The sequence below is a fragment of the Enteractinococcus helveticum genome, from assembly GCF_020742345.1.
Taxonomy (GTDB): domain Bacteria; phylum Actinomycetota; class Actinomycetes; order Actinomycetales; family Micrococcaceae; genus Yaniella; species Yaniella helvetica_A.
Genome location: NZ_DYXC01000058.1, coordinates 1 through 57,671, shown reverse-complemented (window position 1 = coordinate 57,671; position 57,671 = coordinate 1). Strand labels below are relative to the sequence as shown.

At 57.6% G+C, this 57,671-nt stretch carries 47 protein-coding genes, 1 tRNA gene and 1 riboswitch (1 of these 49 running past the window's edge); of the genes, 32 read left to right on the top strand and 16 right to left on the bottom strand.

Features of this window, described 5'->3' with window-relative positions; translation table 11 throughout:
- Window positions 1–24: riboswitch (SAM riboswitch) on the top strand; it begins 100 nt to the left of the window's first position.
- Window positions 25–64: 40 nt separating this feature from the next.
- From K8V32_RS04440 to K8V32_RS04425, 4 genes are all read left to right on the top strand, one after another.
- On the top strand, window positions 65–598 hold the full coding sequence (locus tag K8V32_RS04440; RefSeq protein WP_303903487.1) for a flavin reductase family protein: 534 nt from the start codon (window positions 65–67) through the stop codon (window positions 596–598).
- A gap of 11 nt (window positions 599–609) precedes the next feature.
- A complete protein-coding gene (gene hslR, locus K8V32_RS04435) occupies window positions 610–978 on the top strand; it encodes an Hsp15 family ribosome-associated heat shock protein (protein ID WP_303903484.1) in 369 nt (122 codons plus the stop codon).
- A 305-nt stretch (window positions 979–1,283) separates the two neighbouring features.
- On the top strand, window positions 1,284–1,499 hold the full coding sequence (locus tag K8V32_RS04430; protein ID WP_303903481.1) for a cold-shock protein: 216 nt from the start codon (window positions 1,284–1,286) through the stop codon (window positions 1,497–1,499).
- The gene (locus K8V32_RS04425; protein WP_303903478.1) at window positions 1,496–2,584 is read left to right on the top strand and encodes a hypothetical protein; all 1,089 of its coding nucleotides are present in this window, start codon (window positions 1,496–1,498) and stop codon (window positions 2,582–2,584) included. The genes K8V32_RS04430 and K8V32_RS04425 overlap by 4 nt, the downstream gene beginning before the upstream one ends.
- On the opposite strand, the gene K8V32_RS04420 is transcribed toward K8V32_RS04425, so the two are convergent.
- Window positions 2,581–3,846 (bottom strand): MFS transporter, encoded by a 1,266-nt coding sequence (locus K8V32_RS04420; protein ID WP_303903475.1) that lies wholly within the window; start codon window positions 3,844–3,846, stop codon window positions 2,581–2,583. The genes K8V32_RS04425 and K8V32_RS04420 overlap by 4 nt on opposite strands.
- A 178-nt stretch (window positions 3,847–4,024) precedes the next feature.
- Here K8V32_RS04420 and K8V32_RS04415 point away from each other — a divergent pair, with 178 nt between their 5' ends.
- Window positions 4,025–4,504 carry a MarR family winged helix-turn-helix transcriptional regulator gene (locus tag K8V32_RS04415; protein ID WP_303903472.1) on the top strand — a complete coding sequence of 160 codons (480 nt, stop codon included), beginning with the start codon at window positions 4,025–4,027 and terminating at the stop codon, window positions 4,502–4,504.
- 55 nt (window positions 4,505–4,559) lie between these two features.
- On the opposite strand, the gene K8V32_RS04410 is transcribed toward K8V32_RS04415, so the two are convergent.
- Window positions 4,560–5,417, bottom strand: coding sequence for a M23 family metallopeptidase (locus K8V32_RS04410; protein WP_303903469.1), 858 nt, complete (start codon window positions 5,415–5,417; stop codon window positions 4,560–4,562).
- Between the two features lie 629 nt (window positions 5,418–6,046).
- Here K8V32_RS04410 and K8V32_RS04405 point away from each other — a divergent pair.
- The gene (locus K8V32_RS04405; protein WP_303903466.1) at window positions 6,047–7,447 is read left to right on the top strand and encodes an aspartate ammonia-lyase; all 1,401 of its coding nucleotides are present in this window, start codon (window positions 6,047–6,049) and stop codon (window positions 7,445–7,447) included.
- Here the strand turns inward: K8V32_RS04405 and K8V32_RS04400 are convergent.
- On the bottom strand, window positions 7,444–8,376 hold the full coding sequence (locus K8V32_RS04400) for a DMT family transporter (RefSeq protein WP_303903464.1): 933 nt from the start codon (window positions 8,374–8,376) through the stop codon (window positions 7,444–7,446). The genes K8V32_RS04405 and K8V32_RS04400 overlap by 4 nt on opposite strands.
- Window positions 8,377–8,418: 42 nt before the next feature.
- A complete protein-coding gene (locus K8V32_RS04395) occupies window positions 8,419–9,789 on the bottom strand; it encodes an FAD-binding oxidoreductase (protein WP_303903461.1) in 1,371 nt (456 codons plus the stop codon).
- Between the two features lie 322 nt (window positions 9,790–10,111).
- Between K8V32_RS04395 and K8V32_RS04390 the strand changes: the two genes are divergently transcribed.
- From K8V32_RS04390 to K8V32_RS04365, 6 genes are all read left to right on the top strand, one after another.
- Window positions 10,112–11,200: an agmatine deiminase family protein gene (locus K8V32_RS04390; RefSeq protein ID WP_303903458.1), complete on the top strand. Its 1,089-nt coding sequence runs from the start codon at window positions 10,112–10,114 to the stop codon at window positions 11,198–11,200.
- A 94-nt stretch (window positions 11,201–11,294) separates the two neighbouring features.
- Window positions 11,295–12,758 (top strand): MFS transporter, encoded by a 1,464-nt coding sequence (locus K8V32_RS04385; RefSeq protein WP_303903455.1) that lies wholly within the window; start codon window positions 11,295–11,297, stop codon window positions 12,756–12,758.
- A 269-nt stretch (window positions 12,759–13,027) separates the two neighbouring features.
- Window positions 13,028–14,062, top strand: a complete 1,035-nt coding sequence (locus K8V32_RS04380; RefSeq protein ID WP_303903452.1) for a thiamine ABC transporter substrate-binding protein — start codon at window positions 13,028–13,030, stop codon at window positions 14,060–14,062.
- A gap of 3 nt (window positions 14,063–14,065) precedes the next feature.
- Window positions 14,066–15,712, top strand: coding sequence for an ABC transporter permease (locus tag K8V32_RS04375; RefSeq protein WP_303903449.1), 1,647 nt, complete (start codon window positions 14,066–14,068; stop codon window positions 15,710–15,712).
- Window positions 15,709–16,584 (top strand): ABC transporter ATP-binding protein, encoded by an 876-nt coding sequence (locus tag K8V32_RS04370; protein WP_303903446.1) that lies wholly within the window; start codon window positions 15,709–15,711, stop codon window positions 16,582–16,584. Before K8V32_RS04375 ends, K8V32_RS04370 begins: the two co-directional genes overlap by 4 nt.
- 367 nt (window positions 16,585–16,951) lie before the next feature.
- Window positions 16,952–19,066 carry an HNH endonuclease signature motif containing protein gene (locus tag K8V32_RS04365; RefSeq protein WP_303903444.1) on the top strand — a complete coding sequence of 705 codons (2,115 nt, stop codon included), beginning with the start codon at window positions 16,952–16,954 and terminating at the stop codon, window positions 19,064–19,066.
- A 31-nt stretch (window positions 19,067–19,097) separates the two neighbouring features.
- On the opposite strand, the gene K8V32_RS04360 is transcribed toward K8V32_RS04365, so the two are convergent.
- Genes K8V32_RS04360 through mvk form a run of 7 tightly spaced genes read right to left on the bottom strand, consistent with a single transcriptional unit; the run spans window position 19,098 to window position 29,128 of the window.
- Window positions 19,098–22,541 (bottom strand): DEAD/DEAH box helicase, encoded by a 3,444-nt coding sequence (locus K8V32_RS04360; protein WP_303903441.1) that lies wholly within the window; start codon window positions 22,539–22,541, stop codon window positions 19,098–19,100.
- The gene (locus tag K8V32_RS04355) at window positions 22,538–23,686 is read right to left on the bottom strand and encodes a hydroxymethylglutaryl-CoA synthase (protein ID WP_303903438.1); all 1,149 of its coding nucleotides are present in this window, start codon (window positions 23,684–23,686) and stop codon (window positions 22,538–22,540) included. Before K8V32_RS04355 ends, K8V32_RS04360 begins: the two co-directional genes overlap by 4 nt.
- Before the next feature lie 15 nt (window positions 23,687–23,701).
- Entirely contained in the window at window positions 23,702–24,793 is a 1,092-nt protein-coding gene (locus tag K8V32_RS04350) for a hydroxymethylglutaryl-coenzyme A reductase family protein (RefSeq protein WP_303903436.1), read from the bottom strand.
- 56 nt (window positions 24,794–24,849) lie between these two features.
- A complete protein-coding gene (fni, locus tag K8V32_RS04345; RefSeq protein ID WP_303903434.1) occupies window positions 24,850–25,947 on the bottom strand; it encodes a type 2 isopentenyl-diphosphate Delta-isomerase in 1,098 nt (365 codons plus the stop codon).
- Window positions 25,948–25,949: 2 nt separating this feature from the next.
- Window positions 25,950–27,038 carry a phosphomevalonate kinase gene (locus K8V32_RS04340; protein ID WP_303903431.1) on the bottom strand — a complete coding sequence of 363 codons (1,089 nt, stop codon included), beginning with the start codon at window positions 27,036–27,038 and terminating at the stop codon, window positions 25,950–25,952.
- Window positions 27,035–28,006, bottom strand: coding sequence for a diphosphomevalonate decarboxylase (gene mvaD / locus K8V32_RS04335; RefSeq protein WP_303903427.1), 972 nt, complete (start codon window positions 28,004–28,006; stop codon window positions 27,035–27,037). Before mvaD ends, K8V32_RS04340 begins: the two co-directional genes overlap by 4 nt.
- Window positions 28,007–29,128 carry a mevalonate kinase gene (gene mvk, locus K8V32_RS04330; RefSeq protein ID WP_303903423.1) on the bottom strand — a complete coding sequence of 374 codons (1,122 nt, stop codon included), beginning with the start codon at window positions 29,126–29,128 and terminating at the stop codon, window positions 28,007–28,009.
- A gap of 161 nt (window positions 29,129–29,289) precedes the next feature.
- Between mvk and K8V32_RS04325 the strand changes: the two genes are divergently transcribed.
- Window positions 29,290–29,910 (top strand): hypothetical protein, encoded by a 621-nt coding sequence (locus K8V32_RS04325; RefSeq protein ID WP_303903420.1) that lies wholly within the window; start codon window positions 29,290–29,292, stop codon window positions 29,908–29,910.
- Between the two features lie 55 nt (window positions 29,911–29,965).
- Here K8V32_RS04325 and K8V32_RS04320 read toward each other — a convergent pair whose 3' ends face one another.
- Window positions 29,966–30,352 carry a hypothetical protein gene (locus K8V32_RS04320; protein WP_303903417.1) on the bottom strand — a complete coding sequence of 129 codons (387 nt, stop codon included), beginning with the start codon at window positions 30,350–30,352 and terminating at the stop codon, window positions 29,966–29,968.
- A 689-nt stretch (window positions 30,353–31,041) separates the two neighbouring features.
- Between K8V32_RS04320 and K8V32_RS04315 the strand changes: the two genes are divergently transcribed.
- The 6 genes from K8V32_RS04315 to K8V32_RS04290 all read left to right on the top strand — a co-directional run bounded on the left by K8V32_RS04315 (window position 31,042) and on the right by K8V32_RS04290 (window position 38,271).
- Window positions 31,042–31,827 (top strand): glucose 1-dehydrogenase, encoded by a 786-nt coding sequence (locus K8V32_RS04315; RefSeq protein ID WP_303903414.1) that lies wholly within the window; start codon window positions 31,042–31,044, stop codon window positions 31,825–31,827.
- Window positions 31,828–32,468: 641 nt separating this feature from the next.
- Window positions 32,469–33,947, top strand: a complete 1,479-nt coding sequence (locus tag K8V32_RS04310) for a fumarylacetoacetate hydrolase family protein (protein WP_303903411.1) — start codon at window positions 32,469–32,471, stop codon at window positions 33,945–33,947.
- Window positions 33,948–34,622 (top strand): GntR family transcriptional regulator, encoded by a 675-nt coding sequence (locus K8V32_RS04305; protein ID WP_303903408.1) that lies wholly within the window; start codon window positions 33,948–33,950, stop codon window positions 34,620–34,622.
- A gap of 19 nt (window positions 34,623–34,641) precedes the next feature.
- A complete protein-coding gene (hpaE, locus tag K8V32_RS04300) occupies window positions 34,642–36,144 on the top strand; it encodes a 5-carboxymethyl-2-hydroxymuconate semialdehyde dehydrogenase (protein ID WP_303903405.1) in 1,503 nt (500 codons plus the stop codon).
- Window positions 36,145–36,174: 30 nt separating this feature from the next.
- Complete coding sequence (gene hpaD / locus K8V32_RS04295) at window positions 36,175–37,338, top strand: 3,4-dihydroxyphenylacetate 2,3-dioxygenase (RefSeq protein ID WP_303903403.1); 1,164 nt, start codon at window positions 36,175–36,177, stop codon at window positions 37,336–37,338.
- Window positions 37,339–37,488: 150 nt separating this feature from the next.
- Entirely contained in the window at window positions 37,489–38,271 is a 783-nt protein-coding gene (locus K8V32_RS04290) for a cysteine peptidase family C39 domain-containing protein (RefSeq protein ID WP_303903401.1), read from the top strand.
- 15 nt (window positions 38,272–38,286) lie between these two features.
- Here K8V32_RS04290 and K8V32_RS04285 read toward each other — a convergent pair whose 3' ends face one another.
- Together K8V32_RS04285 and K8V32_RS04280 are read right to left on the bottom strand one after the other, a co-directional pair.
- On the bottom strand, window positions 38,287–39,024 hold the full coding sequence (locus tag K8V32_RS04285) for an Rv2133c family protein (protein WP_303903398.1): 738 nt from the start codon (window positions 39,022–39,024) through the stop codon (window positions 38,287–38,289).
- A 13-nt stretch (window positions 39,025–39,037) separates the two neighbouring features.
- On the bottom strand, window positions 39,038–39,691 hold the full coding sequence (locus K8V32_RS04280) for a histidine phosphatase family protein (RefSeq protein ID WP_303903396.1): 654 nt from the start codon (window positions 39,689–39,691) through the stop codon (window positions 39,038–39,040).
- Between the two features lie 75 nt (window positions 39,692–39,766).
- On the opposite strand from K8V32_RS04280, the gene K8V32_RS04275 reads away from it, so the two are divergent.
- The 3 genes from K8V32_RS04275 to K8V32_RS04265 all read left to right on the top strand — a co-directional run bounded on the left by K8V32_RS04275 (window position 39,767) and on the right by K8V32_RS04265 (window position 44,412).
- Window positions 39,767–41,155: a sigma 54-interacting transcriptional regulator gene (locus tag K8V32_RS04275; RefSeq protein WP_303903393.1), complete on the top strand. Its 1,389-nt coding sequence runs from the start codon at window positions 39,767–39,769 to the stop codon at window positions 41,153–41,155.
- Between the two features lie 9 nt (window positions 41,156–41,164).
- Complete coding sequence (locus K8V32_RS04270; RefSeq protein WP_303903390.1) at window positions 41,165–43,147, top strand: vWA domain-containing protein; 1,983 nt, start codon at window positions 41,165–41,167, stop codon at window positions 43,145–43,147.
- An 89-nt stretch (window positions 43,148–43,236) separates the two neighbouring features.
- Window positions 43,237–44,412 (top strand): MalY/PatB family protein, encoded by a 1,176-nt coding sequence (locus K8V32_RS04265; RefSeq protein ID WP_303903387.1) that lies wholly within the window; start codon window positions 43,237–43,239, stop codon window positions 44,410–44,412.
- Between the two features lie 57 nt (window positions 44,413–44,469).
- Here K8V32_RS04265 and K8V32_RS04260 read toward each other — a convergent pair whose 3' ends face one another.
- Window positions 44,470–44,913, bottom strand: a complete 444-nt coding sequence (locus K8V32_RS04260; protein ID WP_303903384.1) for an acyl-CoA thioesterase — start codon at window positions 44,911–44,913, stop codon at window positions 44,470–44,472.
- A gap of 213 nt (window positions 44,914–45,126) precedes the next feature.
- Between K8V32_RS04260 and K8V32_RS04255 the strand changes: the two genes are divergently transcribed.
- From K8V32_RS04255 to nrfD, 4 genes are read left to right on the top strand one after another with little or no spacing between them, the layout of a single operon-like run.
- On the top strand, window positions 45,127–45,894 hold the full coding sequence (locus tag K8V32_RS04255; protein WP_303903381.1) for an SDR family NAD(P)-dependent oxidoreductase: 768 nt from the start codon (window positions 45,127–45,129) through the stop codon (window positions 45,892–45,894).
- Between the two features lie 57 nt (window positions 45,895–45,951).
- Window positions 45,952–49,200 carry a formate dehydrogenase-N subunit alpha gene (fdnG, locus tag K8V32_RS04250; RefSeq protein ID WP_303903378.1) on the top strand — a complete coding sequence of 1,083 codons (3,249 nt, stop codon included), beginning with the start codon at window positions 45,952–45,954 and terminating at the stop codon, window positions 49,198–49,200.
- 1 nt (window position 49,201) lies between these two features.
- A complete protein-coding gene (locus K8V32_RS04245; protein WP_303903375.1) occupies window positions 49,202–50,254 on the top strand; it encodes a 4Fe-4S dicluster domain-containing protein in 1,053 nt (350 codons plus the stop codon).
- Window positions 50,251–51,348 carry an NrfD/PsrC family molybdoenzyme membrane anchor subunit gene (gene nrfD / locus K8V32_RS04240; protein WP_303903372.1) on the top strand — a complete coding sequence of 366 codons (1,098 nt, stop codon included), beginning with the start codon at window positions 50,251–50,253 and terminating at the stop codon, window positions 51,346–51,348. The genes K8V32_RS04245 and nrfD overlap by 4 nt, the downstream gene beginning before the upstream one ends.
- Here the strand turns inward: nrfD and selD are convergent.
- Window positions 51,345–52,349 carry a selenide, water dikinase SelD gene (selD, locus tag K8V32_RS04235; RefSeq protein WP_303903369.1) on the bottom strand — a complete coding sequence of 335 codons (1,005 nt, stop codon included), beginning with the start codon at window positions 52,347–52,349 and terminating at the stop codon, window positions 51,345–51,347. The genes nrfD and selD overlap by 4 nt on opposite strands.
- Before the next feature lie 86 nt (window positions 52,350–52,435).
- On the opposite strand from selD, the gene K8V32_RS04230 reads away from it, so the two are divergent.
- The 6 genes from K8V32_RS04230 to K8V32_RS04205 all read left to right on the top strand — a co-directional run.
- A tRNA-Sec gene (locus K8V32_RS04230) sits at window positions 52,436–52,531 on the top strand.
- A 33-nt stretch (window positions 52,532–52,564) separates the two neighbouring features.
- Window positions 52,565–53,887: an L-seryl-tRNA(Sec) selenium transferase gene (gene selA, locus K8V32_RS04225; RefSeq protein ID WP_369681039.1), complete on the top strand. Its 1,323-nt coding sequence runs from the start codon at window positions 52,565–52,567 to the stop codon at window positions 53,885–53,887.
- The gene (gene selB / locus K8V32_RS04220) at window positions 53,880–55,673 is read left to right on the top strand and encodes a selenocysteine-specific translation elongation factor (protein ID WP_303903363.1); all 1,794 of its coding nucleotides are present in this window, start codon (window positions 53,880–53,882) and stop codon (window positions 55,671–55,673) included. The genes selA and selB overlap by 8 nt, the downstream gene beginning before the upstream one ends.
- 88 nt (window positions 55,674–55,761) lie before the next feature.
- A complete protein-coding gene (locus tag K8V32_RS04215; RefSeq protein ID WP_303903362.1) occupies window positions 55,762–56,547 on the top strand; it encodes a fumarylacetoacetate hydrolase family protein in 786 nt (261 codons plus the stop codon).
- Window positions 56,548–56,576: 29 nt separating this feature from the next.
- The gene (locus tag K8V32_RS04210) at window positions 56,577–57,389 is read left to right on the top strand and encodes an HpcH/HpaI aldolase family protein (RefSeq protein ID WP_303903359.1); all 813 of its coding nucleotides are present in this window, start codon (window positions 56,577–56,579) and stop codon (window positions 57,387–57,389) included.
- An 89-nt stretch (window positions 57,390–57,478) separates the two neighbouring features.
- Window positions 57,479–57,671, top strand: a 193-nt coding sequence (locus K8V32_RS04205; RefSeq protein WP_303903356.1) for a DUF6457 domain-containing protein, incomplete at its 3' end; no start/stop codon positions are given.

Below are 57,671 nucleotides of genomic sequence, written 5' to 3'. Positions count from 1 at the left end.
CCCCGTGTCGGGCAAGTACAGCGTTCGAGCGCATATTCGGGCGCAAAATTTTGAAGGCATGATTGTGACAACTACTGTGCAAGCTCACCTGCAGTCCACTACTCAACTTTCCAATGACCTCTCCCCGCTGGCGCTGCGCGGCGCTTTTGGACAATTTCCTTCCGGTGTTGCCGCACTTGCTGCTTATACCCAGGACGGCGTAGCGCAGGGCATGGTCGCCTCCTCATTCACCGTTGGTGTTTCCTTAGAACCCCCGTTGGTATCTGTTGCCGTGCAAAATACCTCGACCACCTGGCCACTGCTGCGTGAAACCAACCGCATCGGCGTTTCCATCCTTGGGGAAGGTCAAGGCGCGATTGCCCGTCAGATGGCGGCCAAAGGTAGCGATCGCTTTGCCGGTCTCAACATCGAAACGAATAACGGTGCGATCTTCGTCGCTGAATCAGCACTGTGGTTGGAAACCTCGATCTATAATGAATTCCCAGCAGGCGACCACGCAGTAGCACTGCTTGAGGTACATAACCTGGCTGATTTCACCGACGTGCACGAACCATTGGTCTTCCACAAATCCCAGTTCCGTAATATTCGAGACCACTAGCTTTGGATCGTATGGATTTTGTTCGCGTTGACATTTGGTTGCATTCAGTTCGGTTATTCAAAACCCGTTCCGCTGCCAATACCGCGGTCAAAGGCGGCAAAATTAAGATCGATGGAGAACCGGTCAAACCCTCCCATAAGTTGCGGATAGGACAGACCGTGACATTTCGGGAGCCTGGGCGTGAGCGCATTATTGAAGTCACTGGGCTCATCAATAAACGCGTCGGTTATCCAATCGCCGTCAAACAATACAAGGATCATTCCCCAGAGCCTGTTGCACGCCATCTATTAGCCGTGCCTCGGCGTGAGCGTGGGGCCGGCAGACCGACTAAAAAACAACGTCGCGAACTGGATCGACTACGCGGATACACCAACCGATAAGACGTACAGGAACTTCCCAGCTAACGTTCGGACAATTTAAAACAAGGTTCCTTAGACTGTAGTTACCTCTTCAAGGTGCGAGTGATGTTGTAATCCCGCCGCCCGATGATCCCCTTTCATCAGGCGGCGGGATTTTTCATACTGGGACAGCCACCATTGGTCACAAACGACGGTCTTTTCACGGGTCTAAGTCCATTTGTTCACTTCTAGTTTTATAAAACACGCTTTTTCCAGTATCCTGAACCGTGGTGGCCACTATGCTGGGCTACAGTGTCCCTCTAAAGACAAGGAATGAGAGCTGACCCATGTCCGATCGCCAGACCGGAACCGTCAAATGGTTCAACGTCGAAAAAGGCTTCGGTTTCATCATCCCAGACGACGCCTCGGACGATATCTTCGTCCACCACACGGGCATCGAGCAGGACGGGTTCCGACGGCTCGATGAAGGTCAGCTCGTGGAATTTAGCGTCACGAACAGCGAACGAGGCCTCATCGCCGAGAAGGTTACAACCTTGTCATGAAATTTCCCGCACGCGTGGGAGTTGTACTCACCGCAGGTCTACTGGCCTGCGGTGCAGTTCCTGCAGCCCACGCTGCAACGACGTCACCAACAGCGCAGCCTCCTTCAGATCAGGCCCAACAGGAGACACCAGCAAGCGCACTAAAACTGTCCTGCCAGCTTGGTATGGACAATAACACCGCAACTATTACGTTCTCCCCCGAGGTTCCATTCGATGAGTTGACAGTGTCAGTAGACGGTCAAGCCGTGGCACCTCAAGAGATTCACGGCAACTCCGTGGTTCTAGAAACACCAGAATCTGGCGGCACAGCAACGCTGGAACTGTGGGAAAACGAGTCACTCAACGGCGAATGTGACCAGACTCTACCGCCGACCGCGGTAGAACCAACGCCGTCAGAACCACCGCCATCAGAACCTTCCAACCCTTCAGGTACGGTCGATCCGACGCCCACTGAATCTGATAGCCCGACTCAATCGACGAGCCCCACACCAGATCCCACACCAGACCCTCCAACGACAGCTCCTCCGACGACGCCCCCTACAACGACTCCACCGACCGGAGCAACGCCTACCGAGTCACCAACCCCAAAACCAAGCTCACCGTCTCCCAGTGCAACGTCCAACGACTCACCCGGACCTACCACGTCGACGACTCGACCAGAGAGTACGCCACACAGGCCAGCTCAGCGACCACAGGCGCCTGCACAACAGCAGCCTGAGCACATCGGACCGCGCATCATTCGCCAATTCTCAAACGACCCACGACACCTGCTGCACCAATTAATCGGCAATTCTGGACACACCGGTTCAGAGCTCGTCATGCCTCGCCCCCGCAACGACGACCAGGGGCCACCAGACTTAGAAACCCTGCCACCAGTATCTGAAGATGAACTTGAAGCAATCAAAGCACGCCTCAGCGCACCACATCGCGCAGACCAGCCGTCGGGTAGTCATGTTGCTACCGCGGATGACCAGACATCGCATCAGGCCTCAATGTGGCTGTGGCTGCTATCAAGCTTGATCGTGGTATCTGGACTAGGTGGCGTGACGTTTTGGTTGTTGAAGCGCCGTCAGCACCCTCGTTAGCCCGCTGGGGGATTTGGGCCAGTCCGTTTATTGATCAACCGCTCAGCGCCTGATATGCCCAGGATTGCACATGCGAACCAAATGCCTCCGGCCGGACCGATTGGTCCTGCAACCACACTTGCAGCTATCGGCAGGACGACCTGTCCAATGCGATTGCCCATCAGCCGCAACGCTAGTGCCGTGCCGCGCCAGGATCGAGGCACAGCCTGAGAAATCATGGTCATGGTCATAGGCTGTCCCACGCCCAGGGTAAAACCGCCAATGGTCATGCCGATAAATGCGGTTGCTATCCCCACAGTTCCCAGGCCTAACATTGCAGGCACCATGGCAATGACGGCCGCCGATACGATCAGTGCTACCAGGACCAGCGTATTTCGGGAATAGTGTGCAGATAACGGCCGGATAAAAATTCTTGACAGAACGGATGTTGCACCACGAGTAGCAAGTAAAGCCCCGATAATCATCGGTGAGACACCAACTGACTCGCCCACCAGCGGCATGAATGCCACCAAGATATCCAAGATGGCCAGCAGCGCCAGGGCTGCCAGCATGTGTGAGGCGATCCCGGGTAGGCGTAAAATATTTATTGCCGAGGGTTTCGTTCCAGGCTTGACTGTCACAAGATCTTGAGTTGCTGTAGTAGGCGCTGGCTGTGTGGCGCGCAGGAGATATAAGACCGGCACCGCGATACATGAGGTGATCGCCCCGACCCACAGTGCCAGGTTGATGCTGAAGGATAAGTCAGCGCCGCCAGCTTGAGCCTGGGCCAAGGAACTACCACCCAATATGAACCCAGAAAGCAGCGGCCCTAACATTTGCCCGACTGAAAAGGACGCAGTAAACCACCCAAAATTAGCATCCATCTGTGTGGCTTTCGACCGTCTGGCGACCATGCTCTGTCCGCCAATCGTAAACATCAGGTGCCCAACACCTAGCACAGCCGATGCAACCATCAGGTGGACCACACTATTGGTCACTGCCAGATAGGCCGCCCCTGCCGCCAGGATGAGCACGCCCAGGGCAACAAAGTTGCGCGGTGAACGCAGACGCGCCTGGAGCCGACCAAAGGGTAGTGCAACAAATAGTGGCAGTAATGCATAAGCTGCGGTCGCCAAACCAATTTCGGTTTCGCCCCAACCCAGCAGGATGAGCTTATAACTGGTGACGGGGCGAACCAGATTTGCTGTCGTCTGGGTCAACATGCCGGCGGCTACCATCAGCCATAACCAGCCGGACAGCGGAGTTCTGGAGCGTTTCGTCATAGGTTGCGAAGAAGTTTCCTTTTATTATAACCGCGGCCCGAACCGACCGACGATATCCTTGGACAAGACTACCAAGCACCTATTCAGTCACGCGCTGTCATACACGATACGAAATTGACGGCACGGCACGAAACACGCAGGGTAGTTTAATCACTGATCAGCATTACTGGAGAGCAGCATGCACACACCATTTCGACCGCCGGATCACCGGGCTCGGGCTGCGCTGGTCACCGCACAATCATCAGCATTGGGTCGACAACTCTTCTTCGCCTTATCGCAGGTCGAACACGAACTGCGGACCAAAATGCAATTGGCCCTAGAACAGGTAGAACTCGAAGTCCGACAATACATCACGCTGGCTTATATCGCAGAAGGCCATACTCCGACCCAGCTGGAGTTAGGCCAGATTTTGCACCTTGACCCATCCCAGGTTGTGACCTTGACGAAGGGTCTGGCAGAACGCGGGCTGCTGGTACGACAGACGATGCCACAGGACCGGCGTGCACACGCACTGAGGATCACTACCGAAGGCAAGGCGTTGTATCAGCAGGCTGCGGCATTGGTGCAACGTGTCGAAGAATCGCTGACCGCCTCGCTGTCACGCCGTGACCGGGGTGCGTTGAAAAACTTTTTGGATCGAATTCTTCCACTATCTTAAAAATTCGTGGTCAAGTCCCCATGGAACTTGACCACGAATTTATTCAGCTTAACCACTACTGCGCGCTAGAAGCAGTGTGAAGGCGTTTTTCGCTGTCGTGAGAGGCTGATGGCAAGTAATATTCTGGATCAACCCATTTGCCGTTAATCTGGATTTCATAGTGGATGTGCGGACCAGTGGAGTTACCAGTGGAACCTGCAAGAGCAACGGTCTGTCCCTGAGAAACGGTATCGCCAACACCCACCGTGAACTGCGAGTTGTGGCTGTAAGCGGTGGTTACCCCATTGCCGTGATCAATTTCTACACGATATCCGCCAGTGCTGTGTACGCCTGCGAAAGTAACCGTACCTGCTTCGGTTGCTTTGACTGGTGTACCGGTTGGGACTGGGAAATCAGTTCCAACATGGAACTGTGTGCCAGCACCGGTTGGGTTGCTACGCATCCCGAAAGTCGAAGACGTCCGAGTTGAGTCAGCAGGAAAGATCATCTGTAGATTGCCTGGCAATGATTTTAACGATCCATTATGCGTGTTCTGGGCTTCGGCAACAGCGAGCTGTCCCGCGGCGACGTCGCCTTCGCCTTCTTGGTAGAGACGACCGAGACCAACCTGAGAGGCAGCCATCTCGTTGGTCATCTTGGCGACAACTCGTTCGTCGCCTCCCGAGATAGCAGCCGGGATAATAGTGGTCTGTCGGGGTGCTGCCTCCAGAACCGGTTCACTATTATCCGCTTGCGCGGTGTCCCCGAAAGCCAGTAGGTTGCCGTCAATAACAGTGTTACCACCGAATGTCACGGCCGCCGAAGATACGGCAACTGCAACGCCTGCCGTCATGACGGTGGCTTTGCGTCCGCGCTTCTTTTGAGCAGCTGCTTCGCGCAGCTCGCGCCGAGATGGGTATTCAGAAACTGTCATAAAACTGTTCACCAAGAAAGGGGAAATTTGGATTGCCTGTTATATCGTAGCGTTATCATTTCGTTATCTCCAATCGTCAAGCGTCTCGGCGTGTATATCAAATCGTTAACTGCGAAAGGCATTTCATCCCCAAGCTCACGAACCTCCCCACTGGTTATGACGTGACACGGAAAGACAAAGCGCACATGAGAGTGGGATCACACGCGCCGTCCATGCCGTGCCCATCAGCGAAATAAACAACGTTCACCCAGCAGCGAAATAACGCCAAGCTAACGATCTCTACTACCGTCGACCGTGGTGTTTAGCTTATAAAGCATGTGATTGGCCAGAGAGGCTCGAGTCGTAAAATGTGGATAACTGTCGTTTTTCCACATGCTCAGCACACGATCGCATTCTTGGGTTGTATGCTGGACACAGTGTGCCAGTTACAAGCTGGGGTACTGACGTTGCCCACAACGACGTGCGTAACGCCACAGAGGCGGACGGTGTTTCCGCGACACACGCTCCACTTCCAGGAGCGAGTATGAATTTTTGCCCGGGTACGTGCCCGGGTCTTCGTATGTATAAAGCGCTTACGATGTAGTCCTATGGCAGTACGCACTCGTAAGCGGGTACGGAATAAGAGAGTCATGACTGAAGTTCAAACACAGCTACGCACCGAATCGGATTTAATCGGAGCAGTCGAACTGCCCGCCGATGTCTACTACGGTGTCAACACTGTTCGTGCGGCAGAAAACTTTCAGCTGTCATCAACACGGGTCGAGCAATTCCCTGAGCTGATCGAGGCTCTGGCCATCATCAAGCATGCCGCTGCCGCTGCGAATCGTGATGTTGGCGCGCTGGACGAAACCATTGCCAGCGCGATTATTGCTGCAGCCAAAGATGTGGCCGGTGGCCAGCTGCACGACCAGTTTATTTTGGACATGATTCAGGGTGGAGCAGGGACCTCCACCAACATGAATGCTAATGAAGTGATTGCTAACCGCGGCCTGGAACATCTGGGGCTGGCCAAAGGCGATTACGATGCTCTCCACCCGCTGAACCACGTGAACATGGGCCAGTCGACGAACGACGTCTACCCAACCGCGCTGAAACTAGCACTGCACAAGATGACCGGCACCCTGTTGGAAAGCATCCAAGTACTCAAGGACGCTTTACGTGCAAAGGCCGCCGAGTTCCACGCCACCGTGAAAATGGGCCGCACCCAAATGCAAATCGCCGTTCCCATGACCCTAGGTCAGGAATTTGCTGCCTGGGCTGTCATGCTCGAGCGCGCCGAAAACGGTCTGAAACGTGTGCGCTTGGACCTACTGGAGCTCAACCTGGGCGGTACCGCAATCGGTACCGGAATCAACGCCAACCCCAATTACCGCCAGCGCGCCATTGAATACTTACGTGAAATCACGGGTCTGACCAATATTTCCTCGGCCCCAGACCTGATTGCTGCTACCGCCGATACCCAGATCTTTGTTGACCTATCCGGTGCCTTGAAGCGCGTTGGGCTGATCATGTCGAAGATCGCCAACGACCTACGCCTTCTGTCCTCTGGTCCTTCCGGTGGTTTCGGCGAAATCAATCTACCAGCGCGCCAGGCAGGCTCTTCGATTATGCCGGGCAAGGTCAACCCAGTGATTGCTGAAGCTGTCAACCAGGTGGCTTACCAGGTGGCCGGTCATGATGCCGCTATCAGCATGGCCGTTGAAGCCGGCCAGCTGGAGCTGAACCCCTTTGAACCGGTCATGGCCCGCGGGTTATTCGATTCCATTGGCCTGCTGTCAAATGCTGCCACCATGTTTGCTGATAAGTGCATCGTCGGCATCACCGCCAACGAACAGCTCATGCGCAACGTCGTCGAAGGATCCGCTGGTCTGGCCACGGTATTCTCCCCCGTCATCGGTTATAAAGCAGCTACCGCCCTGGCTGTAGAAGCAACTAAGACCGGTGCAAAAGTCACCGACCTGGCCGTAGAAAAAGGCTTGCTGACCAGCGCACAGGTTGAAGAACTCATCACCGAGGCGCTTGCCGTCTAAACAAAAATTTTGGGGGCATTCATCACGAACACCCCGCTGATCATCAAGAGCAGTCCGATCACTTGAAGTGGTCGGACTGCTCTTTTTGGTGCAGAAAACAACCCGAATTGGTCCACGAGCAATGACCCCGCGATCAGCCCAACTTGCACCACCACAACGGTGACCGCCGAACCAATCAGCGGCGATAAAAAGGCCACGCCCGTGACATACAGTGCTCCCAAGACTCCACCCATCCACATCCACCACGGATTATGCGTCTGGCCCTCGGGGACTCGCAGGCGCAGCGACGGCCGAGTCAACACCACCACAACGGTCAGCACGAAGGTCCCGACCAAAAAAGAAATAAAGGCACTGTGCACTGCGGAACCTAACACCAGTGTCAGCTGCCCGTTAATCGCCACTTGCAACCCAAAACACACCCCAATGCCCAAACCTGCCAGATACCAGGTTTTGGAAGTCGGCTGCGCATTCAGCTGCGGCCGCCTGCGGCCGCCAATGACAGCCAGCGCTGCGGCGACCATGACGAGCACGGCACCGGTAATGCGCCAGCCATCGGCCGGGTAATGGTCCACCCCGAGAAGCCCCAAGTGGTCAATAATCATCGTCGTGATGACCTGTGCGGTCAGATTCAACATGGTCGAATACAGTGCGCCGATTACCGGCAGCAACAGCACATTCGTTGTCATACCGATGACGCCGAAGACTCCCCCGGACCATATCCACCAGGGTTGGGTAACAACATTACCCAAGTCAAAACCCACGGTGCCCACAGTTGCCCAGGTCAGCAATGCCAGACAGACTGTGCCCACCAGAAATGAGATGCCAGCCATAACCCACGGTGTGGCCACCGCATTGCGAAGTCGGTTATTAATTGCCGACTGACTGGGCATCAGCACACCGATGGCAACACCCAGCACCAGGTAAATCATTGCACTCCTGAATGCCTACGTGCTCTTAGCGGAGCTGCAGGTCTAAATGGCACGGTTTGGGGTGAGGATGCCATTGGGATCAAGCGCCTGTTTGATCGCGCGCTGGGTATCCAAAACTGCGGCGTCGAGTTGAATCGGCAACTCATGGTGTTTAACCGCACCGATGCCGTGTTCACCACTGATTGTGCCACCCAGCGAAACGGCAAGCCGGGAGATGTCCACGATCACAGCCTCTGCTGCCGCGTATTCTTCTTCGGTATCGCCGGCTTCCACGGTGGGGTGCAGGTTGCCGTCCCCAGCGTGGGCCACAATGGAAATTGCCCGATTGTGTTTGGCCGCAATCTCATCAATACCCCGAAACACATTTGCCAACTCGCCAATTGGTACGCCCACATCACACGAGACCCGCAGACCACGTGCCGACAGTGCCGGATTCGCCAACCGGCGGGCTTCTAATAGCTCATCGCTTTGGGCAATGACGACGTCGCTGCCGCCGTGCTGGACACAGATATCAGTAATGGCTTGAGCGTCGTCGGCGGCGTTATGCCCCACCGTCTGGCCGATCAGCAGGGCAGCCTCGGGAACCGTAAGCCCGGAAGGATAAAACTCTTCAATAATTTTCACACTGTGCGTATCTAAGAGTTCCAGGACCTCCGGTTGGGCTTCACCGTTGACAATTTCGGTGACCGCCTCACCTGCGGCATGGATGGAATCAAAATTGACTCGGAAGGTATGCGAGGTGCCCGGTGGGATCGGTTTGAGCCGCACAGTGGCTGCAGTAATAACCCCCAGCGTGCCCTCGGAGCCGACAAATAAACTCGTCAAATCCAAACCGACCACGTTTTTGCGGGTCCGAGTCCCGGTGTGCATGATCCGGCCATCGGCCAACACGACTTCCAGGGCCGCAACCGAATCGCGCGTCACCCCGTGAGAAATACAGCGCAGACCACCCGCGTTGGTTGCGATATTGCCACCCACCGTGGACGTTTCCACACTGGCTGGATCGGGTGGGAAGAACAGGCCGTGTTCATGTGCCGCACGATCAAGGTTGGCGGTAATGACGCCGGCTTCGACAACTGCTAGTCGGTTGACCGGATCAATCTGACGAATCGCATTGCATTGCTCCATCGAGATGACCAGCCCCTGATCATAGGCCACCGCCCCACCGGATAGACCAGTGCCCGCCCCGCGCACTGACACCGGCACACCATGCCGATTTGCCCAGGCTAAGGCAGTGGCCACGTCCTCGGTGCAGGTGGCCATCACCACGGCTAGGGGTTGGCCCTGGGGCGAATAGCGGGAGCTGTCGCGTGCCAGTCGGTCGACGTCGGAACCGACTTCAATGATTCGATCGGGCAGTTGGTCTTTGAGTTCGATCAGCGCGTTGCGCTCAGGCAGTGGGGTGTGGGGCATGGTTTTCCTTTTCATTAAGTCACCACATTAGCTGTGTGGTGGACCATGAGCCAGTAACATGCAGCAGCATACCGGCTGTGCCCTGAGCACGCTGGCTGCATCCTGTTCTGCACTGCCACCGGGCCGGTTGTGAACCAAGTAAGATAGCTGCAGCAGTTTTTGCAAGAAGATGTTTGGCTCATAAAGAGCACCCTACCTGGCGCGGCATTTATCACACCGACTTCCAGGTACAATAAGCCTCAAGGCCTCGTGCAGTTATTATCCCTTGTGGCGGTCCAGTATTATCAGCTGAAGACATTTCAAGGAAAGAGAGGAATTCCTGATGGTCCTAGGTTCACGGTGGGTTGTCCCTGCCGAAACTGAACCGGTCCAACGTGTCTGGATGAGCTTTCCTCGAGCCGGTGCCGCAAATTTTCGGGCAGCCTGGCAGCTCTCTTCTGCCCGTCGCGCATGGGTCCGACTAGCCGAAGACATTCACAACCATGTTCCGGTGACCCTGCTGGTTGATCCGGACGATCAGCGCACCGTTGCCTCATATGTGTCGAAACCGCTCGACGTCGTCGTCATTCCTTTTAATAATGCTTCCCTTCGACGCACCGCAGCAACCATGGTGGTTTCCCGTCAGGCCCAGGCTAATAGTGGCCGACGCCCGCGCCGCGTGCTGGGCATGGTGGATTTTACGTTCAACGGTTTTGGACAGCTACCCGGGGTCGCATATGGACTGGATGACAAACTGCCGGGCACACTGTCCGAACTGCTGCCCGGAGATCGGGGCTGGGGTCAGCGCAATTTGTCGATGATGGTCGGCGAGGGTGGCTCCTGGGTCACCGATGGCGCCGGCACCGCGATTGCCTCCGAAGCGATTCTGACCGATCAGCGTCGCAACCCGGGTTGGAATACCCGCTCGGTAGAACGCGAGATGCGCCGTAATTTGGGGCTGGAACACATCATTTGGATTCCCACCGGGCTCACTCGAGGATCTGCTCCGGAGGGCTGGGGCGGGTACGTCGATCAGGTCGTGGCCTTCCACTCCCCCGGCCGAGTACTGGTACACAACCAACCTGATCCAACCCACCCGGATCACGAGGTCACCCAGCAGGTGCGTGAAATTCTCAGCACCGCCCACGATGCCAACGGTCAAGGATTTGACATTGTTGATATGCCCGCGCCGCAAACGCACTCGGATCTCAACGGGCCGGTCAACTGGTCCTACCTGGATTATGTGATCCTCAACGACGTCATCATTCTGCCGCGGTTCATCGATCCATTCGATGACCACGCCTTTGAACTCATGCAAAAGCTGTATCCCGAACACCGGCTCATCCAGTTCACCGCACAGGCACTCTTTGACCACGGGGCATCCATCCGGGCGATCACACTACCGCAACCACGCGTTAGCCGCCGGCGTTAAAGGTCAGCTCACCGGGGCAATAACCTGCGAAACCACAACGCCACAACCCACAAAGCGTTATCGTTAGGATGACGACGTCGCAAGGAGAGTGGAGTTGGCAAAACAACAAATGACCGGTGTCCAGAAAGCCATCCTGGCGGTGGTCCTGGTCCCCGTCTTTATGTCACTGTTGTCGATCTCCTCGATCAACGTGATCCTGCCATCAGTCCAAGAATCCTTAGACGCCTCCAATACTGCCATCCAGTGGGTCCTGTCCGGCTATACGCTGGCCTTCGGGGTACTGCTGGTGGCCGGCGGTCGTGCCGGTGACACCTTCGGACGCGGCAAACTCTTCGTCGCAGGGCTGGTGCTGTTCGGGCTGGGGTCGCTACTGGCCGGTTTTGCACTCAACGGTCCCATGCTGGTTGCTGCCCGACTTCTTACCGGATTCGGTTCCGGGCTACTCAACCCACAAACCGTGGGCTTTATTCAACAGTTCTTCGATGGGCCGCTCAGGGCCCGCGCATTCGCGTCCTTCGGTTCGGTGGTCGGAGTATCCGTGGCCATCGGACCGGTGCTGGGTGGCGGCCTGATTGCCCTGGCCGGGCCGGACTGGGGCTGGCGCTGGACCTTCTTGGTCAACGTCCCCATTGCCGTGCTGGCCATCATCGTCGCCTACCGCACGTTCCCCAAAGCCGCCTGGGTCCGGCACGTACCCGAAGGCGCCTCGGCCGAACCCGGTAAACCCGACTTGGATCCGGTAGGCACCGTAGCATTTACGTTGGGCACGCTGCTGGTCATGTGGACGTTTCTGGAAATCGACGCGGGCGGGATCTACTGGGCCATGCTGCCGGTGGGTATTGCCATTTTGTTCTGGTGGGTGTGGTGGGAACGCCGCTATAAACGCCGCGGCGGTGCACCCATGGTCGATATGGCGCTGTTTCGCAACCGGCCCTACCGCAACGGCTCGCTGCTGATCAGCCTATTTTTCACCGGGTCAACATCCGTGTGGGTTACCGTGGCAATCTTCTTGCAAACCGGCCACGGCATCTCAGCACTGACCGCAGCACTAGTTGGCGTCCCATCAGCAATTGCCACGACCATCTCCTCACAAATTGCTGGACGCTACGTGCTCGCCGCCGGCCGCGCAATGGTCGCCTGGGGCATGAGCGTAACCCTTCTTGCGTTGAGCTCCTCAATGCTAGTCATCATTGGGGTGCAATTATGGGACTGGTCGATATGGTGGCTCATCGCAACATTATCCCTACTGGGAGTCGCCCAGGGCTTCATCGTCTCACCGAATCAGACCCTGTCGCTGATCGAAGTGCCCGCTCATGTCTCGGGCGTTGCCGGGGCTGTCATGCAAACCGGCCAACGCGTCGGCACCTCGGTGGGCACCGCCATTATCACCTCAACATTATTCGGTGTGGCCGCAGCCTACTCATGGAACTGGGCTTTCATCAGCGCATTTGGCATCATCATGCTCCTGGTCGGTATTGCCATGACCGTTGCGATCATCGACATTCGGGGCACCCGTGGCACCCAGACCGCTGTCCCACAGGGACGCGAAGCACAGTAAAGCCAACCGATTGTGTACAACCGACCCGCTCCGAAGAAACCCCACCAACTATTCTCACCGGCCGGCCCCGCCAGAAAACTGTCATATGGTTTCGCATCGACACCTGTTGTTCACCTATGCGGTAGATTGGCTGTATCGACAGGGGAGCAGCTGAAATTTTGCTGCTGAGAGTGCACCAGCAGACCCTCGAACCTGATTCCAGCTCATACTGGCGGAGGAAGTCGTAACTCTCCACGCATTGCGTGCCCTCCTAACCACAGGAGGTACACATGAAAAAATCATTACCCTTCGTTGTCATCGCCGCGCTCGGATTCACCGGGTGCTCGGTGGCTGACCAAGCGCAAAATACCGACGACGACGCCGCTGCCGGCTCAGTCACCATCATGACCCACGACTCGTTCAATGTCGACGAAGAACTCGTGGCCGCCTTCGAAGAAGAAACCGGCTACACGGTGACCACCACCTCCCCCGGTGACGCCGGAGCCGTATTAAACCAGCTGATCCTCCAAAAGGACAACCCAACCGTTGACGCCGTCTACGGCATCGACAACTACTCGGCCCAAACCCTGCTGGACGAAGACATGCTCACCAGCCACGACGCCGAACTAGGCTCAGCCGAACGCTTCGCCCTGGAAGCCGACACTAACGGCCACCTGGCACCCATTGATCACGGTCAAGTCTGCGTCAACATGGACAACGAATGGTTCGAAGCCGAAGACCTCACCCCGCCTGAAACCCTGGAAGACCTCACGGATCCGGCCTATGAGGGACTGTTTGTCACCACGGATCCCACAACGTCGTCCCCGGGACTTGCCTTCCTGGTGGCCACCATCGCCGGCACCGATGACTGGCAGGCCTACTGGCAAGATCTGTTAGATAACGGGGCAAAAGTTGCCGGTGGCTGGTCGGACGCCTACTATTCGGACTTCACCTCGACCGGTGACGGCGACTACCCGCTGGTGTTGAGCTACTCGTCCTCGCCGTCTGCCGAAGCAGGCCGCACCTCCTCGATTCTGGGTACCTGCACCGAACAAGTCGAATACGCCGGTGTGCTAGCCGACGCTGCCAACCCGGACGGCGCCCAGGCATTCATCGAATTCCTGCTCTCCCAAGACTTCCAGGAAACCCTGCCAGAAGAAATGTACATGTACCCGGTTCTGGAAGAGACAACCCTGCCCGAAGAGTGGAGCCAGTACGCCGAATTGTCGCCAGAACCAATCACCGCAGACCTGACCGAAGTCAGCGAAAACCGTGACGCCTGGTTGAACGACTGGACCGAACTGACCGAAAACCACGCCGACTAACCTATGCGTGCACGCTTCGGGTGGGGTGCCGCCATCGCGGTGATCCTCACCTTCCTCACCATCTTCTTCGCCTGGCCCGTCGGCGCGATGCTCATTCGCGGCATCACCAACGACGCCGGCGCGCTCGATTTCAGCGCCTTCGGTGAGGTCTTGACGACTTCGCGCACCTGGGCCATCGTCGGTCACACCCTGACGATGGCCCTGGGCGGCACGCTCGGATCCGTACTCTTTGGTGTTCCGGCCGCCTATATCCTGTATCGCACCGAATTCCCCGGACGCACCATCCTGCGCTCCATCACCCTGGTGCCATTCGTATTACCTACCGTCGTCGTCGGTGTTGCCTTCCGCGCGGTCTTCGGTGCCAACGGGCCACTGGGCTTCCTCGGCCTGGACCAAACAACGTGGGCGGTGATCGCCGCGATGGTATTTTTCAACATCAGCCTCATCGCCCGCCAAGTCGGTGGCCTGTGGCAGCTGCTGGACCCGCGTACCGTCGAAGCGGCCCGCAGCCTGGGTGCCTCGGCACCGCGCGCGTTTTTCACCATCACCCTGCCGGCCATTACCCCGGCCATCGGCGCCTCAGCCGGGCTGGTCTTCCTGTATTGCTCCACCGCCTACTCGCTGGTGCGCACCCTGGGCACCCCCGGTGTGGGCACTCTAGAAACCGAAGTTTTCCGCCAAACCCAAACCTTTTTAGACCTGCGCACCGCCGCCGTATTCTCCGCACTGCAAGTGGTATTCGTCCTGACCTCAGTGTGGTTAACCCAACGCCTATCCCACCGCACCACCACCGCCCTGCGCCTACAACAACCCGTGCGCCAACCCCTGGCCCGCACCGACTGGTTCCCGCTGGGCCTGACACTATTCGCCGTCGTCGTCATTATTCTGCTGCCCATGATCACGCTGGTTGAACGCTCCCTGGCCACCGCCACCGGGTACAGCCTGCACAACTACCACCTGCTGATCACCTCACCGGGGAGCGGATTCGCCGGCGGAGCCACGGCCGCCCAGGCGCTGGAACATTCCCTAAAAATCGCCCTGGACGCGACCATCATCTGCATGGTCATGGCCATCCTCACCGCCCTGGTGATCACCCGACATGCGCGCTCACGCACCCTGGCGCGCGCCCAACAGGCCCTAGACACGTTCATCATGATGCCCCTGGGCGTCTCCTCGGTCACCATCGGCTTCGGGTTCCTGGTATCCATCCATGCATTCAACCCCGCCCTGGGCCAATCCGGTGTATTCGTACCACTGGCCCAAGCCGTGGTTGCCCTGCCGCTCGTGGTGCGCAGCCTGATTCCCATACTGGCCGCCGTGGATCCTCGCCAACGCCAGGCAGCGGCCGTGCTGGGCGCCTCGCCGTCACGCATTCTAGCCACTATCGACGGACCGTATCTGCTGCGCGCCATCGGTCTGGCCGCCGGGCTGAGTTTTTCCGTGTCGCTGGGCGAATTCGGTGCCACCAGCTTTTTGGCCTCCCCCGAATACCAAACCCTGCCCGTATACATTGTGCGGCTCCTATCCCGTCCCGGTGCCGATAACTTCGGTATGGCCCTGGCCGCCGCCGTCGTACTGGGTATCGTCGCCTCAATCGCGTTAATCCTGGGCGAACGCATCCGCCCGCGCACCCTTGGGAGCACCTCATGACCGCCATTCACATCACCGACCTACACGTCGACTATGACGACGGCAGTCCCAACTATCGCGGCGAGCCCGTACTCACCGGCGCGGATCTGACCGTTGACGACGGCGAAATACTGGCGGTACTGGGGGCATCTGGTTCGGGAAAGTCCACCCTGTTGCGCGCAATTGCAGGCCTGCAGCAGCCCCGCTCCGGACGGATCGAAATCGCTTCCGTCACCACTGACGACGACGGCGAGCACCTGCCACCGCACCATCGTAACTGCACCATGGTCTTTCAAGACGCCCAACTGTTCCCGCACCGCAGCGTGGCCGGCAACGTGGCATATGGTCTGGAAGCCGCCAAAGTGCCGAAGGACCAACGACGTCGTCGCGTTGCCGAGGTACTGGAGATGGTCGACATTGCTGAACTGGCCGACCGTGCGATTACTGAGCTATCGGGTGGGCAAGCACAGCGTGTTGCGCTGGCTCGGTGTTTGGTCATCCGTCCCGCCGTCATTTTATTCGATGAGCCGTTGTCTGCCCTCGACCGGGGCTTACGCCAGCGACTTGCCGTAGAGATTCGCGACCTGTTGAAACAGACCGGCACCTCGGCCATCTATGTCACGCATGACCCGGCCGAAGCTACGACCGTAGCCGACCGGCTCGCAGTGGTAGAACACGGCAAAATCTTAGACCTCGGGCCGGTTGCGACACTCGATATCTCGAAACTGTCAGACTCTGTAGCCAGTTTGCTCGGCGGCTTGGGTGAAGTCACAGGGGTAATTACTGCGGTCTCGGATGAATCCACCACCGTAGAAGTCGTGGAAAACCTTATTGTGCTGCCCGGACGCCAGGGCGGTCTTGGTGACACCATCACCGTGAATCTCAGCCGCTAGCTTCCCTTTGTGGGCGCCCCTTTTCAAGGGGCTCATTGTCATGAGCAAAAACAATACGGCAACGGGCTCATAGACACCTAGCCTCTATCTGTGCCATTCGCAACCGTGTCGCACCGATTGTGGATAACTGGGACAGAAATGGAACACTATCCACAATACATACAACACACCTAGATAGAGATGTGAAGACTTGATATAGAAGCCACCGAATACATCTAAAGTGTTAAACAATCACAATAGAATCATTGCTTCAACAGTTCGCCGCGGATATAATAGAGCTATTAGTCATTCACTCTTTCCAACTCATAATTTTTCGCTCGAGGTTTACTGCACCTATTTCCCTTCTTGCCACTGAGAGGACACGGTCATGGTCGCCACCAATGCACTTCCGGATATTGGTATTGCGGTGCCCATGCCCGATGATCTCAAGCTCGAAGCGGTCAAGGAGCTCAGTCCTGGACAATTGGCGTATCTGTACTTGGTGGTGGGTACCGAAATGTCCCAGCGGATGGCCGACCCTGCCACCACGTTTGCGCAATTCACCAGGGTGTCGGGGGCTGATTGGTCTGGGCATCAACCACAGGTTGACGACTCAGAGTCTTCCACCGAGGCCGTTTCGCCCCACAATGCCGGCGAGGATGATCCCACACACGCGGATGGCACACCGGTTATTCCACCCCGTCCCTTACCGACTGCTCCGGAATGTCGATATGACACGGTGCCAATGATTGCCGACATGCTGCGACGAGTGCAGCACCTGCAGGAAGCTTCGATCACCGGTTTTGCTCGACACCTGCAACCCATGTTCCAGGCTCAACCGGAATACTTCGGTACGCCTGAAGGCGTCCAAGCGTTTCGGGATAGCACCGCGTATTTCAAAGACGTCTTTCGGTTCTCTGGGCAAATGATCAAAAAGATTCACGCTCGGCTGCCCTATGTGACCTGGAATCCCGGACAAGACCCTACCCTGGGCATGAATCAGCCAAAACTGCTGAAATTGGCCGCGGCGTTCACCGAAGGAACCATTCCGGCTGAGAATCTGGATCGGATCGTGTGGTTAGACAAAGATCTCACCAAGCACGTGCACAAGACCACGGCTACCGCCGAGCAGAAAGACGCGGTCTTACAAAAATTCCAACCAACGCTCATCGAGGCAGCCCAAGCCTCCAACCCGGATGCTTTCAATGCTGCCCGTCGCCGGTGGGCCGATAAGATCGCTCATGCGCTGGATGCCGATGGGCCACCCATTGCCCAAACGCTACGGAAGCAAGCCGATAATGTCATCCGGGATCAAGCCTACGCTGACGGGTCAGGCAAAATCTGGATCCATGCCACCCCAGAGATCTTTGCCGAGTACAAGAATTTCGTAGTCAATCAACTCAACAAAAATGGCGCCCCAGTCAAAACGGATGAGAAACTCACCGAATGGCTCTACAGCCCTGCTGAAGAGCAATCCGATGAGCAGGAAGCAACGTCCAGCACGGCTCCCACAGATTCCGAAGACATCAGAAACACCGACAATCCCGTCAACGATGACTCGATGAGCGCGGCCGCCTTGGCTGCAAACCGAGACACCAGCGACCACTCGACAACGGATTCGGGGCACGCCGGACTGTTTGATGATTTCGAAGCCGATCATCCCCTGGCCACGGCCACGTTAGAGGATCTTAGTATTGATCATGATCCTGACGCACTCGTCGCCGAAGATGACCAAGGGAACCCGGTTACTCAAGAGACTCTTGATGATATTGAAACGTTGAACCCGGGACAGCTCGTCAGCGCGATACTCATCGGCGCAATGAAAGCAATTTTCAGTATGGCTCCCGATGAACTCCAAGTCAAACGCTCCCACGGGGCAGATGCCACCCTGGTGGTGGTCCAAGATATTGAAACCGCCTATCAGACCCTCGGCATTGACGCGATCCCGCCCGAGGCCCAACGACCCCGCGGCCCCGACGGGATCGTGCCCACCATCCTGCAACGCCCCAACCCCAAGGACCCCAACACATTATGTAACAACCCGGATCACCTGCTCGGGGTCAGTCCACCCCCGTGGACCGGGTATATCTCCGAGGCCCTAAATGTGGGGGCATTGCATCCGGTGGATGCCGAAAAACTGGCCTGTGATTGTCAGATCGTGGGCCAAATCTGGAACCAACACCACAGTGTGCTCAACCAGCGCCGCGCCTACCGCTCCTTCACCCGCGACCAACGCCGCGCCATCCTGGCCCGGGACCGCGGTTGCCAAACCCCCGGCTGTACAATCATCGCCGCCTGGTGCCAAATCCACCATCTGAAAGCCTGGGCACACGGCGGCGCCACCGATATCGACAACGCCATCACCCTGTGCGCCTTCCACCACGCCGCGGTGCACAACGGCAAATGGACCATCCACACCATCAACGGCACCCACTTCTTCCAACCCGCACCCTGGTTAGACCCCACCCAACCACTGCTACGCAACATGTACTGGGCGATATAACCTGAGCTCGGGGTCAGCAGGTGACGTGGAACTACTCGCTAGTCCCCTGGACAACATCTTCTTGCATATCTGCAAGATCGACTGGACTATCGTCAAACAGAGCACGAATATCGTCGGCGGTCACACTGGAAGCAAATGCCGTATCGTCTTCTGTGAGCGCGGCAAACATTTCAACCTTTTGCTGCTGGAGCGCAAGAACCTTTTCTTCGATCGAGCCCTTCGATACCATGCGATACACCATCACATTCTTTTCTTGCCCGATACGGTGTGCACGGTCAACAGCTTGAGCTTCCACGGCAGGGTTCCACCACGGGTCCAACAGAAATACGTAATCCGCTTCGGTCAGTGTCAGGCCGAAACCACCAGCGCGAAGTGAAATCAAAAACACAGGTGCTTCACCGGAGCGGAACTCTTCAACCACCGCTGCACGGTCACGAGTCGAACCATCAAGATATGCATAGTCGATCTCGCGCTCATTGAGTTGTTGTCCCAACCGTGCCAGGAACGACGTAAACTGCGAGAAGATCAACACTCGGTGGCCCTCTGGCAGAATCTCAGACAACCGCGACATCAATTCATTGAGTTTCGAAGAAGGCACATGGGAGTGCTCTTCATCCACAATGGCCGGGTCCAGCGCCAACATCCGCATCAAGGTCAGCGAACGGAAAATCGACATCCGGTTGGAATCCATATCCGCAACCAGATTCAACACGTTCTTCCGCTCACGCTGCAGAACCTGCTGGTAAAGCTTCTCGTGTTCTGGTTCCATTGGAACACGAAGCACCATCTCTTGCTTATCTGGCAGCTCAGCAGCCACCGATTCCTTGGTACGACGCAGCATAAACGGCCGGATCTTCGTACGCAATTTCGTCATTGCTTCACGCGATCGGGTCTGCTGCTGGACACGTTCCTCGACGTCGTTGTCCGTGGTTGGTTCCGTGCGAGCCACCCGTTGGCCGGCTTCAATTGGTCGCAAGTAATCATCCCGGAACTTAGCGAACCGCGGCAGCATGCCGGGCACAACCAACCGGAAGATTGACCACAGATCCGACAGGGTATTTTCCATCGGAGTACCCGTGATAGCCAGCTTAAATCCGGCCGTGAAGTTGCGAATCGCCCGGTGGGCTTTAGTCTGATGATTCTTGACGAACTGAGCCTCATCGAGGATGAGCCCCGCCCACTGTTGTTCTGCCAGGAAGTCCTCGTCCAGGCGAGCAATCGCATAGGAGGTGACCACAATATCTGCGCGGTCGCGGATCGAACCAATCGATTCAGCACGACGCAGGTTCGATACATCCACCACAACGACATTCAGGTCTGGGGCGAATCGTTCGACTTCATCACGCCAGACCGTCAAGACTGACGACGGCGCAATCACCAGAAACGGAAGCTTTTCACCCAGTGCCTTGGCACGAGCGATCATCGCAATGGTTTGCAGGGTCTTCCCCAACCCCATATCGTCGGCGAGAATCCCACCCAGACCTAGGTCGTATAGGTAAGACAACCACTCATAGCCCTCATGCTGGTAGTCACGTAGTTCTGCAGTGAGACTCTCTGGGACCTCTAGTGCCGGAATATCCTTGGCATCCCGCAGCACGGCTAGCGCCTTTTGCCACGCAATAATCGTTGGGTCAGCGGTAAAAGCATCGGCGGCGTCTTCGGCGTCTTCCAATAGGGTGGCGTTGAACCGAGAAATCGATGGGTTATCGGCTGCGAAATCGTCCAGGGCGGCTGCTTCTTCTAACAGTTTGCGCAGCGGTTGAAACGCTGAATGCTGCAGTGAGAAGTACGTGCCGTCGGATAACAGCAGGCTGTCCTGATTGCGTACCAGCGCAATAAATAGCTGTCGGAATGGGATGGTGCGTTCTTCAATGGTGATCTGGAAGCCCAGATCAAACCAGTCGTTCTTCTCCGACGGGGTGGCATTGATGGCGATATGAGGTTCACCAGTCAGCCGGGTATAGACCGGGCGGTCTTCGGTTTCCACGATGCGCACGTGTTCGTGTTGTTGTAAATCCGGCAGGGCTTCATCTACGAACCGGGCAGCTGCGGCACCGATCAACGTCGTCTTACCGGGCACGGCGGCCAGCTCCACGTGGTGCTCGACTTCTTGGAGCACCTGATGGCGGTGTTCGGTTTGGTCTTCGGTGCCCAAATAATCCCATTGCGCAGAAATGCGCACGTGGTCTTGGCGTTCGCCTTGGTGGGTGGCCTGATAATACTCCAGGGTCAGTTCAAGCGTGGAGGGTGGAATATCCGGTAGCTCGACCGACTGGTCATGGCTGGCCAGTGGGATGACGCCGGCCAGTATTGGGTAGATGTTGTTGAAGAATTCTTCGGTGTCGTCGGCGGGGATAATCATCGGTTCGGGTGATTCGATGAGATCCATGACTGTCCGGGTGAGCGGTTGTTTCAGCGGAATGACGTTGATGTCTGCGGTAGCTGATTCCGGGTAGTAGTCGATCGTGTACAGTCCAATAGCCCCGAGTGTGCCGGAGGGTTTCAGTGCTTCGGAGGGCAGTTGCGCTTGAATGTTCAGGGCAATGTCGCCGTCGGCGGTTTCTGCGGCGTCGAAAATAATCCGCGCAGGTTCGGTGATGGTGACCCGGTTGATCATTTTCTGCAGCGGTACCAGTGGGATGCCGACGTTATCAATTTTGGCCAGTACATCCCACATTTGCGGCATGTTCATGGTTGCCAGGGTGATGACGTCGGTGGAGCCCAGCGAGGATACCGACGTGGTGTAGAGCTGGTTGAGCTCGTGCAGCGCGTCGTGTTGTTCGGGCAGGAATTGGAACTCGCCGTGGGCAGACTGATGGAACGGCAGATCAAACAGCGTCCAGTTCATATTGCCCTTGATCCAGCCGCCGCGGGCCCCAACGCGCAACGGTCGCAGGCGCACGGTCAGGTCGTTTTGGTGTTCAAGGTCATCGGGGGTGGCTTCCCGCCAGGTAAACCGGGTGCGGTACCCGGAAGGCTCGGTGTGGAGCGCATCGATTTCAACGCCCAGTGCGACGTCGGTGAATTCTTGATTCGAGTCAATCGTGGGCAGCAGTTCGTTGACGACTTGGCGCCATGGTAGCCCGGGCACACCGTGTTCGGGCTCTGCTGGCTCGCGTGAGCCCTCAAGGTCGGCGGCGGTCAGCACCGCGGAGTCGGCGACCGCGCGCTGATTCGATTCAAAAATCAGGGCGGCCCCGTGTTTGCAGTCGACGCCAACCGGACAACTGCAGGTGGCGTAGTCAATATCCCAAATGGACACCCCACCCAGGGTGCGGTCGGTTTTGCGCAGGATGACAGCGGCCCGGTAGATCTTGTCTTCGGACCCTTTGACCCGACCAACGAGGCGGCCGGTTTCATCGTTGAATTTGAGCGTCATCACCCGGTCGTCGGCCGCGTATTTGCGGCCGCGCTGGGTCATGGTGTCGCCGAATGCGGCGACGAGAGCTTGGATGTCAACGAATGGGTAACTCACTGTGCCTCGTAGCGGCGTTGGTGTTCGGTGACGCCGCTCAACCGGAAGGGTGCATTGGTCGTTTTTTCAGTTGTGAAGGTTTCAGATGTGGCGGCAAAGTCGCAGTGGAGTTTGCGGTACTCGTCGTAGGTCAGTTCAACCCGGTTATCGAGCTGTTTGGCCACGTGCTGCGGGTAAATGTGGTCTTGGTAGTTCTCCTGGACAACACCGGTGAAGAATTCTGCTACCGCACCGGAACCATATGAGAAGAAGCCCAGGCGTTTACCAGCCAGGTCATTATTATTGTGCAGCTGAGCGGTCAGTGCAAAGTACAACGAAGCCGTGTAGGTGTTACCCAGCGCGCGGTTGTAGCTCATGGACTCTTCGATCAGGTCATCAGATAGCTCGGTGCCGGTGTGCTCGGCCAGTGCGGCCAACTGTTTGCGAGCCATTTTGGTAAATGGCTGATGGTGCAGGAAGCGATGGATGTCATCCAGGCCGAGTTCACGGCGGGCCAGCAGATCATCCCAGGCAGCAGTGGTGGCGTCCAGATAGGCGTCCAGGGACAACTGGCCATCCACGAACGGGGTGGTGGAATCATTCGGGCGCCAGAAGTCATTGACATCGGTGGTGTGCAGGCCCGAGCCGGATTCAATTTCGACCAGGTTGGGGTCAGCGCTGATCAGCATCGCAACCGATCCGGCACCCTGGGTTGGCTCGCCGCCGGAGTCCAGCGCGTAGCGGGCGACGTCGGAGGTAATCACCAAAACCTGTTCCTCGGGGTTACGGGCAACCGCGTTGACGGCCATCTGCAGTGCGGCGGTACCCGAGTAGCAGGCTTGTTTTAGTTCCACAGAGCGCACATTGGCGGGCAGGCCCAGGAGCTCGTGCAAGTACACGCCGGCGGCCTTGGACTGGTCGATGGAGGATTCGGTGGCAAAGAGCACCTGGCGGATCTTGGTGGCATCGTGTCGCTCGAGCAGGGTCTGTGTTGCTTCTGCGGCCATGGTGACGATGTCCTCGTCCGGGGCGGGCATCGAGAAGGTGTCTTGGCCCAGGCCAATACTGAACTTCTTGGGATCAATCTGGTGGCGTTCTGCCAGGGTATCAAGATCCAGTACGTAGTGGGACGTGGCGACTTCCAGGTCGTGGATGCCTATTTTCACCGATGACTCCTTTGGTTAGGCCTGTGTTTGGGGGCGTTCGTAGGCGACGTGTGCTTGCATCAATTCGCCCGGGTTGGTTTGTGCGGCCAGCAGTGATATTTCGCCCGCCAGGACACTTGCGGCAATCAAGCTAGCTAGTCTACGCGAATCGGCACCGGATTGACCACTGTCACCAATGCCCATGCGTTCCATGGCCTGTTCGATATAGGGCAGGTGTTTACCGTTCCCTACGGTTCCTACAATCACATGTGGCAGCGTCACAGCGAAGTAGAGGCCTTCGTCGCGGTTCTCGGCCCACACATATCCTTGGGATCCTTCGACAATATTTGCTGCATCCTGGCCGGTGGCCAGGTAGAACGCTAAGAGCATATTGGCAAAGTGTGCATTGGCTGAACGGATGGCGCCGGCCACATTTGAGCCCACGTAATTCTTGGTGACGACCAGCTGGACCACCCTGGCCGCCGTCGTGTGCAGGTTCTTTTCCACAATCTCGTGGGGAATGATGATCTCGGCGGTTACTTTTTTGCCGCGACCTAAAATCCCGTTGACGGCGGTGGCTTTCTTATCGGTACAGAAATTTCCCGAGATCGAACCGTAGGACAGGCCAATATTCCAGGACAGGATTGTGGACATGAGCGTGTCCGAGGCGGCAGTTGCCATATTGTGTCCCGAGGCGTCCCCGGTCAAATACGCAAAACGCACGAATAGCAGGTTGCCCACGATCTCCGGGTGAATCTCAATGAGCTGAGCAAACCTGGAACCTTGGGTGACCACGGCGGCTAACTCGTCGAAGCGTGCCAGGATGGTGTCGGCTGCTGCTTGGGCGGCACCGGCGTCGTCGGCGGTGAATAACACGGAGCGGGTCATGCGCTCATCGTGGACGGTTGCGGTGATGCCGGAGGCGAGCATGCGCGAAATTTTGGCGCCGCGTCCAACCGATGGCCACAGTGGGGTTTCGTAGGTGGCCAGCGGAACATCGATTTCTTCGACGCCGTTGAAGGCCGCACCGGTCATGCGTAGCGGGCCGACCCAGCGGGTGGGGACTCCGGTGGTGAACGTGTCATCGTAGGTCGAAGCGGAGGGTTCAATAAGTGTTGGATCGATCACGGTGTTCCTTTGAAGGCGGGCGTGTTCATTATCGTGGACGGTTGCGGGCCTGCTGGTCAAATTCTGCCCCGATCGGCGAACCGTGTGACGTCAATATTGCGTGCCCGGGCGCGTTCTGCGCTGCGACCGGTGATCATCAGGTCGGTTTCATAGATCACCGCATCAACATTGGCGGCCCCCAGCAGCGCGTAGATTTGGCGGATGCGGGTGATGAACAGGTCCAGAACTTCGGTGATCCCTTCGGCCCCGTCGGACATGGCAACTTTGAGCATCGGGCCGGCCATGCCTACGGCTTTGGCGCCCAGGGCTTGGGCGCGGACGACGTCCAGCGGGTTGCGCACCCCGCCGGAGGCCATGATGGTCAGGTCTTCGGGCTGCGGGACTTCGGCCAGGTCGAGCAGACAGTCGATAGCGGTCAGACCCATGGATTCCAGCCAGTCCCATTTGGCGTGGGCGTCGATGGCCGACGACGGGTGCGGGGTGCGATCATTTTCGATGCGCGCAAAGTTGGTACCCCCGGTGCCGGCCACATCCACGATGCGCACGCCCATGGCGGTGAGCTGTTGCACGGTTTTGGCGCTGAGCCCGAAGCCGACCTCTTTGATGATCAGCGGCACGTTGATGTTGGCCGCAATGTCATCGATCAGGTGCAACCAGTCGGAGAAGTTCCGAGAGCCTTCGGGCATAACGGTTTCTTGGATGGGGTTCAGGTGAATTTGCAGGCCGTCGGCGTTGAGCAGGTCGACGGCGGCCTTGGCGTGATCCAGGGTGCGGCCCGCACCCAGGTTGGCCCACACAATGCCATCGGGGTTGTGTTCACGGATCACGGTGAATGAGGTTGCGGTTTCGGGTTGTTCAAGGGCGACGGCCACGGATCCGGAGGCCATGGGCACGCCGGTTGCCGCGGCTGCTTGGGCCAGGGCCGTGTTGATCGGGGTGGCCATGTCGGTGCCGCCGGTCATGCCGTTGATGTAGATTGGCGCGGCCAGCCGCCACGGGCCGATGCGGGTGGAAATGTCAACGGCGTCGTCGTTGATTCCGGCCAGGGCGTGGTGGATGAAGTCGACGTCGTCGAAAGCATTGTTGGCGCCGGTGAGTTGGTCTTGCTGGGCGGCGGCAAGCCGAATGTGATCGTCTTTGCGGGATTGTGCCATGGTTACTCCTTGAGTCCGGCGCCCAGTTGCGTCACGGATAATTGCAGCGGTTGGATGCCGTGGGCCCGCCAGGCGTCGTAAATTTCGGCGGTATTGACCCAGGGTTCGGCCAATACGATACCGCAGTCGCCGCCACCGGCCCCCGAGGTTTTGGCAGAGGTGCCCGCGAAACGCTGGGCGGTTTCGATCAGGTCGGTTAGCGCCGGGGTTTCCACCAGGGTGGTGGTGTGTTGGGCCATGCGGGTTAGCAGCATGCGGGCGGTGCGGATACCGGAGTGGATGAGCGCGAATTTTTCTTCGGCCAGGGCGAGCAGCAGACTGTTGACGTTGGTTGCTGATGGGCGTAAGAACGCGTCCTGCCAGTCAAATCCGTTGCCGTTGGTTGTGGCCTGGGTGACCAGGTCATCGGTTTTGGCGGGGCTGCCGGTCCAGCCAATGAGCACTTGCACATCGGCCGGGGTGGGCACGCGTCGGGCGCGCATCGAAATCCACGCCGGCCCGGTGAGCGCATCAGTCACGGCATCATCTTCGGTGAGCACCCGGGCCAGTTTCTCCCGGTCTGGGGCCTGGTAGTAGACCCACCCGCCCAGGGCTCCTGCGGCGAGGTCGCCGCCTGAGGCGCGCGGGGAGATTTCAATTGACGCCAAAATGCCCAATTTGATGCGCTCTACCACGCTCAAGCCCAGGCCGTAGAGTTCATTGATCGCGGTGATCACGGCCATGGTGGCTGCACCCGAAGAACCCAGCCCGTATTTTTCTCCGGCCTCGGACCGTAAATTTGAGCTGAAGTGCAAGTCCACCGCACGGCGTTCAATTCCGCGTTCGGCACGCAGTGTATCCATGACCAGCCAGGCGGCCAGCGCATAGTCGGTGCCAAATGTTTTGGCGTGCGCGGCGGCCACGCAGTGCTCGTGGGCCAGCAGCAAGGCGGTGGGCTCAGGGGTCGGGGCGGGTTTGGCGTCGGTCACGGTCACGGTCATGTACCGATCCACGGCAATCAGGAGTGCGGGCTGACCGGGCGTAACCACGGCGTATTCACCGGCCACGTAGAGTTTTCCCGGGGCTGCCACGGCAAATGGCGTGGATCTCATGCAGTGTCCACCAGATGCGCGCCCGGTCCGGGAGCAAATGTCTCAACCGCACCGTAGTCGACAACGCGGGCTGCCACCGCTGCGGCGTCGTCGGGTCGACAAATTATGACGACGTTGGGCCCGGCGTCGGCGGTGGCATAGGCGTCTAGGCCGTCGTCGCGCATCGCGGCGACTTCGTCAAAAACCTGCCAGGACACCGGTGCCAGATAGCGGATTGGCGGTTCGGTGGCCTGAATCACCGCGTGCATGCGGTGCGCGTGGGTTTCGGTAATTTCGCCCACGCGCGTGAAGTCATCGGCAGCACAGGCTGCGATCATCTCATCCAGGGTCTTGTGTGTGACGTCAATCCAGGACTGGTAGTACGGGCTGGTCTGCCGGGTGGCGATCATGCCCTCGCGTGAGGACACCTTTTTGGCTTTGGCATTGACGGTCACCGAAACCATTGCCATTTCCGGGGCTTGGATCGCCTCGGCAAAACTGGTTTCATCACTGGTGCCGGCATGCCACACCGCAAACCGGTCGATCACTGAGCGCGAAGCAGACCCGGATCCGCGCCGGGCCAGGCGTGAGAGTTCTTTGGTGGACAGTTTCAGCCCGTAAGCATCCGCTGCGGCCACGGCTAGCGCCGCAAAACCCGATGCTGAAGACGCCATCCCGGCAGCGGTCGGGCCCTCATTGACCGAGGTGACCTTGGCCGACGCGGTGGCGGTCTCTAGTCCGGCATCGGCGGCGAGTCGGCGTACCACATCCAAAAACACGGTCGTGCGTCCGGTGGCTTTGGTGTCGCCCCGACTGCCGTTAAGTTCAAAGGAGTCAAGACCGGTGGTGAGTTCAACCGTGGTGGTGGTGGCAAATTTGTCCAGGGTCATCGACATTGACCCGGCCACCGGAATGATCAGCTCATCATCGGCTTTGCCCCAGTATTTCACCAGGGCGATATTCGGATGAGCACGCGCAGTCGAGGCCAATTAGCGGCCCTCCTTGTGTATCCGAGCGGTCGGGGCGGTCATCAGTTCGAAATCATTGGGCACCAGCGTGGTGGTCCAGGTTCGGGTCGCGCCCACCGCGGTCATCGCAGCGGCAACATCTCCGGCTTGTTCTTGGTCAGGAACGACGGCGAGCACACACCCGCCCAGGCCCGATCCGGTGAGTTTGGCGCCGTACGCGCCGGCTTCCAGGGCCGCGGCCACCACCGCGTCCAGCGCCGGGGAGGACACCCCAAGATAGGCCAGCAGTGAGTGGGACTCATGCATCGACTGGCCCACACGAATCGGATCGCCAATACCCAGCGAGTAGACCACGTCGTCGGTCAAATTCGCTAGATCTTCCACAACCCGGTCCACTACACGGGGTTGGATATCGCGTAGCATTGCCACACCATCAACGGCGGCCGCAGTCGACCCAGAGGTGCCGGTATCGGCAATAACGAACGTAAATTTATCGGCCACTTTCACCGTGGTCGGTTTGCCCTGTTGGAAACGCAACGGCGTCATCGACTGCACTGCGTGGGCATCCAGACCCGATGAGGTGCCATGGGCTACATGCTCAGCCTCTTGCACCAGCGCGTGGGATTGTGCGGCATCCAAGCGTACGCCGGCTAGATTCGCCACCGCACGCACCACGGCGGCCGAGGTCGCCGCAGAGGATCCCAGCCCGCGCTCAAAGGGAATTGTAGAGCGCAAAATGAGCTCCACACGATCCCCGCGCACATCTAATTGCTCGGCCGAAACCCGTAGCGCGGTCAGCACCGGCTCCATGTGTTTGGGCGCCGAAGCCAACGGACCAGTATATAAATCCGAGGTAATAAATCCACGCCGGGCACGCCGAATCGAAGCGGTGGCCTGCAGGTCCAGCAGCGGCAGCACAATCGCTGGCGCACCGTATACCACCGAGTGTTCGCCCAATAAAATGGCCTTGCCGTGGGCTGAGCCCAGCCCGGTTTCCACCGGATGCCCCGAGGCCTTCCCCGCTGCCGCACCGGATAAGGGGTCGGCGAACCGGTCCCGGCCCGTACGTGGTGGTTCAAATACAGGTTCGGCCCGTTGGGTTGTTTTCCCGGTCGGCTCACCGTGGGGTGCACTGTGTCTCATCGGTATGGTGAAAACCTCAAAGTCAAAACAAATCTGAACTATTTATTCTAAGCCACGCGACCACCAGCACCGAATGTTTAACCGGTTTGGCGAACAATACAGGTTAGAATCGCTGTCGAAACCGATTGCCGTTGGAGCTCACGGCGCCTAGGAGACCCATCTTGAAGAACCTTTCCACCCTCGTAGCGCTAGCTGCCTGTACGACAGGACTCCTGGCAGGTTGTGGAATCATCCAAGACTCCCCCGACTCCGCGGACAAGCCACAACCAGAGCCGACCGAAGCCAGCCCCAGCATTGACCCGGCAGACCCTTATCAGCCGCTCAGTGTGAATATGGTCGCCCAATCCGGAACGTATTTTCCCGACGGCGTTGATGGTGTCAGCTTCGGCTGTTCCGACACGCTTGTGACAATCGACACGGTACCCATCCACGCCGATTCACCCCAGGAACACGTCGCGGCGGCTATTCAATTCTTGTTGGATGACTCGCAGTATTACCACGGCTCCCCCGCCGTCACGAACTCGCTGACCTTATCCGAAACTCTGGAACTCGGTGAAGTTGAGGTCAATCGCGACTCTGTTGACATCGCCCTGTCTGGCGACGTCGTCGTCCAAGGACAATGCGAGGCCTACCGCATCCAAGCACAGCTCTATGGCACCGCGGCTTTAACCGCCGGGATCGACGACGTGAGCATAACCGTCAACGATGAGGAACTCAACGGTGTTCTGGGCTTAGAACCCTTCGATACCGCGCAGTTACTCAACGACCACGCCGACTCCTAGACCAGATCAGTCTGTTCATAAAGCTTCTGAGATGACCAGTGTTCATTCGAGGAGTTCATGATCTTGGCCAGATGAGCCGTGGTGATGGTCCTTCAAGCCTGGCTACGGAGATCTTGACCTCTGTCAGTTCTGTGCGCAGGTCATGCAGTTCATCATGCACCCTGTCAAACATTGCATATACTTTGTCGAACTTTTCGTCGACTTTATCGAACTTCTTGTCCACTTTGTCGAATTTTTCATCAACTTTATCGAATTTTTCATCCACGTTATTGAAACGTTCGTTGATGCTCGTCTCAGCTTGTGCGAAGCGTTCGTCCATGCGCCGCAGCATCCACGCGAAGCCAGCAAAAAGCCCACCGCCAAGCGCTACGAATAAACTGGCGGCGGCGATGATGACCGCTAGCACCTCAACCGACATAAACACATCTCCATTCTGCCTCATGCGTGACTCCAGATGCCAGCAAATCTATGACATCCTCATTCCCTGCAAAACAAGACCGCGGCTAACTGTGGATAACTACGCTAGGTCGGTGCAATGTGGGCAGCGTCGGTTGTCAAAGGTGCCCCAGTATTTCTTATGGGGAGGTTCGTAGCGTGGATATGGTCAAATCTAGGACGCGTATGCGAGGTCACAGCAATGGGCGTCCACCAGCTTGATGTTGGCCATGGACATTACCGACGTCGCTCCTGAAGGTCGTCTTCAATTTCCGGAAAATCAGCAATTTTTAGAATTTGTCATAAGTATTTGCATCGTCGAGCCTGACTGCCTCCAGGCCAGTCTTTGACCTGCGAGGATAGCGTACGAGAATATCATTCGCGAGGTTAAGCCAACCTGAAAGATGCGATAGCACCAGACATGAATACCACCGAATGCTTCACGCTCAGCTTCTGTGAGGCACAACTTATCGTCCGCGCTCAGTTTGGCAGGAGGCGCTACATGGGTAAGGTCACCGGTTCAATCCAAATTACCGACGATTCACCTGTCTGTACGCATATCTGTTTGCGTGATGCGGCTAGTTAAACTGGGAGTCAGCACGAAGTGGAGCGAACTTTAGATGCTCTTATTCGGAAGGGTGAGAGGAAAAAGCGAGTCCCAAACGTGCGAGCAACAGTTAAAGGAGTGCAGTAGTTATGACCAATCGTTTCGCCGACCAAGCCATAATCATCACCGGAGCCGGTTCCGGTCTCGGACAGGCAGTTGCCCAGCGTCTCGCTTCCGAAGGCGCCGACCTCGTGCTTGTCGATATGAGCTCCGAGGGTCTTGAAGCCACCAAGCAGCTCATCTTGCACGACACCAGCGATGCCAAGATCGAATTGGTCACCGCTAACGTCACTGAGGAAGAGGACGTCAAGAAATACGTCGACGCTGCGGTTTCAACCTTCGGCAAAATCGACGGGTTTTTCAACAACGCTGGGATTGAGGGCAAACAAAACCTCACCGAAGACTTTGGTATTGAAGAATTTGCCAAGGTCATTGCGGTCAATCTCAATGGCGTATTCCTAGGGATGCAGTACGTTCTGAAGCAAATGCATAAGCAGGGCCATGGCGCCGTCGTCAACACCGCTTCGGTTGGTGGTATCCGCGGTGTCGGAAACCAGTCAGGTTATGCCGCATCGAAACACGGTGTGGTCGGTCTGACCCGTAACTCCGCTCGCGAATACGGTGATAAGGGCGTACGGATCAACGCGATTGCACCCGGTGCTATTATGACCGCCATGGTCGAGAACTCGTTGAAGCAGCTTGACCCAGACAACCCAGAAGAAGCTGGCAAACAGTTCGTTTCCGTCAACCCGATGAAGCGTTTTGGCAAACCAGAAGAAGTCGCTGGGTTGGTGAGCTTCCTGTTGTCCGAAGATGCTGGGTTCATCAACGGCACCGTCATTCCAATCGATGGTGGCCAGCACGCAATGTACTAATCCGCAACATGAGTCGCTAAAGAAGTAACTCGTGATCATTTCTCGGAATGATCACTGCAAGCCGTCCCGAAGGCCAATCTAGCTCGGGGCGGTTTGCTGCGCTCAGGAGATGTTAACCTTCGGTCCAGATACCGCACTTTCAGCACCCGGCTCTTTTTGTTCATTCCAAGGCCTATGCTCACTATGGTCCCCGGACGGTAAGGGGAACAACATATACTCCATTGAGCCCCAATGGATTACTCCATCATCTGTCAGATAGAGCCATCCCCTGAGCTAGTCACAGAAGAGCAATCTCACAGGTTCTTCTACGAGAACATCTAGCTCACCAGCGTTAGCCCGTTCCATAATTCCCGGCGTTGCAGTACGTCCAACGAAAAGCGGGCTCCTGCGCTCCCCCTTATAGCGGTTGAGTGATGCGTAAACCCGGGCATAAGTGCAGCCCGCTACCACCGACCTTCCCAAATTTTCAGCGCTTTAGAAGCCCTCAGTCACCCGACGTTCAACTCTCGCACCTAAACTCGGGCGGTGGTCGGAGCAATGCCACGGAACTGAATTTCAGATATTAACTTCACAGAATCCCCAATATCGTATACGATCTGACTTAAGAGATTTCCATCAACCCCCACGGAGGTACGGTCTCGATGACAGTCACTGCTTACGATTTTTCAATCAAGCAGAACCGGCCGGGTAAAATCGTTGCCCTGCACTTGAATTTCCCCTCCCGCATCAATGAACGCGGGCGTAATCCAAAATTCCCTGGCTATTTCCTCAAGGCCACCTCGTCCATCGCACCAACCGGTGCAACCATTGAACGTCCAGCCGGAACCGAACTACTCGCCTACGAAGGCGAAATTGCCTTGATCATCGGCAAAGACGCTCGCCGTGTCTCCCCCGAAGATGGTTGGTCCTACGTTTCTGGGATCACCGCAGCAAATGACTGGGGCTTATACGATCTGCGTCACGCAGACAAAGGTTCCAACGTCAAGAACAAGTCCGGTGACAACTACACTCCACTGGGTCCAGCGATCATCAGTGCCGAAGGTATTGACCCAACGCAGCTGCGCATTCGCACCTGGGTTAACGGTGAAGTTGTTCAAAACGACACCACCGAAGATCTTGTCTTCCCATTCGGCCAGCTCATTGCTGACCTCTCCCAGCTGATGACACTGGAAGAAGGCGACGTCATTCTCACCGGCACCCCCGCCGGCTCATCTGTTGCCCAACCGGGAGACGTCGTCGAAGTTGAGGTCGATGCGCCACAGGCCGAAGGCGCGCCATCAACCGGGCGTCTGGTCTCCAACGTTAAAGAATCTTCCTTTGCCATGGCCGATTACGGTCACGGCCCCAAGGTTGATGACCTGCAGCGCGAAGAAGCCTGGGGTTCGAAAGCTAAGGCTGGCCTGGAAGATCCACGCGCCATATTGACCCCGGCACTGCGCGAGAAGATCTCCAAGACCGCCGTCGCCACGATTGTTGCCAATATGCGCAAGCGTGGTATCAATAACTGCACCATCGATGGTCCGCGCCCAATGCACCCGGGCCAGCAGATCCTTGGTTTCGCCAAGACCCTGCGCTATGTGCCAAACCGCGAAGACCTGTTCAAGAAACACGGTGGCGGTTTCAATAAACAAAAACAAGCCATGGATTCGGTGCAGCCAGACGACGTCGTCGTCATGGAAGCACGCGGCGAAAAAGGCACCGGAACCCTCGGGGATGTCTTGGCCATGCGCGCCAAGGTTCGCGGCGCAAACGCGGTGATCACCGACGGCGGTGTCCGGGACGCTGCTGCCGTAGCTGAAGTTGGTATCCCGGTTTACTCGAACGGCAACCACCCTGCTGTGCTGGGGCGCCGTCACGTGCCATGGGAAATGGACGGCACCATTGCTTGCGGTGGCACCACCGTGCAGCCAAATGACATCATCATTGGTGATGATGACGGCGTCGTGGTGGTCCCACCGGAACTGCTAGTCGAAGTGATTGACGAATCCTACGAGCAGGAAAAACAAGACGAATGGGTCTACGAACAGGTCAAAAACGGTGCCGCCGTTAACGGTCTGTTTCCACCCACCGGTGAGTGGAAAGCTAAATACGAGGCGTACCGCGCAGCCCAAGGTGAGTAAATGATTTCGAATGGTCTTTCCAAAGCCGATCAGGCACACCAGCATGTACTCAACGGGATCACCACGGGTCAGTACAAGCCCGGTGACCGACTGGTGCTATCGAGCATCGCCAATGAATTAGGGATGTCAGTGGTACCGGTGCGGGAAGCCATTCGACGGTTACAAACTGACAATTTAGTGACATTTGAACGCAATGTGGGTGCCACGGTGACCGGTATCGACCCGATCGAATACCAGTACACCATGGAAACCCTGGCCCTGGTTGAGGGATACTCCACGGCGCAATGTGCCCCACTGGTTACCGTCCAAACCCTCACCAAGGCCCGCGGCATCAACCAGCAGATGCGTGAGATGCTCAACGAGGATTTCGCCCCGGAGATGTTCACCGCGCTCAATGAAAAACTGCATTTAGCGTTATTTGAACACCATCCAAATCCGCACATCCTGGATTTGGTGCACCGCGGTTGGAACCGGTTGGCGGCACTGCGTTCATCGATCTTCAGTTTCGTACCCGCCCGGGCAGCTGATTCAGTGGTCGAGCACGATGAATTATTGGATTTGATTGCCGACGGGGCCGAATTTTCGGTGATCGAAGCGGCAGCTCGCAAGCATCGACTCAATGCAATGCACGCCTACCTTGACCACCATGCCAAAGCCAATCCAAAAGATTTTTAAACATATTCGAAAGGACGACATGACCAACGGCAAACCAGCAAATCTGCCAGATCAAATCCGTCACTACATCAACGGTGAATTCGTCGACTCGATCGACGGCGACACCTTCGATGTACTCAACCCGGTAACCAACGAGGCCTATATCAAGGCTTCCTCAGGTAAAGTCGCCGACATTGACGCCGCTGTTGCAGCGGCAAAAGAGGCCTTCGACAACGGCCCATGGCCAAATATGCTGCCACGTGAACGCTCCCGCATTCTGCACAAGATTGCCGACGTCGTTGAAACCCGTCAGCAAGAACTGGCCGAAATGGAAACCTGGGACTCGGGGCTGCCAATCTCCCAGACCCTGGGTCAGGCACGTCGTGCCGCCGAGAACTTCCGTTTCTTCGCCGACCTGATCGTTGCGCAGCACGATAACGCCTTCAAGGTTCCTGGTCGTCAGATCAACTATGTCAACCGCAAACCAATTGGTGTTGCCGGTCTAATCACCCCGTGGAACACTCCATTCATGCTGGAATCCTGGAAACTGGGCCCAGCTTTGGCAACCGGTAACACTGTTGTTCTGAAACCAGCCGAATTCACTCCACTATCAGCTAGTTTGTGGCCAGGCATTTTCGAAGAAGCCGGCCTACCAGTTGGTGTCTTCAATATGGTTCACGGTTATGGTGAAGAAGGCTTCGCCGGTGACTCACTGGTCAAGCACCCAGATGTTCCACTCATCTCGTTTACCGGTGAGTCCCGCACCGGTCAGATCATCTCGGCGAATGCGGCCCCGTATCTCAAGGGGCTTTCCATGGAGCTGGGCGGTAAATCCCCGGCAGTGGTCTTCGAAGACGCCGACATCGAAAAGGCCATCGACGCGACCATCTTTGGGGTGTTCTCCCTCAACGGTGAACGTTGCACCGCAGGCTCCCGCATCCTCGTTCAGCGCAGCATCTACGACGAATTCGTCGAACGCTACGCAGCCCAGGCCGCTAACGTCAAAGTCGGTATGCCAAACGATCCCAAGACCGAAGTCGGTGCCCTGGTTCACCCAGAACACTTCGACAAAGTCTGGTCCTATGTACAGATCGGGAAAGAAGAAGCCCGTCTGGTCGCAGGTGGGGACCGTCCGGAAGAATTCCCAGAAGGCAACTTCCTGCAGCCAACCGTGTTCGCCGACGTTTCCCCAGATGCTCGCATCTTCCAGGAAGAAATCTTTGGCCCGGTCGTCGCAATCACCCCATTCGACACCGAAGAAGAAGCTCTGGAGCTGGCCAACAATACCGATTACGGTTTGGCAGCCTACATCTGGACCAACGATCTGCAGCGTTCGCACAACTTCGCGCAGAAAGTTGACGCCGGTATGGTCTGGCTCAATTCCAATAACGTTCGTGACCTGCGCACCCCATTCGGTGGTGTCAAGGCCTCCGGACTTGGCCAAGAAGGTGGCTACCGCTCAATCGACTTCTACACCGATCAGCAGGCAGTCCACATCAACCTGGGCGAAGTCCACAACCCAGTTTTCGGCAAACAACAGTAATTCAGGCTGGAGCCTAACCGAAGGAACACCATGAAAATTGATAAAAATAAGCGCACCAAAACCAGCTCGGGATTCCACGTATCCCAGGATGCGCCAATCAACACGGCTAACCCGATCCCAACTCCGAAAGCACCAGCACCAGATGTGCTGCGCGTAGCCTACATGGAACTGCAGGTTACCGACCTGGCAGCATCCCGTGAATTCTACGTCGATGTATTGGGCTTGCACGTCTCTCACGAAGACGACAATGAGATCTACCTGCGGTCATCGGAAGAATTCATCCACCACAACCTGATCCTCAAACAAGGTCCGGTCGCAGCCGTTGGTGCCTTCTCCTACCGTGTGCGTTCCCCAGAAGACGTAGACAAAGCCGAAGCGTTCTACAAAGAACTTGGCTGCCGCGTTGAACGTCGCAAAGATGGTTTCGTTGAAGGCATCGGCGACTCAGTGCGCGTCGAAGACCCACTGGGCTTCCCATACGAATTCTTCCACGACGTCGATCACGTAGAACGCCTCGCCTGGCGCTACGATCTCCACGTTCCAGGTGCGCTCGTACGTTTGGATCACTTCAACCAGGTCACCCCGGATGTGCCACGTGCCGCCCGCTACATGCAGGACTTGGGCTTCCGCGTCACCGAAGAAATCTCAGATGGTGAAACCGTCTACGCTGCCTGGATGCGCCGCAAACCAACCGTCCACGACACCGCCATGACCGGTGGCGACGGCCCACGCATGCACCACGTAGCCTTTGCAACCCACGAGAAGCACAACATCCTGGCAATCTGTGACCGACTGGGTGCACTGCGCCGCTCAGATGCCATCGAACGTGGACCAGGCCGCCACGGTGTCTCCAACGCGTTCTACCTTTACCTGCGCGACCCAGACGGTCACCGCGTTGAGATCTACACCCAGGACTACTACACCGGCGATCCAGACAACCCAGTTGTCTCCTGGGATGTTCATGACAACCAGCGCCGTGACTGGTGGGGCACCCCGGTTGTACCGTCCTGGTACACCGATGCTTCAACCGTCCTGGATCTGGACGGCAACCCAGTAGAAATCGTTGCTCGCACTGATGACAGCGAAATGGAAGTCACCATTGGTGCCGATGGTTTCTCCTACACCCGCGCTGACGACGAAGAAGAAATGCCAGACTGGAAAAAGGGCGAGTTCAAACTCGGCAACCAGCTCTAAAACCTATGACACACCTGGTGTGACATAACCTCCAAAAACTAGCGCCTGCGAATTCCGGTTTCGCAGGCGCTAGTGCTTTTCATGCTGATTTCTTGTTTCGCTACAGCGCGGTAGGCTTTCCCTAGATACCAAGAAAGGGTGCTCTCGGTCATGTCGACGTCACACGCTCAGCCAGATAAATCTGCCGGTGAACAAACTGTCATGACCAACTACTCACCCCAGCAGTATGCATTCCGCTTCCCCAACGCCTTCGTCAACCACATCTGGAGCGGTCGTATCCCGCCCCTTATTGGCCGCAAAGTCCAACTGTCTACCGCTGGTCGATGCGGTGGGATGGCCTTTGCGTCCTTGGACTTCTACCATCTTAAAACTCCGGTCCCGCCACTGAGCAGCGAGGATTTTTCGCCCTCACTGGTGCCTGCCGATGGCCACCCGCTGGCCGACTATATTTACACTCGCCAACTGCACAGCATGCTCACCACAGTGCGTGGGCTGCGCGACGGTGGGCGGTATATCCGTTGGAGTGGTTATTCAGCAGCCACCATCGCGGCGAAGACCCGACTCGAAGAACACAAGGTCATCAGGTCCCTGGATCGAGGCCAACCCGTCGTGCTTGGGCTCATCAAAGCCACCAGCACGCGTTTGAAGGCTCAGGGTGTGAACCATCAGGTCGTCTGTTACGGCTACCGCATCGATGCCTCTGGCGGTCTGGAATTCATTGTGTATGACCCAAATGACCCGTTCCGGTCCTGCCCGGATGAACACCGGCCCGGCATACTTCGGAAGATCGACGACGTCGGGCACTCCGGCTTTGGGTACCAGGAGCGCCTATCGAACCGCACCGATCGCTGGCGTGGCTTCTTTGTAACCGGTTACCGTCCGCGACAGCCCGATGCTGCCGTGATCCACGCGTCCAAGGCTGGCGAACACTAAACCCAGCTCCAGCGCTTAGATGAGCGGCCAGGGAAAGCGCCGGCCGGTAACGTCACGCGGATAGGTTCCCGTCTCGAGCACTTTGTGAATCCGGTCTTGCAATGCCGATACTTCTACTGAGCTTAGTTGTGTCGCGATGGTCTCTGGGACCTGTTCTGCAAATGGGGCGATGTCGTCGAGGAGGTCTTGGGCAATATCTTCGTCGGCAAATTCCCACATCACGGTGCGTAATTTCGTTGCGGCAGCAAAACATAGGCCGTGGTCGATTCCCCAGATTTTGCCGTGGTTGTCATAGAGTACGTGGCCAGACTTGCGATCAGCATTATTGGCAATCAGATCAAATAGCGTGAGTCGACGCAGTTGCTGATGCGTTTCGGGTTTGTGTTCGAATAGGGTGAAGAAGTGCTCTGCAGGATTGTGGTCAATAAACAACTGCAACGACCCGATCCCCAATGGGCCATCGTCGCGAATAACGGTGGCGGGCACCTGATGCCACCCCAGTGCTTCACTGAGGAGATAGGCTGCGAATTCTCGGCGGTGTAGGCCGTGGTCGAAGTCCATCAGAGGCCGCTCTCCGAGTTCGGGTTTATAGATTCCCCAGACTTGTTCAGTCCCGTGGGTGACTTCGACCAGGAAGGTCTCATTGCTGCTGTTCGCCAATTGACCCAGCAGCCTGAATTGGCCGCAACGCAGTACCTCAGCGCCCAACAACGTGTCGTTGTGGGGTGTTGGGACTTCTGGTTCCTGCGTCATATCGTCACCGTTTCTATGAGGGCCGCAGGCCTGCCAGCGAATCCAGTGTGGAATTGACGGTCAGCACACTGGGTTCACTGTCTGCCGATTCGGTTTGGTAGGCAATAGCCGAGACGGAACACGGGCTGATACTGATCCGTTGAAACCTATTCAACGGTGTACCCAGCGCATTGGCAACCGCAATGCGGATTGGGTCGGCGTGGGAGAAGCACACCACGGTGCCACCGGGATGTTTCTGCCGCAACTTCTGGAGGGTTTGTGCCATCCGGTCGCGGATTTCTACAAAACTCTCCCCATTGGGAAACCGGAACTGATCCGGCTGGTGCTGCACTGTTGCCCATTCGGGCAGTTTCATCAGGGCCGTGAGTTTAGCGCCGGTCCAGTCTCCGAAGTCGCCTTCAAGGAGTCCCGGCTCTTCAACTACCGGCAGGCCGCACCGTTCTCCGGTGGGCTCGGCGGTTTGTTGTGTTCGTTCCATGGGTGAGGAGTAGATCGCGGAAATAGGTAGGGTCGACAGCCGTTCGGCCACGCGTTGTGCCTGGTGCATTCCACGCTCGCTGAGGTACAGGCCGGGCGCTCGGCCTGGCAAAATCTTCCCGGTTGTGGGGGTCTGTCCATGACGAACCAGCAGCACCAGAGTGGTACGTGTCTCATTTTCAGCATTCATTACTGGTAGCTTACCGAACCTGTCCTCAAATCAACCCCCTGTACACTTTGCCCGGTCAGCACTAGCGTGATGACTGTGACTACCTCACCTGAAATCAACACGTTGGCTGAACTCCGGGCCTCCGGGCATGTTCAGAAATCTCTGCGCGAGGAATTACGCGACAATCTGTTGGCCAAGCTGGCCGCAGGAGAAGATCCGTGGCCTGGAATGCACGGTTTTGAGAACACCGTACTCCCCCAGTTGGAGCGCGCACTCATTGCCGGCCACGACGTCGTTTTACTTGGCGAGCGCGGACAGGGCAAAACCCGCCTGCTCCGTACGTTGGCAACACTGTTAGATGAGTGGACGCCGGTTATTGAGGGGTCTGAACTTCATGAGCACCCCTACGAGCCCATTACCGTTGAATCGCAGCGTCGAGCTGCAACCGATGGTGAGCACCTGCCGGTTGCCTGGTTGCACCGGGACGAACGCTATGTTGAAAAACTCTCCACACCGGATACCTCGGTTGCGGACTTGATTGGCGATGTTGACCCCATGCGAGTGGCTGAGGGGCGGCGTCTGGGTGACCCGGAAACCATCCACTTTGGGTTGGTGCCTCGCGCCAACCGCGGGATCGTAGCGCTCAATGAGCTGCCAGATCTGGCCGAGCGTATTCAGGTAGCACTGCTGAATGTGATGGAAGAACGCGATATCCAGGTTCGCGGTTATGTGTTGCGCTTACCTTTGGACGTGTTGATGGTGGCCAGCGCCAACCCGGAGGATTACACCAACCGCGGGCGCATCATTACCCCGCTCAAAGACCGATTTGGGGCAGAGATTCGCACCCACTACCCGGTCGAGTTGGAAGACGAGATCGCCGTCATCCGGCAAGAAGCCCAGCTCAGCGCCGTCGTTCCAGACGTGCTATTAGAAATTCTGGCCCGTTTTACCCGGGCGCTTCGAAATTCGCCGGCGGTCAATCAGTCCTCCGGGGTTTCGGCACGCTTTTCGATTGCCGGGGCCGAAACTATCGCGGCGGCTGCTCGCCATCGTGCCACCGTTTGTGGGGAAGATGCCGTTGCACGGCTAGTCGATGTGCACACCGCAACCGATGTGTTGCGCGGCAAGGTCGAATTTGAACCCGGCGAAGAAGGTCGCGAGGACCAAATCCTAGAGCACCTGCTGCGCACCTCTATCGCCCAAGCTGCCCGGGCGCATTTTGGTGGCCTAAATTTCAGTCCACTGGTGGAGGCCTTCGACGGTGCCACCACTATCACCACCGGAGAACATATCACTGCCGAACACTTTTTGGCTGAATTACCAGAGCTTGAAGATTCCAACCTCTACGACGAAATCGTTGAGCGATTAGACTCCGGCACCTGCGCGGGGCACCGCGCCGGTGCCATCGAGCTGGCCCTAGAGGGGTTGTATCTGGCACAAGAACTATCGAAAGAAACCGCAGACGGGCAAACCATCTACGGTTAAGGAGACGTTATGCGCCGCGGAAAAGCGTCACGCTATGGCCGCTATGCTGGTGGCCCAGATCCGTTGGCTCCGCCCATTGACATGACCGAAGCACTCGAAGAGATCGCCGAGGACGTGATGGCCGGCTATTCGCCCGAACGTGCCATGCGCGAATACCTACGGCGCGGTTCACGCGATATGACCGGGCTGGATGAACTGTCCAGACGGGTGCAACAACGTCGTCGTAATTTACTCCAACGCCACAGCCTGGACGGGACGTTAGACCAGGTGCGCGAACTTCTCGATGAAGCCGTATTAGAAGAACGCAAACAGTTGGCCCGGGACATCACGATGGATGACCTGGATCGTGATTTTCGCGAGATGCAACTGATGAACCTACCCGAAGCCCCCGCGGCCGCGGTAACCGAACTGTCGGACTATGATTGGCAGTCCTCCACCGCCCGGGAAAAATACGAGCAAATCAAAGACCTGCTGGGCCGGGAAATGTTAGACCAGCGGTTCCAAGGCATGAAACAGGCGTTGGAAGGCGCAACCGAGGAAGATCGGGCGGCCATCTCCCAGATGCTCAACGATCTCAACGACCTACTCGACAAACATGCCCGCGGCGAAGACACCCAGCAAGATTTTGATGAGTTCATGGCCAAACACGGTCATCACTTCCCCGAAAACCCGCAGAATATTGACGAACTCATTGACACCCTGGCCCAGCGTGCGGCGGCAGCCCAGCGGATGCTGGCTTCAATGACGCCGGAACAACGCGCCGAACTGATGGAACTGTCCATGCAGGCTTTTGGGTCGCCGGAATTGATGGAGCAGCTCAACCGCCTCGACACCAATCTGCAGTCACTGCGGCCCGGAGAAGATTGGACCGGTTCCGAACAATTTGAGGGCGATCAGGGACTGGGACTCGGGGATGGTACCGGCGTGCTGCAAGACTTAGCCGAACTGGATGCCCTATCCGAACAACTATCGCAGTCCTATGCGGGATCAACCCTGTCGGATGTCGATATCGACAAGCTCAGCCGCCAGCTGGGCGACGACGCCGCCGTCTCAGCCCGCACCCTGGCCGAGTTGGAGAAAGCCCTGAAAGAATCAGACATGTTGCGTCGCAGCTCCGATGGCGATCTGCGGCTTTCCCCGCAGGCCATTCGACGACTCGGCAAAACCTTGCTGCAAGACACCGGTTACCTGTCGGATCGTCAAGGCCAGCGCGATACCCGCAATGCCGGGGCCGCCGGTGAACTCACCGGATCCAGCCGAGCCTGGCATTTCGGTGACACCGAACCCTGGAATGTCACCCGCACGATCACCAATGCCATCACCCGCATCACGTCCGAGGGTGGCGATCCACGCACCGGGCTGCAACTTGAAGTCGGCGACGTCGAAATTCAAGAAACCGAAGCTCGCACCCAGGCCGCCGTCGTGCTGCTGGTCGACACCTCGTTTTCGATGGCTGCCGAGGGACGCTGGGTGCCCATGAAACGCACCGCCCTAGCCCTGCACCAGCTGATCTCCACCCGTTTCCGGGGCGATGAATTAGAGCTGATCAACTTCGGCCGTTACGCCAGCCAAGTCCAGCTTGATGAACTCACCGCCATGGCCCCGGCCTATGAACAGGGCACGAACCTGCACCACGCGCTGATGCTGGCCACCCGGTTTTTTCGACGGCATCCGACCATGCGACCGGTGCTGTTGGTGGTAACCGACGGCGAGCCGACGGCGCATCTGACCAGCCACGGTGAGGCCCACTTCTGGTACCCGCCCCGCCCAGAGACCCTGGAGCTGACCGTCACCGAACTGGATCGTATTCAGCGGCTCAATGCCGCCATCACATTCTTCCGGTTGGGCGACGACCCCGGCCTGAAGCGTTTCCTGGAGGCTATGGCATCGCGCGTGGACGGCAAAGTGGTAGCCCCAAACGCCCAAGATCTCGGTGCCGCAGTGGTCAACGAATTCTTACACGTACGCAACCCTCGCCTACCAGACTGGTAACTGCCAGCACCCGTAGCCCAACGCAGAGAAATACCGTTGCGCTCTGCCACCTCTCGCATTCTGTAAGGCTGACACCTATCGTGGTGACTATGACGGATACAACGCACCCAACAGCCGCCGAACTTTTTGATTTGTCTGATAATCAACTGCGCGGTAGGGCAAGTCTCAAGTGGTCTACCGTTGAGTCCGATGTCTTGCCGGCCTGGGTCGCCGAAATGGATGTAGCGCTGGCACCAGCGATCATCGACACCCTACAAAACGCCCTACTGCGCCATGATGCCGGCTATCCGGGTCAGTCAGACGACGTCGTGCAAGCATTCACCAGTTTCGCCCAAGACCGCTGGGCTTGGCATATCGAACCGGAAGACATCAGTTTCCACGTCGATGCCGCAACGGCTGCTTCAAAACTCATGCGCCACTACTGCGGTCCAGACCGTTCAGTGCTCATCATGCCGCCTGTCTACAACCGGTTTTATGATTGGCTTGCCACAAGCGGGGTCAAACCCCTGGAAGTGCCATTGCTGAATGTACCCGACGGCGGCTTCTTTGATTTGGACAGCATCGAAGCCGGACTCAACGCCGGAACCAAAGTCATATTATTGTGCAACCCACACAACCCCCTGGGCAGGGTCTTTGCTCAACAAGAACTCGCTGACTTGGCAAACCTTGCCCACCAATATGACGCCGTGGTGCTATCTGATGAAATCCACGCTCCCATGGTCTATCACGGCGTGGAGTTCACGCCCTGGCTCACTGTGTCTGATACGGCACGGAAAACCGGGATCGCGTTGCATACCGCAACCAAGTCCTGGAATTTTGCTGGCCTCAAATGCGGTATCGCCATTCGATCAGCATCCGGGCCGTGGCCTGCTGAACTTGACCCTACGATGTCACGCACCGACACAGGATTCTGGGGACTGTTAGCCACCGAAGCCGCCTTCAGCGAGTCCCGCCACTGGCTCGACGCCGTCCGCGACCACTTTCAAGCACAAACCGCTGCGCTCCAGCGGTTGGTTGCCGAACATCTTCCCGGTGTTACGTTCCACCCGCCACAGGCTAGTTTCTTGGCGTGGCTGAATTTCCGTAACACCGAACTTACTGAGGAACCCGCTGAGTATTTCTTACGAGAGGCCCGTGTTGCGTTGAGCCCCGGGGTAAATTTTGGGGACGCCGGACGCGGCTATGCTCGATTGAATATGGGAACCTCAACAGAACGGCTGCAACGAATCATTGCAGCCATGGGCTCAGCCTGGCCACCACGCTAAGCCCCAGCTGCAACATGTGAGGCACTGTGCACTGTCAGCGCTGGCCTGTGGCCTTCGTTAGGCTTTCGGGTCGTAGGCAGGCCCTACGTGCGTTTCCAGCAGACGGCGGTAGGCTTCGTCATGTGGCTTGGGTTTTCCGGTATCTGCATCTAAACGAACCATCGTGGCCTCGGCGTAGACACACGGCACGCCGTCTTGTTCAAGTAACTGACCAAAAACAAACGACGTCTGACCAACACGGACAATCCATACCCAGACTATGGTTTCTTTTCCATAATGAACTTCACGGTTGAAGTCGGTGTTCAACGCTCGGGTCACCCGCCGGGTGCCGTCGACACCGGGAGTCGTCTGTGTCCATTGTTGCGTGGCTTGAATCCGGGCCTCTTCCACCAACATCAAAATGTTGACATTATTGATGTGGCCGTTGATGTCCTGATCTGACCAGCGCAACTGGACTTCTATGGGTGTGGCGATCGCCTGGATTTGTTCAAAGTTGGACATGCTTCCTGCCGTTCTGTATGACTGCCGTGGTGGACTCTAACCATTGTCGTACAGCGTTGTTACTCGCTCTAGCATCTTTTCAACCAAAGCACGCCCGCACCAACGAGAACCAATCAGGAACAGTACTTCACAGTTTCAATGTATTGTGCTTTCGAAAGGCTGACTCTAGGATGAGCTTTACCATCTCCCGACCGCCTGATGGAAAGAGTACTCATGACCACATCATTAGCTGATCGCGTCGTCATTGTCACCGGTGCTGGATCTGGCATCGGAAGAGCCACCGCCCAACTTGCGGCACTTCGTGGAGCACATGTGATTATTCAGGATATTTCCGAAGCCGGGGCCTACGAAACCGTCAAGATCATTTCCGATTCCGGCGGTGCAGCTACCGCGAGCATCGGTGACGCCTCCTCCCAAGCCGACATTGATGCAACCGTTAAGCTCGCACAGCAAACCGGTGATCTTCGCGGTTTGGTCAATAACGCCGGGATTATGGATAACTTTGCACCGGCTGCGCGTACAACGGACGAAACATGGGAGCGCGTGATGCGTATCAATGTGGACTCAGTTTTCAAATACACCCGCGCTGTCATACCGCACCTGATTGAAAACGGTGGCGGATCGATCGTGAACCTTGCGTCTGCAGCGGGGATTCGAGGTGCTGCAGCCGGTGCCGCCTATACGGCATCAAAACACGCTGTTGTTGGGCTGACGCGCAATACGGCCTACGTTCATGCTGGCGATAATATTCGAACGAATGCGGTCGCACCAGGCGGTGTAGAAACCAACGTCATGGCCGCCATCGATCCCTCGAGCTATGACGCCGCTGCCATGGAGGTCACCGGCCCGGTCCATGCAACAGCTGTCCGCACCGCCCAACCCGATGAATTGGCCCAATTGATTGTGTTCCTGTTGACCGATGCGGCGTCCAATGTCAACGGCGCCATTATCCCCAGCGACGGCGGTTGGTCGGCGGCCTAGTTAGCACAATGTTTTCACCTCTCCCAACTTGGCAAAAGCTCTGTTAGGGTTATGCTCATGGCACGGTTCTCAGTTCTCGGTTGGCCCGTTTTTCGTCAGGCCAAGTCAAAGGACAAATTAGGGCGCGGTCCGGCGGTTGAATCGCCAAAATATGCGAATATGCGCCCTCGCACGGAAGACGCCGACAAAGTCGTTCAAAGCGTCTGTCCGTACTGTGCCGTCGGCTGTGGACAACGCATTTACGTCAAAGATAACGAAGTCATCCACATTGAAGGTGACCCAGATTCACCAATTTCGCGCGGCCGATTATGCCCGAAGGGCGCTGCCTCTGAACAGCTTGTGAATACTCCTTCACGGCAAAAGACCGTCCTGTACCGTCGTCCCTACGGCACGGATTGGGAAGAACTCGATTTAGAAACCGCCATGGAGATGATTACGGACCGGTTCTTAGAAGCCCGCCGGAATCACTGGGAAGATTTTGATGAACATGGTTCGCCGGTCAATCGCACCATGGGGATCGCATCCCTGGGCGGGGCAACCATCGATAATGAAGAAAACTACCTGATCAAGAAACTGTTTTCGGCTGCCGGTGCGGTGCAGATCGAAAACCAGGCTCGCATATGACACTCCTCCACAGTTCCTAGTTTAGGAGCTTCCTTTGGGCGTGGCGGTGCCACCCAGCCATTGCAAGATATGGCGAATGCAGACCTGGTATGGATTCAGGGTTCAAATATGGCCGAAGCGCACCCCGTTGGGTTCCAGTGGGTTGCCGAGGCTAAGGCTCGTGGCGCCAAACTTGTCCACGTTGACCCACGCTTCACCCGAACCTCGGCGTTAGCAGATAAGCACGTCCACATCCGGGCGGGCACGGATATTGCGCTGCTTGGTGGGCTGATCCGCTACATGATCGAAAACGATCTGTGGTTCAAGGAATACGTTACCCACTACACCAATGCTGCCCATCTGGTCGACGACGGATTCCAAGACACCGAGGATCTCGAAGGTCTCTTCTCCGGGTTTGATAAGGACACCGGCGGGTATGACAAGTCGACCTGGCAATACGAAAAAGACCCATATGAGGCCGACGGTATTGCCAAGGACATGACTTTGCAGCACCCTCGCTCGGTCTTTCAGATCCTGCGTCGTCACTACTCGCGCTACACTCCTGAGATGGTTGCCGACATCACCGGGATCAAGACGGAAGACTTCCTGGAAATAGCCGATCTATTTGCCAAGAACTCTGGCCGCGAACGCACCACTGTTATGGCGTATGCACTGGGCTGGACCCAGCACTCAATGGGCTCGCAGTTCATTCGCACCGCCGCGATCCTGCAGCTGCTGATGGGCAACATGGGCCGACCCGGTGGCGGCATTATGGCACTGCGTGGTCACGCGAACATTCAGGGTTCCTCAGATATTCCAGCCCTCTTCAACCTCCTGCCCGGGTATCTGCCATTCCCGGTTGCCGGAAAGCACGATACCCTGCGAGACTATCTCAACGACTCCGTACCAAAGCATCAAAAGGGCTTCTGGTCCAACGGAGACGCCTATATGATCTCGCTACTCAAGGCATGGTTTGGCGACGACGCGACCGAAGAAAACGACTTCGGATATCAATACATGCCACGCCTAACCGGTGCTCACGGTACGTATCAGACGTTGATGCGCATGTTCGACAAGGGCGTCGATGGCTACTTCGTGCTGGGACAGAACCCCGCGGTCGGTTCGGCCAACGGGCGCATGCAACGATTGGGGATGTCGAATCTGAAATGGATGGTCGTTCGCGACTTCCAGCTCATTGAAACGGCCACCTGGTGGAAGGATGGCCCGGAGATTGCCACCGGTGAGCTCAAGACCGAGGACATTGCCACCGAGGTCTTCTTCATGCCTGCGGCCAACCACACCGAAAAAGCTGGAACGTTTACCCAAACCCAACGACTGGTCCAGTGGCGCCATCAAGCCATTACCCCACCGGGTGATGCTCGTTCGGAGCTGGAATTCTTCTACGATCTCGGTGTGCGGATCAAAGAGAAGCTCAAAGACTCGACCGACCCACGTGATAAACCATTACAGGCCATGACTTGGGATTACCCGGTCGATGAGCACGGTGAACCATCGGCCGAGGCCGTGCTGAAAGAAATCAACGGCTACTACACGACCGGTCCGAATGCCGGCAAGCCGGTAGATAATTTCAACCAGTACAAGGCCGACGGCTCAACCGCCGGTGGGGCTTGGATTTATGCAGGCGTCTATGCTGGCGGCATCAACCATGCGGCCAACCGGGTGCCGGGTAAAGACCAGGATGAAATGGCACACCAGTGGGCATGGGCCTGGCCGGCAAATCGTCGCATCCTCTACAACCGTGCTTCAGCGGACCTCGATGGTAACCCGTGGTCGGAACGCAAGAAGCTGGTGTGGTGGGATGAAGACCAAGAGGTCTGGACCGGTCGAGACATCCCGGACTTCCCGGCCAATCGTCCGCCGTCAACCAAGACCGCCCATGACACCTACGGGCCTGATGCACTGGCCGGTGATGATCCATTCATCATGCAGTCTGACGGGAAGGGTTGGTTGTTCACGCCAAACGGTATGAACGATGGCCCGATGCCGACGCACTTCGAACCGGCCGAATCGCCGGTGGAAAACCCGCTGTACCCGCAGCAAGAATCGCCATCGCGAGTGTTGATCACCGCCAAGGGGAACCAAACGGCACCAGCTGCCGGGGAACCCGGTTCCGAAGTGTTCCCACATATCTTCACAACATATCGCCTCACCGAGCACCAGACAGCCGGCGGCATGAGCCGTTTCCTGCCGTATCTGTCTGAGCTGCAACCCGAAATGTTCGTGGAGGTCTCCGAAGAACTCGCCGCCGAAGCCGGGCTAGAACCCTATGGTTGGGCAACCATTGCCTCACCGCGCGGTGCGATCGAGGCCAAGGTACTGGTCACTCAGCGAATGAAACCGGTGGTTGCCGGTGGCAAGACCGTCCACCAGATCGGTATGCCGTTTCACTTCGGCGTCGGAAACCAAGCTTTGGTCACCGGTGATGGGGTCAACGATCTATTGGGTATGACGCTGGATCCGAACGTGTACATCCAATCAGGCAAAGCGGTGGCATGTACGATCATGCCGGGCCGTCGTCCCCGCGGACCCGCCCTGGTCAAATTCGTAGAAGATCTGCGCGAGCAGGCAGGCATTACGCCACTGACCGGACATCGACGGGTAACCTATGAACGCGACCCTGAGACCATGGAAGTATCTGAACCACCAACACTGACCGAACCCGAGCCTCACACAGGAGAATAACGTGGTTGATTTCCTCGAGCGCCCCGGCGAACTAATTGACGCCTACGGTCAAGACACCGAGCGTAAAGCCTTCTTTACCGACACCTCGATTTGTATCGGGTGTAAAGCCTGTGAGGTGGCCTGTAAAGAATGGAACCAGGTCCCGATGAAAGGGGACCTGGAAATACTCGGCTCCTCCTACGACAACACCGGTGGACTGGGTGCCAACACGTGGCGTCACGTAGCGTTCATCGAACAGGGCCAAGAACAGATCGAAAAGGCCCGCGAATCCGGGGCAAAACTCGTCGGACTCGGAATGCCGGCATTTGGCGCTCCAGAGACCCGCAAACCCAATACCACCGAGGACCTGGGTATGCCGGAATTTGGGTCACCCGGGGTACGCATTAAAAACAAGGTCGACAACCCACCAAATCCTGACACCCCAGAATTTCGTTGGCTGATGAGTTCGGATGTGTGCAAACACTGCACGTATGCGGGCTGTTTAGATGTGTGCCCAACCGGTGCACTCTATCGCACAGAATTCGGTACCGTGGTCGTCCAGGATGATATTTGCAATGGGTGCGGAACCTGTGTCGCGGGCTGTCCTTTCGGTGTCATTGAGCGCCGTGATTCCGGGACCATCCACACCAAGCCCGACCGTGTTGACTCTCGGTATGCCATGAACGTCAAAAACGAAGGCACCGCCAATAAATGCACCATGTGCTTTGACCGGCTGGTCGATGGCCAAACCCCAGCCTGCGCACAAACCTGCCCGACGACGTCCATCAAATACGGTGATCGCGAAGACATGGTCGACACCGCCAAACAACGCGTCAATGCCATGCATGAAAAAGGACTCACCGAAGCCCGCCTCTACGGGGCAAATCCCAACGACGGGGTGGGCGGTATTGGCTCAGTATTCTTGTTACTCGACGAACCTGAAGTCTACGGTCTGCCACCGGACCCCCGGGTGCCCACCAAGGATTTGCCGTCCATGTATAAAAAGGTTGGTATCGCTGCCGCCGGTATGTTAGCTGCCGCGGCGACCGCATTTTTAGGAGCCCGCAAGAAGTGACCCTGTCTGACTTTGATGCTTACCGACCAGAAAACGAGCCGCGTCGGAAACGACGCCGGAATCGTCCACCCGGCCAACGCCGTGGGGGCGGTGCCGGCGATGGTTCCCGCGAAATGCCAATGGTCGAAGACGTCGAGTTCGCAGATTCCTACTACGGTCGCCCCATCGTCAAACCACCACCGTGGGATGACAAAATTTCGGCCTACCTCTTCTTGGGAGGTATCGCTGGCGGGTCAGCGATGCTGGCAATCGGAGCCGATCGTATTGGCTTCGACAAACTCCGCAAAAACACCAGACTGACCGCGCTCGGTGCAACCGTTGCCGGGACTGGATTTCTCATCGCTGACCTTGGTCGTCCCGAACGCTTCCATCACATGATGCGCACGTTTAAGCCGGCGTCCCCAATGAATATGGGCACCTGGATTCTCAGCGCCTTTGGAGTTGGTGCAGGTGTCGTCGCGGCCATTGATGTCGACCGGATGACCGGCCAAAAGATACCGTTGGGCATACTGCGTCCGATGGTCTATGCGTTAGAAAAACCTGCCGGTCTACTGGCCGCGGTGATGGGAGCACCCCTGGCCTCCTACACGGGTGCCTTACTAGCCGACACGTCCGTACCAACCTGGAACGGTGGAAAAGACAACATGTCATACCTATTTGTCTCATCCGCCGCGATGGCGTCCTCCGGTATGGCACTATTGACCACGCCCCCTTCAGAAACCCGACCGGCACGGGTCTTTGGGACACTCGGTGCTGCTTCGGAACTGTACTTCTCTGAAAAGCTCACCGCCGATATGCACCCGGTGGAAGCCGAACCCCTGCAAACTGGACGCCCAGCACGCAAACTGCGCTGGGCCCAAGCACTCACAATCGCAGGGGGCGTTGGTGCCGCACTACTGGGTCGCAACCGGATTGCTGCCATGGCCTCGGGTGCAGCGCTTGCATCAGCATCATATCTAACCCGTTCGGCCATCCTGGAAGCCGGGATCAACTCGACCAAGGATCCACGCCACGTCGTTGAACCACAACGCGATCGATTAGCAGCTCGTCGAGCTCAGGGCATCGTCGACGACTCCATCACGACGGTCGGTTAGCGAACCTCAACGGTCCCTGCCCGGTTCGTCGTGTAGCCGATGACCGGGTAGCCGGGCAATTCGCCGACAACCAGCAGACCACCCGATGTCTGGGCATCGGCCAGCACCAGCAGGTCCTCTTCGGTGACCCCATCGGCTGCTTCAATGTTGGGAGCAACCCAGTCAAGGTTTCGGCGAGTGCCACCAGAAACATACCCATCACGCAGAGCTTCGGCTGCACCATCAACCAACGGGACAGCATTCCGGTCGATCACAGCACCGGTTCCTGACGCCCGCATCATCTTGTACAGGTGGCCAAGCAAGCCGAACCCAGTCACATCCGTTGCCGCTGTAATCCCTGCAGCAACAGCCTGTTCGGCAGCCGCCTTATTCAACGTCGTCATCGTCTCGATGGCTTCCTCAAAGACTTCCCCGGTGGCCTTATGGCGGTTATTCAACAATCCCAGACCGATCGGTTTGGTCAGCGTCAGCGGCAATCCGGCTTCAGCGGCATCATTGCGCATCAGCTGATCAACTTTTGCGACACCGGTGACAGCCATCCCGTATTTGGGTTCTGGATCATCAACCGTATGCCCGCCAATCACCGGGCAACCGGCTGCTGTCCCAACAGCCAGCCCGCCGGCGAGGACTTCCGACATCAGCTCGGCTGGCAGAACACCGCGTGGCCAACCCATCAGGTTAATGGCAACAATCGGGCTGCCACCCATCGCATAAATATCGCTGATCGCATTAGCTGCAGCAATCCGCCCCCAGTCATAAGCCGAGTCGACAACAGGAGTGAAAAAATCTGCGGTCGACAGGATCGCGGTCTCCCCATCCAAACGGACAGCAGCAGCGTCATCGCCGTCATCAACTCCAACAATCACGTGGTCATGGTCTTGGCCGGCAAGCTGTGCCACGGCTGCTTCAAGTTCACCGGGCGGGATTTTGCAGGCGCACCCGCCGCCGGAAGCCGTTGTGGTTAATCGTGGAAGCGTGGTGGGTTCTAAAATTTCAGACATGCCCCCAGTATAGGAATATGCCAGCATCAGTGACAGAAGCACTCAACATTGGGGCAGACAAAACAAACATGATAGTTTGAGATTTTGGAGGCGTCAGGGTTCCTGGTGGTCCCCGCGGTCTTCAAAACCGACGAGACCAAGTAGCTTGGTCTGGCGGGTTCGATTCCCGTCCGCCTCCGCCAGAACCGTCCGATGTGCGATGAAAGGACCGTTTGGTGGCCGCAGATCCGCGCCGCGCGATTCCCTCGACCGACCGTCTGCTTGCCCTGCCCGAAGTACAGGCGACCACAGACCGACTGGCACCGCATGTCATTCGACGCGTCATCACCGAGACGCAAAACGATGCCCGGCACGGCGAGCTGTCCCCCGACGACGTCGCACCCACCATCATCCATCGCCTCAGTACGCTGTCGCCAACCCGATTGTCTTCGGTGCTCAATGCCACCGGCGTCATTATCCATACCAATCTTGGGCGCGCTCCGCTGTCTGATGCCGCGCGCGACGCGCTCAGCACCGCCGCGGGTTACGTGGATTTGGAGCTTGATCTGCGCGATGGGAAACGCTCAAAGCGTGGCACGTGGACGAAAGCCGCCCTACTTTCTGCGGTGCCGGACGCCGAAGATGCGCTCGTGGTCAATAATGGTGCCGCCGCGCTATCACTGGCAACCACCACCCTGTCAGTCGCGCGTGACCTGCCGGAGGTGGTGATCAGCCGTGGGGAGCTGGTCGAGATCGGTGCAGGGTTCCGGCTACCCGATCTGATGGTATCCACCGGAGTGGAATTGGCCGAAGTTGGTACCACGAACCGCACCAATCTGGATGATTACCGCAACGCGATGACCGAGCGCACCGGTGCGCTACTGAAGGTGCACCCGTCGAATTACTGGATCGGTGGGTTTAATGCCGCGGTTGGCATCAAAGAGCTTGCGCGGCTAGCCCATGAGCACAACGTGCCGTTAATTGTGGATGTCGGCTCGGGGCTGGTGGAGGCGGATGACGTCCTGACTGATGAACCAACCATGTCGGCAGCGCTGCGCGACGGCGCCGACGTCGTACTTGCCAGCGGCGATAAACTCTTAGGCGGCCCGCAGGCCGGGATCCTGCTGGGTAAAACCCAGATCATTCAACAACTGGCCAAGCATCCGCTGGCACGAGCCTTTCGAGCCGATAAATTCACCCTGGCCGCACTGGAGGCAACATTGAATTCGCCTTCCACACCGATTCACGACGCGGTGCACGCTGACCCCCAGGTACTGCGTAAGCGCAGTGAACGCATCGCCCAAGAGCTGGGTGCCGAGGTGGTTGCCCACGACGGTCGAGTCGGTGGTGGCGGTGGCGCCGGAGTTCCCCTGCCCGGCTGGGCGATTAGCCTGCCCGAATCCTACGCCCAACCATTGCGGATTGGGTTTCCAGCCATTCTGCCGCGGGTAGCCGAGGGTCGGTGTCTGATCGACCTGCGCTGCGTGCCTGCCGAACAGGACCACATGATTCTGCGGCGGCTCCGCGAGGTTGCCGATGAGGTGGCGCCTCGTGACTGAACGGTTCGTGGTTGCCACGGCCGGCCACGTGGATCATGGTAAGTCAGCACTCGTGCGTGCCTTGACCGGAACCGAACCCGACCGCTGGGATGAGGAACGCCAGCGCGGCCTGACCATCGACTTGGGATTTGCCGAAATGACCCTAGCCTCCGGTCGATCAGTGTCATTTGTTGATGTTCCCGGCCACGAACGGTTTCTGGGCAATATGCTCGCCGGGCTCGGCCCGGCACCAATTGTGTGTCTGGTGGTGTCGGCTGATGATGGCTGGTCCGCCCAGACTTCTGAGCACCGCGATGCCATCGCTGCCCTGGGAATCGACGCCGGGCTGGTTGTTATTTCGAAACTTGATCTGGCACCGGACAACGTGGAGCTTGTGACCCAGCAAATCCGTGACGAGTTATCCGGCACTGTCCTGGCCGATGCTCCGATTATTGCGACGTCGGCACGAAAGGGCACCGGGCTCGATGCCCTCCGGCATGAGCTTGATAACCTCCTCGGCGGGGTCCCCTCCCCCGATACCTCGGCACCTATCAGGTACTGGGTTGATCGTCGTTTTGCGGTCAAAGGTGCCGGCACCGTGGTGACCGGGACACTGGCCGCCGGCACCCTTCGGGTCAACGACACCCTAGAAATTGCTGGCACCGATACCCAGGTGACAATCCGGAATCTGCAAAGTCACGGCAGTTCAGCAAATGTCCTCACACCGGTAACGCGTGCCGCGGTGAATCTGCGAGGTGTGGACGTCGCCGAGCTCACACGCGGGGACGTCTTGGTAACCCCGGAAGCGTGGTTTCACACAGAGGTCATTGATGTTGCGGGCACCCCGGGCGTGGATTTCACTGACTTGGCCCAGGAGTTCTCGGTCCATATCGGTACGGCCACGGTTTATGCGCATTGCCGTCCACTCGGGACACATTTTGCTCGGCTGAGCCTGGAACGCGCACTGCCGCTCCATATTGGTGACCGGCTGATTCTGCGCGGCACCGGCCAGCGATTAATTACCGGTGGGGCAACCGTACTGGACTTAGACCCGCCCCAGCTGCGTCGTCGTGGGGCAGCCAAACGTCGAGCCGAAACCCTGGAGCGCCTCACCGCAGCCAACCACCTGGAACTCGAAGTTGCTCGACGCGGTGCGTTAGACCACGCGACAGTCACTGCGATGGGCATCCCGGTGCCCGAAACACCGGCCGCATCAGTGCTGGTGTATGATCGCTGGTTCATCCACCGCCAGCGCCTGAACGCTTGGGCCCAGCAGCTCCGCGAGGCTGTGACCGAACAATACCGCCACGATCCGGCAGCCGGAGGTCTCCCCCAACAAGCCGCAGTGCACCAGTTGGAGCTGCCGCATCGTGAACTGTTGCCACTGGTTTTGGAACAGGCACAGCTCATTGAGCGAAACGGCAGGGTGACCGACCCGGGCCTGAAACCAACCCTGGGAGCGGCCGAGACCGCCATTGCTACCCTGGAACAACGCTTGGTCGCCGAACCATTTACCGCCCCCACCGCCGATGAGCTGGCACAACTGGGCCTGGGTGATAAGGAACTGGCCGCGGCCGCCCACCAACAGCGCCTACTGCGCCTAGCCGATAATATTGTGCTACACCCCAAAACCCCGGCCCTGGCCATGCGCGAACTCGTCCAGCTGGCCCAACCCTTCACCGCGGCCGAAGCCCGCCAAGCCCTGGGCACCACCCGGCGCACGCTGATCCCCCTGTTAGAACACCTAGACGCCCGCGGCTGGACCCAACGCCTCGACGGCAACCTGCGCCAAGTCAAGGGACACTAACCAATATTGACCAGCCCGGCAGCTCTCCCACACCCAAATAAGTTTCGTATACGATTAGCAGCAGGCTGTTCAATGTCAAAGGAGTTCGATGTTAGACCACGAAACACACGTCAAAATCGCTGACGAGCTACACCAGGCCAATCTTGACCGCAAACCGGTCCCACTGTTGACCAAGCGCTACCCCGAAATGGTTATCGAAGATTCCTACGCCATCCAAAGAATCTGGGCCGAGCGCCAAATCGAATCCGGACGCCGCAAAATTGGCCACAAAATTGGGCTCACGTCCAAGGCCATGCAGGCCGCAACCGGCATTGACGAACCCGACTACGGGGTCATCTTTGACGACCAGGTCTTCGAATCCGGTCACGTATTCGAGTGGAAAAAATATACCCACCCGCGCATCGAAATCGAACTGGCCTTCGTTCTCAAAGACGATATCCGCGGCCCCAACGCCAACATCTTCGACGTATTACGCGCCACCGAATATGTCACCCCGGCGCTCGAGGTCCTCGACGCCCACATCGAGATGGAAGGCCGCACCATTACCGACACCATTTCGGATAACGCCGCCCTGGGCGCCATGGTGCTGGGTGGCAAACCGGTCAAACCCGACGACGTCGATCTCCACTGGCTGGGCGGTGCCCTATACCGCAACCAAGAAATCATCGAAACCGGCATGTCCGCAGGCATCCTGGGCCACCCGGCCAACGGTGTGCACTGGCTGGCCAACCGGCTGGCCGGGCACGACGACTACCTGGAAGCCGACGAAATTATCCTGGCCGGTTCATTCACCCGCTACATGTGGGTCTATGAAGGCGATACCGTCTACGCCGATTTCGGTCCGCTGGGCTCCATCTCGGTTCAGTTCGAATAAACCCCAGACGACGACCAAGGAGACTTCACGTGCCCCTCACCCCGCGCCCATCATTCAAAACCCTCTTCACCGACGACGCAAAAGCAGCCCGCAGCCGTGCCGCCGCCGGCATGTTCTTGTCCTCCGGTGACGCCGGCATCGCCGAAATTGTTGCAGGTGCCGGCATGGACTACTTGCTCATCGACGCCGAGCACTCCCCACTGAGCCTAGAATCCGTCCAAGCCCAGCTGCGTGCCATCGCCGGGTACGAGCCAATCCCGGTCGTGCGCATCCCGGAAAACAACACGACCCTGATCAAACAGTACCTGGATCTAGGCGCTCAGTCGCTGATCATCCCCATGATCTTCACCGCCGACGACGCCCGCAAGGCCGCCGCAGCCGTAGCCTACCCACCAGAAGGTGTGCGCGGCATCGGCTCAGCCCTGGCTCGTTCCGGAGCCTGGGGTCGGTACCCGGATTACCTGGCCACCGCCCGTGAAACCATCACTCTGACCATCCAGATCGAAACCGCCGAGGCACTCGAAAACCTCGACGAGATCCTGGCGGTGACCGGCATTGACGGGATCTTCATTGGCCCCTCGGATCTGTCAGCGTCCATGGGATACACCGGTGAACAAAACCACCCGGATGTGGTTGCTGCCGCCAAGCATGTCATCGCCAAGGCCAAGGCCGCCGGAGTGTTTGCCGGAGTCAACGCATTCAACCCCGATCAGGCCCAAGACTATGTTGACGCCGGTGCAGACTTCGTCAACGTTGGTGCCGACGTCGCCCTGCTGGCTCGCGCAACCGAACAACTCGCAGCCAAGTGGACCACCGTAGATACAGCCACCACCAGCTACTAACGCCAATCACTGCTGATAGCAACCGCGCCCGGCAACCATCCCGGTTGCTGGGCGTCGTCACGGGTACTGGCATTGGCTAAGCTAGCTCTATGGGCAATCAAGATGACACTTCGGACTTGGCCGAGCTGACCGCTTGGGCCCAGCACGCGGCCGAAGAGCTCGGCCTGGAACCGCTGAAAGCCGACGATGTCGACGCCGTGCTAGCTGCCGCCTGGCAAGTATCAACCGGATTGGTACGCTCTGCCGGCCCCGTTGCCATGTATCTGGCCGGATTATTGGTCA

Excerpts from the sequence above, each read along its gene's own strand:
- hslR (WP_303903484.1), top strand. The coding sequence starts at position 610 with ATGGATTTTGTTCGCGTTGACATTTGGTTGCATTCAGTTCGGTTATTC.
- K8V32_RS04430 (WP_303903481.1), top strand. The coding sequence starts at position 1,284 with ATGTCCGATCGCCAGACCGGAACCGTCAAATGGTTCAACGTCGAAAAA.
- K8V32_RS04425 (WP_303903478.1), top strand. The coding sequence starts at position 1,496 with ATGAAATTTCCCGCACGCGTGGGAGTTGTACTCACCGCAGGTCTACTG.
- K8V32_RS04420 (WP_303903475.1), bottom strand. The coding sequence starts at position 3,846 with ATGACGAAACGCTCCAGAACTCCGCTGTCCGGCTGGTTATGGCTGATG.
- K8V32_RS04415 (WP_303903472.1), top strand. The coding sequence starts at position 4,025 with ATGCACACACCATTTCGACCGCCGGATCACCGGGCTCGGGCTGCGCTG.
- K8V32_RS04410 (WP_303903469.1), bottom strand. The coding sequence starts at position 5,417 with ATGACAGTTTCTGAATACCCATCTCGGCGCGAGCTGCGCGAAGCAGCT.
- K8V32_RS04405 (WP_303903466.1), top strand. The coding sequence starts at position 6,047 with ATGACTGAAGTTCAAACACAGCTACGCACCGAATCGGATTTAATCGGA.
- K8V32_RS04400 (WP_303903464.1), bottom strand. The coding sequence starts at position 8,376 with ATGATTTACCTGGTGCTGGGTGTTGCCATCGGTGTGCTGATGCCCAGT.
- K8V32_RS04395 (WP_303903461.1), bottom strand. The coding sequence starts at position 9,789 with ATGCCCCACACCCCACTGCCTGAGCGCAACGCGCTGATCGAACTCAAA.
- K8V32_RS04390 (WP_303903458.1), top strand. The coding sequence starts at position 10,112 with ATGGTCCTAGGTTCACGGTGGGTTGTCCCTGCCGAAACTGAACCGGTC.
- K8V32_RS04380 (WP_303903452.1), top strand. The coding sequence starts at position 13,028 with ATGAAAAAATCATTACCCTTCGTTGTCATCGCCGCGCTCGGATTCACC.
- K8V32_RS04375 (WP_303903449.1), top strand. The coding sequence starts at position 14,066 with ATGCGTGCACGCTTCGGGTGGGGTGCCGCCATCGCGGTGATCCTCACC.
- K8V32_RS04370 (WP_303903446.1), top strand. The coding sequence starts at position 15,709 with ATGACCGCCATTCACATCACCGACCTACACGTCGACTATGACGACGGC.
- K8V32_RS04365 (WP_303903444.1), top strand. The coding sequence starts at position 16,952 with ATGGTCGCCACCAATGCACTTCCGGATATTGGTATTGCGGTGCCCATG.
- fni (WP_303903434.1), bottom strand. The coding sequence starts at position 25,947 with ATGGCACAATCCCGCAAAGACGATCACATTCGGCTTGCCGCCGCCCAG.
- K8V32_RS04340 (WP_303903431.1), bottom strand. The coding sequence starts at position 27,038 with ATGAGATCCACGCCATTTGCCGTGGCAGCCCCGGGAAAACTCTACGTG.
- mvk (WP_303903423.1), bottom strand. The coding sequence starts at position 29,128 with ATGAGACACAGTGCACCCCACGGTGAGCCGACCGGGAAAACAACCCAA.
- K8V32_RS04320 (WP_303903417.1), bottom strand. The coding sequence starts at position 30,352 with ATGAGGCAGAATGGAGATGTGTTTATGTCGGTTGAGGTGCTAGCGGTC.
- K8V32_RS04315 (WP_303903414.1), top strand. The coding sequence starts at position 31,042 with ATGACCAATCGTTTCGCCGACCAAGCCATAATCATCACCGGAGCCGGT.
- K8V32_RS04310 (WP_303903411.1), top strand. The coding sequence starts at position 32,469 with ATGACAGTCACTGCTTACGATTTTTCAATCAAGCAGAACCGGCCGGGT.
- K8V32_RS04305 (WP_303903408.1), top strand. The coding sequence starts at position 33,948 with ATGATTTCGAATGGTCTTTCCAAAGCCGATCAGGCACACCAGCATGTA.
- hpaE (WP_303903405.1), top strand. The coding sequence starts at position 34,642 with ATGACCAACGGCAAACCAGCAAATCTGCCAGATCAAATCCGTCACTAC.
- hpaD (WP_303903403.1), top strand. The coding sequence starts at position 36,175 with ATGAAAATTGATAAAAATAAGCGCACCAAAACCAGCTCGGGATTCCAC.
- K8V32_RS04290 (WP_303903401.1), top strand. The coding sequence starts at position 37,489 with ATGTCGACGTCACACGCTCAGCCAGATAAATCTGCCGGTGAACAAACT.
- K8V32_RS04285 (WP_303903398.1), bottom strand. The coding sequence starts at position 39,024 with ATGACGCAGGAACCAGAAGTCCCAACACCCCACAACGACACGTTGTTG.
- K8V32_RS04280 (WP_303903396.1), bottom strand. The coding sequence starts at position 39,691 with ATGAATGCTGAAAATGAGACACGTACCACTCTGGTGCTGCTGGTTCGT.
- K8V32_RS04270 (WP_303903390.1), top strand. The coding sequence starts at position 41,165 with ATGCGCCGCGGAAAAGCGTCACGCTATGGCCGCTATGCTGGTGGCCCA.
- K8V32_RS04265 (WP_303903387.1), top strand. The coding sequence starts at position 43,237 with ATGACGGATACAACGCACCCAACAGCCGCCGAACTTTTTGATTTGTCT.
- K8V32_RS04260 (WP_303903384.1), bottom strand. The coding sequence starts at position 44,913 with ATGTCCAACTTTGAACAAATCCAGGCGATCGCCACACCCATAGAAGTC.
- K8V32_RS04255 (WP_303903381.1), top strand. The coding sequence starts at position 45,127 with ATGACCACATCATTAGCTGATCGCGTCGTCATTGTCACCGGTGCTGGA.
- selD (WP_303903369.1), bottom strand. The coding sequence starts at position 52,349 with ATGTCTGAAATTTTAGAACCCACCACGCTTCCACGATTAACCACAACG.
- K8V32_RS04215 (WP_303903362.1), top strand. The coding sequence starts at position 55,762 with ATGTTAGACCACGAAACACACGTCAAAATCGCTGACGAGCTACACCAG.